General features: G+C 60.9%; 56 protein-coding genes (2 of these 56 running past the window's edge). 28 read left to right on the top strand and 28 right to left on the bottom strand.

Annotated features, from left to right (window positions below; all coding sequences use genetic code 11):
* A protein-coding gene (locus AC07SI_RS15920; protein WP_106804812.1) for a glyceraldehyde-3-phosphate dehydrogenase crosses the window boundary here: on the top strand, positions 1-791 show its 3' portion. It extends 673 nt beyond the left edge of the window; the window shows 791 of its 1,464 coding nt (coding positions 674-1,464); its start codon lies beyond the left edge, outside the window; it ends in the stop codon at positions 789-791.
* Positions 792-962: 171 nt separating this feature from the next.
* On the opposite strand, the gene AC07SI_RS15915 is transcribed toward AC07SI_RS15920, so the two are convergent.
* Entirely contained in the window at positions 963-1,496 is a 534-nt protein-coding gene (locus tag AC07SI_RS15915) for a chalcone isomerase family protein (RefSeq protein WP_495006046.1), read from the bottom strand.
* Positions 1,497-1,730: 234 nt separating this feature from the next.
* On the opposite strand from AC07SI_RS15915, the gene sthA reads away from it, so the two are divergent.
* Positions 1,731-3,125, top strand: a complete 1,395-nt coding sequence (gene sthA / locus AC07SI_RS15910; RefSeq protein ID WP_016975273.1) for a Si-specific NAD(P)(+) transhydrogenase — start codon at positions 1,731-1,733, stop codon at positions 3,123-3,125.
* A 42-nt stretch (positions 3,126-3,167) separates the two neighbouring features.
* On the opposite strand, the gene AC07SI_RS15905 is transcribed toward sthA, so the two are convergent.
* Both AC07SI_RS15905 and AC07SI_RS15900 read right to left on the bottom strand, forming a co-directional pair.
* Complete coding sequence (locus tag AC07SI_RS15905) at positions 3,168-3,890, bottom strand: glycerophosphodiester phosphodiesterase (protein WP_065901990.1); 723 nt, start codon at positions 3,888-3,890, stop codon at positions 3,168-3,170.
* Between the two features lie 43 nt (positions 3,891-3,933).
* Positions 3,934-4,518: a PilZ domain-containing protein gene (locus tag AC07SI_RS15900; RefSeq protein WP_065901988.1), complete on the bottom strand. Its 585-nt coding sequence runs from the start codon at positions 4,516-4,518 to the stop codon at positions 3,934-3,936.
* A 94-nt stretch (positions 4,519-4,612) separates the two neighbouring features.
* Between AC07SI_RS15900 and AC07SI_RS15895 the strand changes: the two genes are divergently transcribed.
* From AC07SI_RS15895 to AC07SI_RS15885, 3 genes are all read left to right on the top strand, one after another.
* Positions 4,613-5,863: a lipoprotein-releasing ABC transporter permease subunit gene (locus AC07SI_RS15895; RefSeq protein WP_120447903.1), complete on the top strand. Its 1,251-nt coding sequence runs from the start codon at positions 4,613-4,615 to the stop codon at positions 5,861-5,863.
* Positions 5,864-5,870: 7 nt separating this feature from the next.
* Positions 5,871-6,554, top strand: a complete 684-nt coding sequence (lolD, locus tag AC07SI_RS15890; RefSeq protein ID WP_162946070.1) for a lipoprotein-releasing ABC transporter ATP-binding protein LolD — start codon at positions 5,871-5,873, stop codon at positions 6,552-6,554.
* Positions 6,555-6,615: 61 nt separating this feature from the next.
* A complete protein-coding gene (locus AC07SI_RS15885) occupies positions 6,616-7,860 on the top strand; it encodes a lipoprotein-releasing ABC transporter permease subunit (protein ID WP_065901983.1) in 1,245 nt (414 codons plus the stop codon).
* Between the two features lie 90 nt (positions 7,861-7,950).
* Here AC07SI_RS15885 and AC07SI_RS15880 read toward each other — a convergent pair whose 3' ends face one another.
* Together AC07SI_RS15880 and AC07SI_RS15875 are read right to left on the bottom strand one after the other, a co-directional pair.
* Positions 7,951-9,306: a heavy metal sensor histidine kinase gene (locus AC07SI_RS15880; RefSeq protein ID WP_495006077.1), complete on the bottom strand. Its 1,356-nt coding sequence runs from the start codon at positions 9,304-9,306 to the stop codon at positions 7,951-7,953.
* Positions 9,303-9,983, bottom strand: a complete 681-nt coding sequence (locus AC07SI_RS15875) for a heavy metal response regulator transcription factor (RefSeq protein ID WP_065901979.1) — start codon at positions 9,981-9,983, stop codon at positions 9,303-9,305. Before AC07SI_RS15875 ends, AC07SI_RS15880 begins: the two co-directional genes overlap by 4 nt.
* A gap of 157 nt (positions 9,984-10,140) precedes the next feature.
* Between AC07SI_RS15875 and copI the strand changes: the two genes are divergently transcribed.
* Together copI and queF are read left to right on the top strand one after the other, a co-directional pair.
* On the top strand, positions 10,141-10,662 hold the full coding sequence (gene copI, locus AC07SI_RS15870) for a copper-resistant cuproprotein CopI (RefSeq protein WP_106804810.1): 522 nt from the start codon (positions 10,141-10,143) through the stop codon (positions 10,660-10,662).
* Positions 10,663-10,728: 66 nt separating this feature from the next.
* A complete protein-coding gene (gene queF, locus AC07SI_RS15865; protein ID WP_065901974.1) occupies positions 10,729-11,559 on the top strand; it encodes an NADPH-dependent 7-cyano-7-deazaguanine reductase QueF in 831 nt (276 codons plus the stop codon).
* A gap of 136 nt (positions 11,560-11,695) precedes the next feature.
* On the opposite strand, the gene AC07SI_RS15860 is transcribed toward queF, so the two are convergent.
* Together AC07SI_RS15860 and pcrP are read right to left on the bottom strand one after the other, a co-directional pair.
* Positions 11,696-11,962, bottom strand: a complete 267-nt coding sequence (locus AC07SI_RS15860) for a DUF4404 family protein (RefSeq protein WP_065901972.1) — start codon at positions 11,960-11,962, stop codon at positions 11,696-11,698.
* A 110-nt stretch (positions 11,963-12,072) separates the two neighbouring features.
* Positions 12,073-12,681: an HAD superfamily inactivated hydrolase PcrP gene (gene pcrP, locus AC07SI_RS15855; protein ID WP_106804808.1), complete on the bottom strand. Its 609-nt coding sequence runs from the start codon at positions 12,679-12,681 to the stop codon at positions 12,073-12,075.
* Positions 12,682-12,876: 195 nt separating this feature from the next.
* On the opposite strand from pcrP, the gene AC07SI_RS15850 reads away from it, so the two are divergent.
* Positions 12,877-13,566: an MlaA family lipoprotein gene (locus AC07SI_RS15850; protein WP_065901968.1), complete on the top strand. Its 690-nt coding sequence runs from the start codon at positions 12,877-12,879 to the stop codon at positions 13,564-13,566.
* Positions 13,567-13,628: 62 nt separating this feature from the next.
* Here the strand turns inward: AC07SI_RS15850 and AC07SI_RS15845 are convergent, their stop codons facing one another.
* Positions 13,629-13,925: a PilZ domain-containing protein gene (locus AC07SI_RS15845; protein WP_495006045.1), complete on the bottom strand. Its 297-nt coding sequence runs from the start codon at positions 13,923-13,925 to the stop codon at positions 13,629-13,631.
* Positions 13,926-14,201: 276 nt separating this feature from the next.
* Here AC07SI_RS15845 and rssB point away from each other — a divergent pair, with 276 nt between their 5' ends.
* The gene (gene rssB / locus AC07SI_RS15840; RefSeq protein ID WP_017737359.1) at positions 14,202-15,383 is read left to right on the top strand and encodes a two-component system response regulator RssB; all 1,182 of its coding nucleotides are present in this window, start codon (positions 14,202-14,204) and stop codon (positions 15,381-15,383) included.
* Positions 15,383-15,865 carry an anti-sigma factor antagonist RssC gene (gene rssC, locus AC07SI_RS15835; RefSeq protein ID WP_003172602.1) on the top strand — a complete coding sequence of 161 codons (483 nt, stop codon included), beginning with the start codon at positions 15,383-15,385 and terminating at the stop codon, positions 15,863-15,865. Before rssB ends, rssC begins: the two co-directional genes overlap by 1 nt.
* Before the next feature lie 185 nt (positions 15,866-16,050).
* Here the strand turns inward: rssC and tal are convergent, their stop codons facing one another.
* From tal to AC07SI_RS15820, 3 genes are all read right to left on the bottom strand, one after another.
* Positions 16,051-16,977, bottom strand: coding sequence for a transaldolase (tal, locus tag AC07SI_RS15830; protein ID WP_495006044.1), 927 nt, complete (start codon positions 16,975-16,977; stop codon positions 16,051-16,053).
* A gap of 381 nt (positions 16,978-17,358) precedes the next feature.
* A complete protein-coding gene (gene dusA / locus AC07SI_RS15825) occupies positions 17,359-18,354 on the bottom strand; it encodes a tRNA dihydrouridine(20/20a) synthase DusA (RefSeq protein WP_495006043.1) in 996 nt (331 codons plus the stop codon).
* A 392-nt stretch (positions 18,355-18,746) separates the two neighbouring features.
* Positions 18,747-19,409 (bottom strand): Wzz/FepE/Etk N-terminal domain-containing protein, encoded by a 663-nt coding sequence (locus tag AC07SI_RS15820; RefSeq protein WP_495006042.1) that lies wholly within the window; start codon positions 19,407-19,409, stop codon positions 18,747-18,749.
* Positions 19,410-19,664: 255 nt separating this feature from the next.
* On the opposite strand from AC07SI_RS15820, the gene AC07SI_RS15815 reads away from it, so the two are divergent.
* Positions 19,665-19,871: a hypothetical protein gene (locus tag AC07SI_RS15815; protein WP_065901909.1), complete on the top strand. Its 207-nt coding sequence runs from the start codon at positions 19,665-19,667 to the stop codon at positions 19,869-19,871.
* A gap of 38 nt (positions 19,872-19,909) precedes the next feature.
* Here the strand turns inward: AC07SI_RS15815 and AC07SI_RS15810 are convergent, their stop codons facing one another.
* The gene (locus AC07SI_RS15810) at positions 19,910-21,097 is read right to left on the bottom strand and encodes an MFS transporter (protein WP_495006041.1); all 1,188 of its coding nucleotides are present in this window, start codon (positions 21,095-21,097) and stop codon (positions 19,910-19,912) included.
* Between the two features lie 493 nt (positions 21,098-21,590).
* Here AC07SI_RS15810 and mqo point away from each other — a divergent pair, with 493 nt between their 5' ends.
* Positions 21,591-23,237, top strand: a complete 1,647-nt coding sequence (gene mqo, locus AC07SI_RS15805) for a malate dehydrogenase (quinone) (protein ID WP_065901904.1) — start codon at positions 21,591-21,593, stop codon at positions 23,235-23,237.
* Between the two features lie 65 nt (positions 23,238-23,302).
* Here mqo and AC07SI_RS15800 read toward each other — a convergent pair whose 3' ends face one another.
* On the bottom strand, positions 23,303-24,139 hold the full coding sequence (locus tag AC07SI_RS15800; RefSeq protein WP_495006040.1) for a LysR substrate-binding domain-containing protein: 837 nt from the start codon (positions 24,137-24,139) through the stop codon (positions 23,303-23,305).
* 98 nt (positions 24,140-24,237) lie between these two features.
* Here AC07SI_RS15800 and AC07SI_RS15795 point away from each other — a divergent pair, with 98 nt between their 5' ends.
* Both AC07SI_RS15795 and AC07SI_RS15790 read left to right on the top strand, forming a co-directional pair.
* Positions 24,238-25,137, top strand: coding sequence for a DMT family transporter (locus AC07SI_RS15795; RefSeq protein ID WP_495006039.1), 900 nt, complete (start codon positions 24,238-24,240; stop codon positions 25,135-25,137).
* Positions 25,138-25,268: 131 nt separating this feature from the next.
* Complete coding sequence (locus tag AC07SI_RS15790) at positions 25,269-25,598, top strand: YXWGXW repeat-containing protein (RefSeq protein WP_157955096.1); 330 nt, start codon at positions 25,269-25,271, stop codon at positions 25,596-25,598.
* A 55-nt stretch (positions 25,599-25,653) separates the two neighbouring features.
* On the opposite strand, the gene AC07SI_RS15785 is transcribed toward AC07SI_RS15790, so the two are convergent.
* The 3 genes from AC07SI_RS15785 to AC07SI_RS15775 all read right to left on the bottom strand — a co-directional run bounded on the left by AC07SI_RS15785 (position 25,654) and on the right by AC07SI_RS15775 (position 26,746).
* The gene (locus AC07SI_RS15785; protein WP_106804800.1) at positions 25,654-26,028 is read right to left on the bottom strand and encodes a hypothetical protein; all 375 of its coding nucleotides are present in this window, start codon (positions 26,026-26,028) and stop codon (positions 25,654-25,656) included.
* A gap of 68 nt (positions 26,029-26,096) precedes the next feature.
* The gene (locus AC07SI_RS15780; RefSeq protein ID WP_065901895.1) at positions 26,097-26,492 is read right to left on the bottom strand and encodes a type II toxin-antitoxin system VapC family toxin; all 396 of its coding nucleotides are present in this window, start codon (positions 26,490-26,492) and stop codon (positions 26,097-26,099) included.
* The gene (locus tag AC07SI_RS15775) at positions 26,489-26,746 is read right to left on the bottom strand and encodes an AbrB/MazE/SpoVT family DNA-binding domain-containing protein (RefSeq protein WP_065901893.1); all 258 of its coding nucleotides are present in this window, start codon (positions 26,744-26,746) and stop codon (positions 26,489-26,491) included. The genes AC07SI_RS15780 and AC07SI_RS15775 overlap by 4 nt, the downstream gene beginning before the upstream one ends.
* Positions 26,747-26,891: 145 nt before the next feature.
* Here AC07SI_RS15775 and AC07SI_RS15770 point away from each other — a divergent pair, with 145 nt between their 5' ends.
* Positions 26,892-27,284 (top strand): RidA family protein, encoded by a 393-nt coding sequence (locus tag AC07SI_RS15770; RefSeq protein WP_495006038.1) that lies wholly within the window; start codon positions 26,892-26,894, stop codon positions 27,282-27,284.
* 1 nt (position 27,285) lies between these two features.
* On the opposite strand, the gene ppnN is transcribed toward AC07SI_RS15770, so the two are convergent.
* Together ppnN and AC07SI_RS15760 are read right to left on the bottom strand one after the other, a co-directional pair.
* Entirely contained in the window at positions 27,286-28,659 is a 1,374-nt protein-coding gene (gene ppnN, locus AC07SI_RS15765; RefSeq protein ID WP_065901886.1) for a nucleotide 5'-monophosphate nucleosidase PpnN, read from the bottom strand.
* 151 nt (positions 28,660-28,810) lie between these two features.
* Entirely contained in the window at positions 28,811-29,635 is an 825-nt protein-coding gene (locus AC07SI_RS15760) for an aspartyl/asparaginyl beta-hydroxylase domain-containing protein (protein ID WP_495006037.1), read from the bottom strand.
* Between the two features lie 310 nt (positions 29,636-29,945).
* Between AC07SI_RS15760 and fabV the strand changes: the two genes are divergently transcribed.
* The gene (gene fabV / locus AC07SI_RS15755) at positions 29,946-31,139 is read left to right on the top strand and encodes an enoyl-ACP reductase FabV (protein ID WP_495006036.1); all 1,194 of its coding nucleotides are present in this window, start codon (positions 29,946-29,948) and stop codon (positions 31,137-31,139) included.
* A gap of 53 nt (positions 31,140-31,192) precedes the next feature.
* On the opposite strand, the gene AC07SI_RS15750 is transcribed toward fabV, so the two are convergent.
* Positions 31,193-32,425 (bottom strand): anthrax toxin-like adenylyl cyclase domain-containing protein, encoded by a 1,233-nt coding sequence (locus AC07SI_RS15750; RefSeq protein WP_495006035.1) that lies wholly within the window; start codon positions 32,423-32,425, stop codon positions 31,193-31,195.
* Between the two features lie 303 nt (positions 32,426-32,728).
* On the opposite strand from AC07SI_RS15750, the gene AC07SI_RS15745 reads away from it, so the two are divergent.
* On the top strand, positions 32,729-33,352 hold the full coding sequence (locus AC07SI_RS15745) for an HAD family hydrolase (RefSeq protein ID WP_065901880.1): 624 nt from the start codon (positions 32,729-32,731) through the stop codon (positions 33,350-33,352).
* Here the strand turns inward: AC07SI_RS15745 and AC07SI_RS15740 are convergent.
* Positions 33,349-34,254 carry a LysR family transcriptional regulator gene (locus tag AC07SI_RS15740; protein WP_065901875.1) on the bottom strand — a complete coding sequence of 302 codons (906 nt, stop codon included), beginning with the start codon at positions 34,252-34,254 and terminating at the stop codon, positions 33,349-33,351. The two genes, AC07SI_RS15745 and AC07SI_RS15740, sit on opposite strands and share 4 nt — an antisense overlap.
* Before the next feature lie 103 nt (positions 34,255-34,357).
* Between AC07SI_RS15740 and AC07SI_RS15735 the strand changes: the two genes are divergently transcribed.
* Positions 34,358-35,527, top strand: a complete 1,170-nt coding sequence (locus AC07SI_RS15735; RefSeq protein WP_495006034.1) for an aspartate aminotransferase family protein — start codon at positions 34,358-34,360, stop codon at positions 35,525-35,527.
* Between the two features lie 60 nt (positions 35,528-35,587).
* On the opposite strand, the gene punR is transcribed toward AC07SI_RS15735, so the two are convergent.
* Entirely contained in the window at positions 35,588-36,502 is a 915-nt protein-coding gene (gene punR, locus AC07SI_RS15730; protein WP_065901871.1) for a DNA-binding transcriptional activator PunR, read from the bottom strand.
* A gap of 122 nt (positions 36,503-36,624) precedes the next feature.
* Here punR and punC point away from each other — a divergent pair, with 122 nt between their 5' ends.
* Complete coding sequence (punC, locus tag AC07SI_RS15725) at positions 36,625-37,815, top strand: purine nucleoside transporter PunC (protein ID WP_106804794.1); 1,191 nt, start codon at positions 36,625-36,627, stop codon at positions 37,813-37,815.
* A gap of 102 nt (positions 37,816-37,917) precedes the next feature.
* Here the strand turns inward: punC and AC07SI_RS15720 are convergent, their stop codons facing one another.
* Positions 37,918-38,751, bottom strand: coding sequence for a nucleoside-binding protein (locus AC07SI_RS15720; RefSeq protein WP_495006033.1), 834 nt, complete (start codon positions 38,749-38,751; stop codon positions 37,918-37,920).
* A gap of 158 nt (positions 38,752-38,909) precedes the next feature.
* Here AC07SI_RS15720 and AC07SI_RS15715 point away from each other — a divergent pair, with 158 nt between their 5' ends.
* Positions 38,910-40,412: a nucleobase:cation symporter-2 family protein gene (locus AC07SI_RS15715; RefSeq protein ID WP_065901865.1), complete on the top strand. Its 1,503-nt coding sequence runs from the start codon at positions 38,910-38,912 to the stop codon at positions 40,410-40,412.
* A gap of 100 nt (positions 40,413-40,512) precedes the next feature.
* Here the strand turns inward: AC07SI_RS15715 and AC07SI_RS15710 are convergent, their stop codons facing one another.
* Together AC07SI_RS15710 and AC07SI_RS15705 are read right to left on the bottom strand one after the other, a co-directional pair.
* Positions 40,513-41,439: a proline iminopeptidase-family hydrolase gene (locus AC07SI_RS15710; protein WP_065901863.1), complete on the bottom strand. Its 927-nt coding sequence runs from the start codon at positions 41,437-41,439 to the stop codon at positions 40,513-40,515.
* Between the two features lie 95 nt (positions 41,440-41,534).
* Positions 41,535-42,299: a LuxR family transcriptional regulator gene (locus tag AC07SI_RS15705; RefSeq protein WP_065901861.1), complete on the bottom strand. Its 765-nt coding sequence runs from the start codon at positions 42,297-42,299 to the stop codon at positions 41,535-41,537.
* A 183-nt stretch (positions 42,300-42,482) separates the two neighbouring features.
* Between AC07SI_RS15705 and AC07SI_RS15700 the strand changes: the two genes are divergently transcribed.
* The 6 genes from AC07SI_RS15700 to AC07SI_RS15675 are packed head-to-tail and all read left to right on the top strand — an operon-like array spanning position 42,483 to position 48,640.
* Positions 42,483-43,370 (top strand): proline iminopeptidase-family hydrolase, encoded by an 888-nt coding sequence (locus AC07SI_RS15700; RefSeq protein ID WP_120447919.1) that lies wholly within the window; start codon positions 42,483-42,485, stop codon positions 43,368-43,370.
* Between the two features lie 3 nt (positions 43,371-43,373).
* A complete protein-coding gene (locus AC07SI_RS15695) occupies positions 43,374-44,321 on the top strand; it encodes an ABC transporter permease (protein ID WP_495006032.1) in 948 nt (315 codons plus the stop codon).
* On the top strand, positions 44,318-45,175 hold the full coding sequence (locus AC07SI_RS15690) for an ABC transporter permease (protein ID WP_106804789.1): 858 nt from the start codon (positions 44,318-44,320) through the stop codon (positions 45,173-45,175). The genes AC07SI_RS15695 and AC07SI_RS15690 overlap by 4 nt, the downstream gene beginning before the upstream one ends.
* Positions 45,172-46,128 (top strand): ABC transporter ATP-binding protein, encoded by a 957-nt coding sequence (locus tag AC07SI_RS15685; protein ID WP_495006031.1) that lies wholly within the window; start codon positions 45,172-45,174, stop codon positions 46,126-46,128. The genes AC07SI_RS15690 and AC07SI_RS15685 overlap by 4 nt, the downstream gene beginning before the upstream one ends.
* Complete coding sequence (locus AC07SI_RS15680) at positions 46,125-47,144, top strand: ABC transporter ATP-binding protein (RefSeq protein ID WP_065901846.1); 1,020 nt, start codon at positions 46,125-46,127, stop codon at positions 47,142-47,144. Before AC07SI_RS15685 ends, AC07SI_RS15680 begins: the two co-directional genes overlap by 4 nt.
* Positions 47,126-48,640 (top strand): ABC transporter substrate-binding protein, encoded by a 1,515-nt coding sequence (locus AC07SI_RS15675; protein ID WP_495006030.1) that lies wholly within the window; start codon positions 47,126-47,128, stop codon positions 48,638-48,640. The genes AC07SI_RS15680 and AC07SI_RS15675 overlap by 19 nt, the downstream gene beginning before the upstream one ends.
* Positions 48,641-48,780: 140 nt before the next feature.
* Here AC07SI_RS15675 and AC07SI_RS15670 read toward each other — a convergent pair whose 3' ends face one another.
* From AC07SI_RS15670 to AC07SI_RS15655, 4 genes are all read right to left on the bottom strand, one after another.
* The gene (locus AC07SI_RS15670) at positions 48,781-49,521 is read right to left on the bottom strand and encodes a YciK family oxidoreductase (RefSeq protein ID WP_065901843.1); all 741 of its coding nucleotides are present in this window, start codon (positions 49,519-49,521) and stop codon (positions 48,781-48,783) included.
* A 170-nt stretch (positions 49,522-49,691) separates the two neighbouring features.
* Positions 49,692-50,363, bottom strand: a complete 672-nt coding sequence (mupP, locus tag AC07SI_RS15665) for an N-acetylmuramic acid 6-phosphate phosphatase MupP (RefSeq protein ID WP_495006029.1) — start codon at positions 50,361-50,363, stop codon at positions 49,692-49,694.
* 4 nt (positions 50,364-50,367) lie between these two features.
* On the bottom strand, positions 50,368-51,066 hold the full coding sequence (ubiG, locus tag AC07SI_RS15660; protein WP_003172645.1) for a bifunctional 2-polyprenyl-6-hydroxyphenol methylase/3-demethylubiquinol 3-O-methyltransferase UbiG: 699 nt from the start codon (positions 51,064-51,066) through the stop codon (positions 50,368-50,370).
* A 64-nt stretch (positions 51,067-51,130) separates the two neighbouring features.
* A complete protein-coding gene (locus AC07SI_RS15655; protein ID WP_495006028.1) occupies positions 51,131-52,462 on the bottom strand; it encodes a TRZ/ATZ family hydrolase in 1,332 nt (443 codons plus the stop codon).
* A gap of 109 nt (positions 52,463-52,571) precedes the next feature.
* On the opposite strand from AC07SI_RS15655, the gene mtnA reads away from it, so the two are divergent.
* Complete coding sequence (mtnA, locus tag AC07SI_RS15650) at positions 52,572-53,642, top strand: S-methyl-5-thioribose-1-phosphate isomerase (RefSeq protein WP_495006027.1); 1,071 nt, start codon at positions 52,572-52,574, stop codon at positions 53,640-53,642.
* 424 nt (positions 53,643-54,066) lie between these two features.
* Positions 54,067-54,990: the beginning of a DNA gyrase subunit A gene (gene gyrA, locus AC07SI_RS15645; RefSeq protein ID WP_028619469.1), read on the top strand. Its footprint extends 1,731 nt past the window's final position; the window shows 924 of its 2,655 coding nt (coding positions 1-924); it begins with the start codon at positions 54,067-54,069; the stop codon falls past the right edge of the window.

Below are 54,990 nucleotides of genomic sequence, written 5' to 3'. Positions count from 1 at the left end.
CCGAGGTGGATTACACCCAGTACGGCATCAAGGACGCCCTGCTGGTGGACAACACCGGTGTCTGGCGTGATGCCGAGGGCCTGGGCCAGCACCTGGCCTGCCCGGGTATCGATCGCGTTGTCCTGACCGCTCCGGGCAAGGGCAAGCTGAAGAACATCGTTCACGGCATCAACCACGCTGAAATCACCGCTGACGACAAGATCGTGTCCGCCGCTTCCTGCACCACCAACGCCATCGTGCCGGTGCTGAAGGCTGTGAACGACAAGTTCGGCATCGTCAACGGTCACGTCGAAACCGTTCACTCGTACACCAACGACCAGAACCTGATCGACAACTTCCACAAGGGCGATCGCCGTGGCCGTAGCGCGGCGCTGAACATGGTGATCACCGAGACCGGTGCTGCCACTGCTGCTGCCAAGGCCCTGCCTGAGCTGGCCGGCAAGCTGACCGGTAACGCGATCCGTGTGCCGACGCCGAACGTATCGATGGCGATTCTCAACCTGAACCTTGAGAAGGCCGCCACCCGTGAAGAGATGAACGAGTACCTGCGCTACATGGCGCTGCACTCCGACCTGCATAAGCAGATCGACTTCGTCAATTCGCAGGAAGTGGTGTCCACCGACTTCGTCGGCTCGCGCCACGCCGGTGTGGTGGACGCGGAAGCGACCATTACCCAGGACAACCGCGTTGTGCTGTACGTGTGGTACGACAACGAGTTCGGCTACAGCTGCCAGGTGGTTCGCGTGATGGAAGACATGGCTGGGGTCAACCCGCCTGCATTCCCGCGCTAAGCCTATGCGATGAGTGAAAAAGCCCCGACTGGTTCGGGGCTTTTTTGTGCCTGTGAGGGCCTCTTCGCGAGCAAGCCCGCTCGCACATTCGACCGGGTGTCCTCAGGCGCGCGCGGTCAAATGTGGGAGCGGGCTTGCTCGCGAAGGCGGTCGTTCAGCCAGCGCAAATCCTCAATTGAGCAACTGGGTACGCAAGCGTTCGGACAGCCCATTGGGCGCCAGCCAGAGGCTCAGGTAGGTCCTGGCAAGCTCGTCGTCACCACTGCTGAACACCACCTGCCCATTGATCTCCAGCTTCAAGCCACGCCCCGGACGAAAATCCAGGGCATACCGATCGCCGCTGCGGATATCGCGAAAACTGGCGTGCAGTTTGTCTATCTCGGGCTTCAGTCGGGCGCTGGCCTGCTGGCGCTGCAGCGTGGCAGTGGCGGCTTTGATCACGTCGTTGCGGTCGATGTCGCGAAAGTAATACAGCGTCAGGCGCAACGCTTTTTGTTGCGACCAGGCCTGCTTGGCGCTCAGGTCGGACGGGGCATACAGCGCCGCCGCGTAGACATCCGCCCACAGGTAGGTAAGCACCGCCTGGTTTTTCAGCGCCAGTTCATGGGATTGCAGCGGAAAATCGGCTTGCCGGAGCCGATCCGCCTCACTCGCCTGCGCCGCCAGCGAAAAAATCATCATTAAACAGAAAACGACATGCCGCATAATGGCTCGTCCTGTAAAGCTGCGTGCCAGCAGTGTAATGCCTGTTTCGTGTTTCTGTAGTAAAGGCAAGACTGGCCTACGACGCGACCAAGGGTTAATGTGCGCGGCGTTGAGCCTTATATAGACTGTGCCCCGGTTCACACACTTGAGCCAAATTGTCCTTCATGACCGCTGGCCGCGGCATGATTTAGCCAGGCGTTCAACCGTGCGCCTGGCCTGTTCTGAGGAGTACGCATGGCTGTCTACAACTACGACGTGGTGGTACTGGGTTCCGGCCCGGCTGGAGAAGGTGCGGCGATGAACGCCGCGAAGGCAGGGCGCAAGGTGGCGATGGTCGATAGCCGTCGCCAGGTCGGCGGTAACTGCACCCACCTGGGTACCATCCCGTCCAAGGCCTTGCGTCACTCGGTGCGCCAGATCATGCAGTTCAACACCAACCCGATGTTCCGGGCGATTGGTGAGCCGCGCTGGTTCTCGTTCCCGGACGTGCTGAAAAGCGCCGAGAAGGTGATCTCCAAGCAAGTGGCTTCGCGCACCGGTTACTACGCCCGCAACCGTGTCGACCTGTTCTTCGGTACCGGCAGCTTCGCCGATGAGCAAACCATCGAGGTGGTATGCCCCAACGGCGTGGTCGAGAAGCTGGTGGCCAAGCACATCATCATCGCCACCGGTTCGCGTCCGTATCGCCCGGCGGATATCGATTTCCACCACCCGCGTATCTACGATAGCGACACCATCCTCAGCCTGGGCCACACCCCGCGCAAATTGATCATCTACGGCGCCGGCGTGATCGGCTGTGAATACGCCTCGATCTTCAGCGGCCTGGGTGTACTGGTGGAGCTGGTCGACAACCGCGACCAACTGCTGAGCTTCCTCGACTCGGAAATTTCCCAGGCGTTGAGCTACCACTTCAGCAACAACAACATCACTGTGCGTCACAACGAAGAGTACGAGCGGGTCGAAGGCCTGGACAACGGGGTGATCCTGCACCTCAAGTCCGGCAAGAAGATCAAGGCCGACGCCTTGCTGTGGTGCAACGGCCGTACCGGCAACACCGACAAGCTGGGCATGGAAAACATCGGGGTCAAGGTCAACAGCCGTGGCCAGATCGAGGTGGACGAGAACTACCGTACCTGCGTGGCGAACATCTATGGCGCCGGTGACGTGATCGGCTGGCCAAGCCTGGCCAGTGCCGCGCACGACCAGGGCCGTTCGGCCGCTGGCAGCATCGTCGACAATGGCAGCTGGCGTTATGTGAACGACGTGCCGACCGGGATCTACACGATTCCCGAGATCAGCTCGATCGGCAAGAACGAACATGAGCTGACCAAGGCCAAGGTGCCTTATGAAGTGGGCAAGGCGTTCTTCAAGAGCATGGCGCGTGCGCAGATCGCCGGTGAGCCGCAAGGCATGCTGAAGATCCTGTTCCACCGCGAGACCCTTGAGGTGCTCGGCGTGCACTGCTTCGGCTATCAGGCGTCGGAGATCGTCCACATCGGCCAGGCCATCATGAACCAGCCGGGTGAACTCAATACCCTCAAGTATTTCGTCAACACCACGTTCAACTACCCGACCATGGCCGAAGCCTATCGGGTAGCGGCCTACGACGGCCTCAACCGGCTTTTTTGAGCGGCTCCGGCCGGTGGCCTGAGCCGGCCGGGGAGACCGATTTCAGTAATTCTCGAGGGTGGCAGTGGCCAAACCGGGAAAGTCTGTAATCAGGCTATCTACGCCGAAGTCGGCGAGCCTGCGCATCAGCGCGGGTTCGTTGACTGTCCACACGGACACGTGCAAGCCCTGGCGCTGGGCTTTTTCCAGACGCTCAGGGGTGCACAACGTCCAGTTCAATGCCAGAAACTCACAACCATAGTTCTGCGCGACCTTCAGCGGGTCGAGCCAGGCGTATTCGGCGACCAGGCCGCGTGACAGGTCCGGGGTCAGTTCAACCGCTGCCTTCAGCACTTCCCGCGAGCTTGAGGTCACGGTGACCTTGTCCATCAGGCCAAAGCGCACCGCCATTTCGCGGATGGCCAGTACGGTGGTTGCGGCGCGGGTGCGCGAGGCACTTTTGACTTCCAGTTGCCAGTGATCGAAGTCGCACTGCTCGAACAGCTCTTCCAGGCGTGGGATCGGGCACGGCTTGACCCAGCCGGGGCCGCCTTTGCGCGCGTCCATCTTCACCAGGTCCGCCGCCGAATACTCGACGACCTTGCCGCGCCGGTCAGTGGTGCGCTTGAGCGTCGGGTCGTGGATGACCATCAGCTCGCCGTCCATGGACAGGTGCAAATCCAGTTCGCAGCGGCGTACACCGTGCTTGAGGCACTCCTGGAAGCTGGTCAGGGTGTTTTCCGGTGCTTCGCCTTTGGCACCGCGGTGGCCGTAAATCAGGGTCACAGTTGCTCCTATGCGCCAGGTCTGCTGGCGGGGTGATACGAATTCAGGTGTCTTGGGCGTCGCTCTGTTCCCGCGCCAGGCGCCGTTCCTGGGCTTGTTTCTGCAGGATATAGCGCGCGAGCAGCTGGCGTTGGGCATCGGTCATGGATTCGAATTCCGTGCCCACATCAAAACCTGCGCCCTTGGGATCGCAGTGGGTGACCCGCGCGCGTAGCAACAGGCCGAGCGCCTGGGGCATCAGCACCAGCTTGACCGCCAGGTGCGCGCCGGTCGGCAGGGGCGTGGGGTGCTGGAAGTCGATGCCGCCTTCGGAAATGATCACCGGCTGCGGCGCACCGACTTCATCCAGCAGGCCGCGCGCCATGATCTGGCTGAGCAGGTCCAGGCGTTTGTTCTGCACGCGCAGAAAGGCGGCGAGGGTACGGTCTTTCTCGCTGAGCTGGCGTAACAGGTGCTGGGCTTCGAACTCGCTCAGGTGCAGTTCACTGAGCAGATTGAACAGCGGGGAATCATCCAGCAACACTTCTTTGCTCGCCGCTTCGGGGGCAGACAGGCTTTTGATTTGAAGTGCGATCATGTCGTCGATACGGTAGTATTCGCGGCGCTCTTCTTCATCTAATGTCGACATGGCGAATCCCAGGTAACGGTAATGGTCTGAGTGTAAAGCTGCTTACCAGACCCCGCCACCGGGACGTCTTCTTTTCCTCCGAACAAGCCCCGACATGTTCAGACCTCTCTTCGTATTTATCGGCACGCGTTATACCCGTGCAAAGCGTCGCAATCATTTTGTGTCGTTCATTTCCCTGACCTCGATGATCGGGCTCGCCTTGGGCGTGGTCGTGATGATTGTGGTGTTGTCGGTGATGAACGGCTTCGATCATGAGATGCGCACCCGCGTGCTGGGCATGGTGCCCCACGCGACCATCGAGGGCGATGCGCCCATCAACGACTGGCAAAGCCTGGCCGCCAAGGTCAAGCAGAACCCCAAGGTGGTGGCCGTCGCGCCGTTTACCCAGATGCAGGGGCTGCTGACCAATGACGGCAAGGTGCAGAAAATCCTGCTCAATGCCATCGACCCGGTCCAGGAGCGCAACGTCTCGATCATCGACAAGTTCATGCTGCAGGGCAAACTCGACGACCTCGCGCCCGGCAGCTTCGGCATCGTCATCGGTGACAAGGCCGCGGCGAAGCTCGGCGTGGGCCTCGGGGACAAACTGACCTTCGTCGCCCCGGAAGTCACCGTGACCCCGGCCGGGATGTTCCCGCGCATGAAGCGCTTCACCGTGGTCGGCACCTTCCACGTCGGCGCCGGCGAGATCGACGGCTACCTCGGCCTGACCAACCTCACCGACCTGGCGCGCCTGCACCGCTGGCAGCCGGACCAGGTGCAGGGCCTGCGCCTGAAGTTCAACGACCTGTTCGACGCCCCGCGCGGCGCCTGGGAAATTGCCCAGCACCTGGGCGAATCCCAGTACTACGCCCGCGACTGGACTCGCACCCACGGCAACCTGTACCAGGCCATCCGCATGGAAAAAGCCATGATCGGCCTGCTGTTGCTGCTGATCGTCGCCGTCGCCGCCTTCAACATCATCTCCACGCTGGTGATGGTGGTGAATGACAAGAAAGGCGATATCGCTATCCTGCGCACCCTGGGCGCCACGCCGGGGCAGATCATGGCGATTTTCATGGTGCAGGGCACCGTGATCGGCGTGGTCGGCACCTTGATCGGTACGGCTGTGGGAATCCTGGCCGCACTGAATGTGAGTGCGGCGATCGCCGGCCTCGAAACCCTGATCGGCCACAAGTTTCTCAACGCCGACGTCTACTTCATCGATTACCTGCCGTCCCAGGTGCAAACCCAGGACGTGCTGATGGTGGGTGGCGCCGCGTTGGTCCTGAGTTTCCTTGCCACCCTGTATCCAGCCTGGCGCGCGGCACGTACCCAGCCAGCACAGGCCTTACGTTATGAGTGAATCGGGCATGAGTGAAAAAGCAATCCTGAGCTGCCGCAACCTGGGCAAATCCTATGAGGAAGGCCCGGAATCGGTGGTGGTGCTGTCCAACCTGCAACTTGAACTGCATCCGGGCGAGCGCGTGGCGATCGTCGGCAGTTCCGGCTCCGGCAAAAGTACCTTGCTCAACCTGCTGGGCGGCCTCGATACGCCGTCCCAGGGCAGCGTCTGGCTGGCCGGTGAAGAGCTGTCGGCCCTGGGTGAAAAAGCCCGTGGCCAGTTGCGCAACCGTTCGCTGGGCTTTGTGTACCAGTTTCACCACCTGTTGCCGGAATTCACTGCGCTGGAAAACGTGTGCATGCCGCTGTTGATCGGCAAGACTGCGATCCCGCAGGCGCGCGAGCGTGCCAAGGCGTTGCTGGAGCGCGTCGGCCTTGGCCATCGCCTGGAGCACAAACCGGCCGAATTGTCCGGCGGCGAGCGCCAGCGTGTGGCGATTGCCCGTGCCCTGGTGAACAACCCGGGCCTGGTGATGCTCGATGAGCCTACCGGCAACCTCGACTCCCACACCGCCCAGGGCATCAAGGACTTGATGCTGGAGCTGAGCACCCAGATGCGCACCGCGTTCCTGGTGGTGACCCATGACATGAGCATGGCCCGCCAGATGGACCGTGTGCTGCACCTGCAGGAAGGTCACTTGGTCGCCATCTGATCCGTTTCAAGCCCGGTGCCTATAGCGCCGGGTTTTTTCATTTTTTCAACGGTGCCCGCGAATGTTCAGACCGTTATCGATTTTCATCGGCACGCGCTATACCCGCGCCAAGCGCCGCAACCGTTTTGTTTCGTTTATCTCGATGACCTCGATGATCGGCCTCGCCCTGGGCGTGCTGGCAATGATTGTGGTGCTGTCGGTGATGAACGGCTTCCAGCGCGAAATGAGCTCGCGCATCCTCGGCATGGTGCCCCACGCGACCATCGTCGGCGTGAACCCGATCGATGATTGGCAGCCGGTAGCGGCGGCGGCGATGAAAAATCCAGAAGTCACCGCCGCTGTTCCGTTCACGCAGATGGACGGCATGTTCTCCTACAAGGGCGCGATGCAGCCGATCGAGATCAGCGGCGTCGATCCGGCGCAGGAAGGCAAGGTGTCGATCGTGGCCCAGCACATCGTGCAGGGCAAACTCGACGACCTGAAGCCCGGCGAGTTCGGCGTGGTCGTCGGTGAAATCACCGCGCGGCGTTTTCGCCTGAGTGTGGGCGACAAGCTGACCCTGATCGTGCCGGAAATCAGCAGCGCTCCGGGCGGTATCACCCCACGCATGCAGCGCTTGAATGTGGTCGGCATCTTCAAGGTCGGCGCCGAGCTGGATGGCTCCATGGCCCTGATCCATATGGCTGACGCTGCCGAGATACAGCATTGGCAGCCGAACCAGGTGCAGAGCGTGCGCCTGGCGGTGAAGGACCTGTACGCAGCGCCCAAGGTCTCGACGGACATCGCCGGCAGCCTCGGTGCAGCCTACAAGGCGGATGACTGGACCCACACCCAGGGCAGCCTGTTCAGCGCGATGAAGATGGAAAAGACCATGATCGGCCTGCTGTTGCTGATGATCGTCGCCGTGGCCGCGTTCAACATCATCGCGACCTTGATCATGGTGGTGAATGACAAGGGCGCAGACATCGCGATCCTGCGCACCATCGGCGCCACGCCTCGGCAGATCATGGCGATCTTCATGGTGCAGGGCACGGTGATCGGCATCGTCGGCACCTTGATCGGCGGCGTGCTGGGAGTGATTGCGGCGCTGAATGTCAGTGAGCTGGTGGGCTGGCTGGAGCGCGTGACTGGGCAGCATATCTTCAGTTCGGATGTGTATTTTGTCAGCAACCTGCCGTCGGAGCTGCAGGGTGGGGATGTGTTGCTGATTTGCTCGGCGGGGTTTGTGTTGAGCTTCTTGGCGACCATTTACCCGGCGTATCGCGCGGCGAAGATTGAGCCGGCGCATGCCCTCAGATATTCGTAGCCGTTAACACCGCAATCGCAGGTAAGTCAGCTCTCATATTTGAATGTATTCACAAGCTGGCTTGCCTGCGATAGGGTCCGCCAGCTTGCCTCAATCCTCCTTCGGCAACTCAATCACAAACCGCGTCCATCCTGCCTGCGACTCACAATAAATCCTTCCGCCATGCGCTCGCACGATCGACTGGGTAATCGCCAGGCCCAGCCCTGCATGCTCGCTGCTGCCTTCACGGCGCGCCGGGTCGACTCGATAGAAGCGATCAAACAGGCGCGGTAACAGCGCCGGTGCAATACCTTCACCGCTGTTCTCCACGGTCAGCGTCACCCCGCGAGCACCTTCTGTCATCCGTACCCGCACTTCGCCACCCGCCGGGGTAAACCGCAGCGCGTTATCCAGCAGGTTCGACAAGGCCCGGCGCAGCATGCTGCGATCGCCGCGTGTATGGGCAGCGCCTGCGCACACCAGGCTGACCTGCGCGTCTTCGGCCAGCAGCGTGAAGAACTCCAGCAACGCGTCGACTTCCTCCGCCAGCGCCAGCGGTTCGCGCGTGGGTACCAGCAAGCCGTGGTCGGCCTTGGCCAGGTAGAGCATGTCGTTGACCAGTTGCGCCATCCATTGCAACTCTTCCAGGTTGCTGTGCAGCGCCTCGCGGTAGTCCTCCAGCGGGCGCGGCTGGGTGAGGATGACCTGGGTGTGGGTCAACAGGTTCGACAGCGGCGTGCGCAGTTCGTGGGCGATATCGGCGGAGAACGCCGAAAGGCGCTGGAACGCGTCATCCAGGCGACCGAGCATCGCGTTGAAGACCTGGGCCAGCTCCGCCAGCTCTGGCGGCATGTGCTGCTCGGGCAGGCGCTGGGTCAGGGAATGCGCGGAGACGCTGGCCGCCACATCGCCCATGCGTCGCAAGGGCCGCAACCCACTGCGCGCGGCCCAGGCGCCGAGCAATGCGGTGGCCAGGGCCGAGAGGCCGACAGTCAACCAGATCAGGTGCTGCATGCGCTGCAGGAAGTGTTGGTGGTGAGTGATGTCGAGTATCAGGCTCAGTTGCGGCGAGTCCGGCTGGCTCGGCGCCAGTGGCACGTTGTACACGCGGTAGTCGGTGCCGGCGTTCTGCAGGCGGTACAAGCCCGGTGCCTCGGGCAAGCTCATGCCCGCCGCGCCGTCAAACCAGCGCTGGCCAGCGGCGCTGATGCGCAGCGTCAGGTCGGGTTGGCGAGTGAGTTCGGTGCGCAGTTGCGCTTCGCGCTGGGCAAACAGCTGCGGCGTGTCGACGCCCTGCAAGGTACTGCGCAAGGCGACTAGTTTGCCGTCGAGCAGTTGCTGGTCCAACTCGATAAAGTGCATTTCGCTGGCATGATTGAACAGCACGCCGGCCAGCAGCGACACCACCGCAGTACAGCCGGCAAACAGCAAGGCCAGGCGGCTGGCCAGGGACAGGCGCGAGATCAATTGCACCGTGCCTCCAGCACATAACCCATGCCGCGCACGGTGTGGATCAGCTTGGTGGGGTAGTTGTCGTCGACTTTCAGGCGCAACCGGCGGATCGCCACTTCGATGATGTTGGTGTCGCTGTCGAAATTCATGTCCCAGACCTGGGAGGCAATCAGCGACTTGGGCAGCACTTCGCCCTGGCGGCGCAGCAACAGTTCCAGCAGCGAGAACTCCTTGGCGGTGAGGTCGATGCGCTGGCCGTCCCGTTCGACACGGCGGCGAATCAAATCCAGGCGCAGGTCGGCCAACTGCAAGGCGGTTTCCTGCGGGGCACTGCTGCCACGGCGCAACAGGCTGCGCACGCGTGCCAGCAGTTCGGAAAAGGCGAAGGGTTTGACCAGGTAGTCGTCAGCGCCGAGTTCCAGGCCGTGCACGCGGTCTTCCACGGCATCCCGGGCGGTCAGGAACAGCACCGGAATATCCAGGCCGGCGCCGCGCACCGCTTGCAGGATTTGCCAGCCGTCGCGGCCGGGCAGCATCACGTCGAGGATCAGCAGGTCGTAGTCGCCGGTCAACGCCAGGTGCTGGCCGCTGGCGCCGTCGGCCACCCATTCGGTGGTAAAGCCAGCCTCGGCCAGGCCCTGGCGCAGGTATTGGCCGGTTTTGGCTTGGTCTTCGACAATCAACAGTTTCATGGGCAGCTCTTGGCAAACAGGGCACGACCGGCTTTATACCGTGGGGGCCGGGGTAAGGGCGCAACCTGACAAAGTTGTAATCTAGCAGTCAGCTGGCTGGCAGCGGCGTCATCTTAGAGTGCTGATCCTGCGGTTTACATAGTTTCGGAGAAGAGAGATGGCGTTGCGTACTCCCCTGATGTTGGCGGGCTGCCTGTTGGCGCTGAGTTTCGGTGCGGCGGCTGACACGGCTCACACTTACGCGTTCGGCCAGCCGGCGCCGGCGAACCAGGCCACGCGCACTGTGCAAGTCACGCTGCAGGACATTTCCTTTTCACCCAAGTCCTTGGACGTCAAGGCTGGTGAGACGGTGCGCTTTGTACTCGTCAACAAAGGCCAGTTGCTCCATGAATTCAACCTGGGTGACGCGGCGATGCATGCCGAGCACCAGAAGGAAATGTTGCAGATGCAAGCCAGCGGCATGCTTACCGCCACCGGTATGGGCAAGATGGACCACAGTGCGATGGGCCATGGCGACATGGGCGGCATGAAGCACGACGACCCCAACAGTGTGCTGGTGGAGCCGGGCAAAACCGCCGAGCTGACCTGGACCTTTACCAAGGCCACCGGGCTCGAGTTCGCGTGCAACCTGCCGGGGCATTACCAGGCGGGGATGGTCGGCAAGCTGACCGTCGAGTAAGGCGGTTCTTAGAGGCGGGATCAAAGGCTGGTAGACTGGCGGGGTTTATTTAGCCAGGTTTCCGCCATGCATCCCGCAGCCGAACATTCGCCGCTGGGCAAGTCCAGTGAATACATCTCCACCTACACCCCCTCGTTGCTGTTCCCGATTCCGCGCGCCGCCAAATGGGCCGAGCTGGGCCTGAGCGCCGAGACCCTGCCTTATAAAGGCGTGGATTTCTGGAATTGCTTCGAATTGTCCTGGTTGTTGCCATCGGGCAAGCCGGTGGTGGCCATCGGTGAATTCAGCATTCCGGCCGATTCGCCGAACATCATCGAATCCAAGTCATTCAAGCTGTACCTCAATTCGCTCAACCAGAGCGCGTTTGCCGACGTACACAGCCTGGAAGCCACCCTGCGCACCGACCTAAGCGCGGCTGCCGGCAAGCCTGTGAGCGTGCGCGTGCGCAGCCTGGCCGAGGTTGAAGCCGAAGGCGTGCAGGCTTTGCCGGGTGTGTGCATCGACGATCTGGATATCAGCGTCAGCAACTACGAACACCCGCGCCCCGAACTCTTGCGCTGCGATGCTTCGCGTGTGGTCGAGGAGAGCGTGCACAGCCACTTGCTCAAATCCAACTGCCCGGTGACCAGCCAGCCAGACTGGGGCAGCGTGGTGGTGGACTATCGCGGGGCGGCACTTGATCACGCCAGTTTGCTCGAATACCTGGTGAGCTTTCGCCAGCATTCGGACTTCCATGAGCAGTGCGTGGAGCGCATCTTCCTGGACCTGCAGCGCTTGCTCAAGCCAGAGAAACTGACGGTGTATGCGCGGTATGTGCGGCGTGGCGGGCTGGACATCAACCCGTACCGCAGCACCGAGGATGTGGCGTTCCAGAACGTGCGCCTGGCTCGCCAGTAGCTATCACGCAAATCAAATGTGGGAGCTGGCTTGCCTGCGACTGCGGTGTATCAGTCACCTGATGGATGACTGAATGATCGCGATCGCAGGCAAGCCAGCTCCCACATGGGTTTCTGCGCTTGCCTTGGGGCTTGGTTCAGATCCCGATGTTGCCCAGGGTGATCATGATATTGCGCAATGTGCCGGAAATGACCGGATGATCGGCATCGAACTCTATGGCCGCTTGGTTCACATCATCGGAAATACTCGGCGTCTGAGTCGCCGGTTCAAGTTCAAGTTGTAATTCAAACTTGGCAATCAAGGCTTCCAGCGCTTCGCGTTTTTCTTCCGGCAGCGGCGGTTCCTGTTCCAACTGCCCGCGCAGGATCTCGACCTGTTCTTCCAGTTTTTTGCGATCAGGCATGACGTGGTTCCTTTTATCGATAGGCACTGGCATAGACCACGGCACGCCGAGAAAGGTCTACGAGCTGACCTGTAGATTAATCCACTGGCGCCCTCCGTGCATGATCTCGATCAGGGCTTCTCGCCCTTGAGCTGGCGCAGGCTGATGTCGGCCAGGCAACTGCCGAGCTCGCCCAGGTGGTCGATCACCGAGTGCACGCCCAGGCCATACAGGGCGACGGTGGCCTTGCCGCGCTTGTACTCGCGCTCCTGCTCGCTCAGCGCCTGCCATTGCTCGGGGGCCATGCCGCACAGCGAGCCGCACGAGGCCAGGCCGATGGTCCACAGGCCAGCGTTCAGCCCCGATTGCAGCAAGCGCGGCTCGCCGCTGACCAGCACGCAGCCTTCCAGGCGTTCGATATTCAGTTCCATCAAGGCTTGCCAGCACGCGTGGGGCGCAGGCCAGCGGATGGAGGAGGGCGATGCAGCCTTGAGCCACTCGGGAAGTGAGGCCGACAGCGCGGTGGTCACCGGGGGTGGCAATTCATCCAGCCAGGCGCAGGGCACGCCTTGATCCTTCAGGCTGCGCAGGATTTTCAGGGCGCCGGGTGTGGCATGGGAGCCAAGCGTGGGGGAATCGGTGCGTGCCCGGGAACCGAAGTCCACCAGGCAGCCACTCAGGCCAAACAGAACTGCAGTCAAGGCAGGCGCGCTGGCGATGGCAATCTCGGCGTGAGGCATTTCAACATCCCTGAAATAGCCCTGACGCTAGCGGGGCACGATGACAAGCCGATGACAGCAGGGTTAATTGTAGGAATTTTGTGCATTTCCCGTATGTCGTTTCCTGCATGCTGCCTAATTGGACACTTCCGTCATATACTGGCCGTCTTATTCAGGGCATAGCGCCCATGACAGACCATTCAAGGAGCAAAAGCTATGCGCTGGAGCCACTACTTCGCTCAGCTGTCGGTGTGTGCCACTGTGCTGCTGGCGCCGTTCGCCGCACAGGCCGCGTCCGAAGACGATCCATGGGAAAGCGTCAACCGCCCGATCTTCACCTTCAACGACACCGTTGATACCTACGCGCTCAAGCCGTTGGCCCAGGGCTATCAGTTTGTGACTCCGCAGTTCGTGCAGGACGGCGTGCACAACTTCTTCCGCAACATCGGCGATGTCGGCAACCTGGCCAACAACGTGCTGCAACTCAAGCCGCATGCGGCGGGTGTGGACACGGCTCGCCTGCTGATGAACACCACCTTCGGTGTGCTGGGGTTTATCGATGTCGGCACCAAAATGGGGCTGCAGCGCAGTGACGAAGACTTCGGCCAGACCCTCGGCTACTGGGGCGTCGGCAGCGGGCCTTACGTGATGCTGCCGTTGCTGGGCCCGAGCACCTTGCGTGACGCGCCGTCCAAGTACGTGGACAGCTACACCCAACCGTACCGCTACATGAACGATATCGGCTGGCGCAACAGCACCTTCGGCCTGAATATCGTGGACACCCGTGCCAGCCTGCTCGACAGCGAGAAGCTGATCACCGGCGACAAATATACGTTTATCCGCAACGCCTACCTGCAGAACCGTGAGTTCAAGGTCAAGGATGGCAAGGTCGTCGACGACTTCTAAGCCGTGACGTTTTGAAATGAAAAAAGGCGACCCTGGCGGTCGCCTTTTTTTGTGCGCACTTTTCAGTGCATTTTCAAGATCTTGAGGCCCAGTTGCTGCTCGTCACCGGTGGTCTTGGTCCAGACCACTTCGGTGTCCGCCTCCAACCCCTTGAGTGCGGCGTGCTCCGATTCGATGCGCACCGTCAGGTGGTCGCCTGCGTTGAAATGGCGAGGCGCCTGGACCTGCATTCCGGAGCTTGAAAGGTCCACGCACACCCCGGCAATCTCCTGCCCGGCGTGGATAAGAGACACATCGGCATCCACGCGCATGCGGATGAAATCGCGTTTTTCGGCGTAGTCGCGCTCGTGTTCGCTCATGGGTTCCATCCTTACTTTGTGTTGTGGTCGTGCCCGTTCTTATAACTCCCGGTGATTTGCGGTGTAAAGACGCCCGGCGACCATCGGCATGAGCTTGAAACCCCTGGCGGATGGGAGTACCGTCTGCGCCTTAGAAGGGCACCTCTGCTTTACCGTTGTGCGTGGGCTAAAATCCCGTATGTTGTAGGACAGAGAGGCTAGAAAGCGAATCCAGTACGTGCGCCCGGCCATTGCCGAGCCACCTACGCCAACCTAATTCTGGCGCCGTTTGCCCACATGCAAAAAACCAGTGCCACGCTGCTGATAATCGATGACGACGAAGTAGTGCGCGCGAGCCTCGCGGCCTATTTGGAAGACAGTGGCTTCAGCGTCCTGCAGGCCAGCAATGGCCAACAGGGTCTCCAAGTGTTCGAGCGCGACAAGCCCGACCTCGTGATCTGCGACCTGCGCATGCCCCAGATGGGCGGCCTCGAGCTGATTCGCCAGGTGACCGAGCTTGCCCCGCAGACGCCGGTGATTGTCGTGTCCGGTGCCGGGGTGATGAACGATGCCGTCGAGGCCTTGCGCCTGGGCGCTGCCGACTACCTGATCAAGCCCCTGGAAGACCTGGCGGTGCTGGAGCACTCGGTACGTCGCGCCCTGGACCGTGCACGCCTGTTGTTGGAAAACCAGCGTTACCGCGAAAAACTCGAAACCGCCAACCGCGAACTCGAAGCCAGCCTGAACCTGCTCCAGGAAGACCAGAACGCCGGTCGCCAGGTGCAGATGAACATGTTGCCGGTCAGCCCGTGGACCATCGACGAATTCCAGTTCGCTCACCAGATCATCCCGTCGTTGTACCTGTCGGGTGATTTCGTCGACTACTTCCGTGTTGATGAGCGGCGTGTCGCGTTTTACCTGGCCGATGTTTCCGGCCATGGCGCATCCTCTGCCTTTGTAACCGTGTTGTTGAAGTTCATGACCACACGGCTGTTGTTCGAATCCAAGCGCAATGGCACCTTGCCGGAGTTCACCCCCTCCGAGGTGTTGGGCCACATCAACCGGGGCTTGATCAGCTGCAAGCTGGGCAAGCACGTGACGATGGTAGGCGGCGTGATTGATGAAGAAACCGGTCTTTTGACCTACAGCATCGGCGGTCACCTGCCGATGCCGGTTTTGTACACTCCCGACAGTGTGCGCTACCTGGAAGGGCGTGGCCTGCCCGTAGGCTTGTTCAATGAAGCGACCTACGAAGACCACATCCTGGAGCTGCCACCGACGTTCAGCCTGACGCTGATGTCCGATGGCATCCTGGACCTGCTTCCAGAGCCTACACTCAAGGAGAAAGAAGCCGCCTTGCCCCAAAAGGTCAAGTCGGCGGGCGGCAGCCTGGATGGCCTGCGGCAGGTTTTTGGATTGGCCACGCTAGGGGAGATGCCGGATGATATCGCCCTATTGGTGTTGAGCAGGAATCTTTGATGAGTACCGGAAGAATCCAATTCGCCGAGCAAGACGGGACCTTCGTCCTGAAGTTTGTCGGTGAAGTGCGCCTGACCTTGTGTTCGGCGCTGGATGCGACGATTGAGCGGATTTTCACAGCGTTGAATTTTTCGGCGATCGTGATCGATCTGACCGAAACCCGCAGCATCGATAGCACCACCCTTGGGTTGTTGGCCAAGTTGTCCATTCTGTCTCGGCAGAAGGTCGGCCTGTTGCCGACGGTCGTCACCACCCATGAAGACATCACCCGTCTGCTGCAGTCCATGGGCTTCGACCAGGTGTTCAACATCGTTGATCGCCCGATCCCATGCCCTGAATGCCTGACCGACCTGCCTTCCCAGGATCAGTCCGAGGAAGTGGTGCGGGTCAAGGTGCTGGAAGCGCACAAGATCCTGATGGGCCTGAACGAGTCCAATCGCGAAGCGTTCCACGACCTTGTGAATGCCCTCGAACGCCACTGACCTGGATTTTCAACGGTAGGCGCTGGCTTGCCAGCGATGGCGGCGTGTCGGTCACCTTATCCGTTGCTGCCGCACCCGTGAGCAAGCGTGCTCCTGCAGCTTGAACGGTGGCCGGCTCAAGATCGATGAAACACAAAAAAGGGCGGTACCCGCGAGGGTGCCGCCCTTTTTGCTACCGCCGCTTTTTACAGCTTGGCAGTCAGCAACGCCTCCAGCTTCTCCTGGTCGCGAGCAAACTGACGAATACCCTCGGCCAGCTTCTCGGTGGCCATCGCATCCTCGTTGGACTCCCAACGGAACTGCGCTTCTGTCAGATGCACACGGGCTTCGCCGGCATGGCCTGGCGAAAGCTTGCGCTCCAGCTTGCCTTCATCGGCTGCCAGCTTCTCCAGCAGATCCGGGCTGATGGTCAGGCGATCACACCCGGCCAGCTCTTCGATCTGGCTCAGATTGCGGAAGCTCGCCCCCATTACCACGGTCTTGTAGCCATTGGCCTTGTAGTAGTTGTAGATGCGCATTACCGACTGCACCCCTGGGTCTTCGGCGCCGGTGTAGTCATTGCCATTGGCCTTCTTGTACCAGTCATAGATACGGCCCACGAACGGCGAGATCAGGAACACGCCGGCTTCTGCGCACGCTACGGCCTGGGCGAAGGAGAACAGCAGCGTCAGGTTGGTCTGGATGCCTTCCTTCTCGAGCTTCTCCGCCGCGCGGATACCTTCCCAGGTGGAGGCGATCTTGATCAGCACGCGATCACGGCCAACACCAGCCTTGTCGTACAGGTCGATCAGGCGATGCGCACGCTTGAGCACGGCGTCGGTATCGAATGACAGGCGCGCATCCACTTCGGTGGAGATGCGCCCAGGCACCACTTTCAGGATCTCCTGGCCGACGGCCACTGCAAACCGGTCGCTGGCCAGGCCGACATCACCGTTGCAGTCCTTTACGCACTCATCCAGCAGCTTGGCATAGCCTGGAATCGAGGCGGCCTTGAGCAGCAGGGAAGGGTTGGTGGTGGCGTCTTGCGGCTTGAGCTTGGCGAGGGTTGAGAAATCGCCGGTATCGGCTACGACAGTGGTGAATTGCTTGAGTTGTTCCAGCTTGGAAGTCATGGGCGTGCTCTGTCCTATGGGTCTGATGACATTACCCGAGCGCTGGCAGGCGCTCAAGGGCGCAAATGCGTTCGATCGTTTGCGAGGGCAACAACCTGAAAACAGCCGTTTGAATGACTGATCTTGCTGGTAAATAGGAGGGCAAAACGGCCGGCAGGTTCAACCCAACTGCCCTACGGGCAGCGTAGCCCCGCGGAAGCCGTCTCCCTGTGGCGAGCAGGCTTGCCCTGCGTTGGGTCGCGCAGCGGCCCTAAAATCTTTGAACGCGTTCCAACTGAAAAATCGCATCAGTCCTACTGGGGGCGCTTCGCACCCCAACGCAGGGCAAGCCTGCTCGCCACAACAGCCCAGCCACTCAACATCTCCCTGGCGCCCAGCCCATCACCGCCCTTCCAACAACTCCCCAGCCTGGTCCAGCAACGCCAAAGGGTCCGTGGCTTTATGAATGTCCACCGACAACAACTGCCGAAACTTGCGCGCCCCGGGGAAACCCGTGCCGAGTCCCAGCACATGCCGCGTGATGTGATGCATCGAACCGCCCGTGGCCAAGTGCTGCGCAATATAAGGCCGCAACTGCGCCAGCGCCTCAGCGCGGCTGATCACCAGCTGCGAGCTGCCATACAACTGCTGATCCACCTCTGCCAGCAAATACGGATTGTGATAGGCCTCGCGGCCGAGCATTACGCCGTCAAATGTCTGCAAGTGCTCGTGGCACTGCTCCAGCGTCTTGATCCCGCCATTGAGGATAATCTCCAGCTCGGCAAAATCCTGCTTCAACTGCGCCGCCACGTCATAACGCAACGGTGGAATGTCCCGATTCTCCTTGGGCGACAACCCCTCCAGAATCGCGATCCGCGCATGCACGGTAAAACTGGTGCAGCCCGCGTCCTTGACCTGCCCGACGAAATCACACAGCTCGGCGTAACTGTCCCGGCCGTTGATCCCGATACGATGCTTCACCGTCACTGGAATCGACACTGCATCGCGCATCGCCTTCACACAATCGGCCACCAGGGCCGGGTGACCCATCAGGCACGCGCCAATCATGTTGTTCTGCACGCGGTCGCTGGGGCAACCCACGTTCAGGTTCACCTCGTCATACCCCGCAGCTTCGGCCATGCGCGCGCACGCAGCCAGATCCGCCGGCACACTGCCGCCCAACTGCAACGCAAGCGGGTGCTCGGCTTCGTTGTGACGCAGGAAGCGTTCGTGATCGCCGTGCAGGATTGCGCCAGTGGTGACCATCTCGGTGTAGAGCAGGGCGTGCTTGGAGAGCAGACGCAGGAAGTACCGGCAGTGGCGGTCGGTCCAATCCATCATCGGGGCGACGGAAAATCGGCGGGACAAGGGTTGCGATAAAGCGCTGGTCGGGGACATTGGACAATCTGAGTGGGTAAGGCAGAGGGGGCGAGTTTATCAGGAATCAAGGGCAGGATTCGTGCTCTGCCTGCCCTGGTCCAGGAAGCCCGGCTTCAATCATTGCGTCCGACATTCCCTTGATGAAAAATCTTGCGCTTGGCGAGGCGGCTGGTGGTTGCAAGCCCGCATGCCAGACGACCGAAAAGAGGGGGGGGCTCCTCGCCCGCACGCGCAAAAAACACTGTGAATAAAGAGTGGCGCAGTGCGATAATGGCTCCAGGCCATCACCTGCTTTCTTATAAGTACTATTAATGAAAACGACATTTTCTGCGAAATTGTTTATTTTTTTTGTTGCATCGCTGTTGGTCTGCACTATCTATTTTCTGGTTGAAGCATTTCTATAGCGCACTTCACGCCCGACGGGCGTGTTGGTGTTGCTGTATGAGAAATCTACTGATCACGAACAAGCTGCCTAATATCAAGCCTAAAAAGCCACCTAGAAAGGTGAATTTTTTTGAGGGTCTGGTATTGGCGGCTTTTACGTCGTCAAGGGCGTTGAACGCGCGCACGTTATTATCAGAAGCCAAGGCGGGTAAGTTCAGCGCGATGGCGTCCGTGTTCGCTGTATCCAGGGCGGATTTGAGTTGCGATCGCGCCAGCGCTTCAGTGGTCGCGGTGGCCGATGCGATATACAGGATAGCCTCGTTTTTACCTGTCTTCGGCGCAGTTTCCTTCACGTTAACCGACTGCGCCGCCATCACGCCCATGGCCGTATAGAACATGTCGTTTTGTATGGAGCTGTAGAGCTCGGTTTCCTGCGGTGGTGTATTCGCTTGGGCGCTTGCATCGTTGTCTTTAACTGCTTTATATAAATTATAGAGCGAAGACTTGGTGATGTAAGTACTGGCAGTCCATTGTTCGGGAGCCGTCGCATTGATTGCAAATGAGACAGCCGCGCCCGCGACGGTGGTGGCTATGACGGTTTTCTTACTTGACCACAAGGCGAGGAGAAGTGGAATAAGGTCTATTTCATCATCAGTGGAACGCGGTTTTGAATTCGTTGAAATGCTCACGAAAAATTCCTTTCTTTACGTTCCCGGAGTGTAGAGAAAAAACCGCCATATGCCATGTATTCATCTCACTGCCAATAAATGCGAATAATTCCTGTTTGTTCTGGTGGGTGTTGTTTCAAACGACTGCCCGCGTATTGATTGCAGCCTGAACCGCAGCTGTCACGTAGAGAAACTTCATGATGCCTGGCAACCCACAGGCATAGGATCATCCGCACGACACAATCGTTCACGCTTGAGCCGCCAGGGATCTGAAAAATGCGCTTGAACCTTATAAAAACCATGCTTATTGCCGGTGTTGTGCTGCTCAGTGGTTGCGCGGGCGTCAGCACCAGTACATGCCTTTCCGAAGGCTGTCAGTCGTTCGATGGCCATGGCGCCGCAAATGCGACCAAGGTGAACGTTGGCGGGAGCGGGTTGGGCAGTAGTTTCAGCCAGTACAGCTCAGGCTTGCTGCACGATTAAACCCGTGATCGGGGCAGGGTTACCTGCCCCTTTTTCGTTCAATGACCGCCTTGCATCCGTCGTGCCATCAGGTAAACGCCCAGTCCGACCAGCGCCGTGGCCGCGCCGATATACCCGGTGCTGGTCCATCCCAACCCCGCTGTAATCGCCATGCCGCCAAACCACGGGCCCAGCGCGTTGGCCAGGTTGAACGCAGCATGGTTGGACGCGGCCGCCAGGCTCGGTGCTTCGTGCGCGATGTCCATCAGGCGGATTTGCAGCGGTGCGGCCAGTGACACCATGGTGCCGACCAGGCCGATGCCCAGCAGCACGCCCCAGAGCGACCCCGCGGCGAATGGGAAGAACAGCAGCACCGCCATCGACCACACCAGAATCAAACCCACCGCCCGAAATTGCAGGCGATCAAACAGTTTGCCGCCGGCAATGTTGCCGATAATCCCGCCGACGCCAAATGCGGCCAGCCCGAACGGAATCCATTGCGGTGACACCTTGGTGACTTCAAGCATCGTCGGCGCCAGGTAGCTGAACACGCAGAACATCCCGGCAAAGCCGATGGCGCCAATGGCCAGGGCCATCCACACCTGAGGTTTGGTGAAGGCGCGCAGTTCCTTGCGCGGGTCGCTGCGCGGTTCATCGCGGCGATCGGGGACGTAGCGCCAGACCAGCGCAATCGTGCACACGGCGATGGCACTGACCAGTGCAAATGCCGAACGCCAGCCCAGATACTGGCCGAGGAAGGTGGCAATCGGGTTGCCCAGCAGCATCGCCAGGGTCAGCCCCATCATTACCCGCGCGACGGCGCCGGCGCGTTTGTCGGTGGGCACCATGCTGGAGGCGACAACGGCAGCGATGCCAAAGTAGGCACCATGGGGCAGGCCACTGATAAAGCGGAAAGCCACCAGTGAACCAAAGGTCGGGGTGAACGCCGTGGCCAGGTTGCCCAAGGCATACAGCCCCATCAACAGCAGCAACATATGTTTGCGCAGCAGTTTGGCGCCGAGGATTGCCAGCAGTGGCGCGCCGACCATCACGCCCAGGGCGTAGGCACTGATGGCGTGGCCGACCTGGGGTTCGCTGAGGTTGAGGTTGTGGGCAATGTCGGGCATCAGGCCCATGATGGCGAATTCGCCGGTACCGATAGCGAAAGCGCCCACGGCCATGGCCGCTTCCATTTTGGCGGCACTGCGCGCGGGCAGCACGTGCCCGGGAGTTTGGTGGATAGGCATGGATCGCTCTGTTTGGATGAATGGCACGAAGGAGAGCCGCCGATGCTACGCAAGCAGCGACGAAGGTGTCTAGAACAGCCTTTTTCGGCAGAGTTCCATCGCCCTGGCCACCCTGTGACCCCACGTCGCGCCCATCGGGCTTGACAGTAAAGCGTTAAAACCCGCGTTTTAGAGCTGTCAATTGGCCAAACAGCGCATAACCGCTGTTTGGCGTGATATTCTGCGCGCCGTCTTGGTCTAGTCTTTCTCCGGTGCGTACACCCGTATACGTCCCGGTGATTGGCTGTCGCCCAGGTAGCTGAAGCCAATAATGATAAGAAGTCAGCGCAGAAGGGACATAAAAGTGAGGTCGACACGTCGGCCTTGTGTGCCCACCCTGCGGTCCCCGAATGAATGTGCACACCCCGCGATGCGTTGCCTGGCGCAGCGTGATTGAGGGGTGCCCATGATCCGGATCGGCAGGGCGGATGGCGTTTTATCATAGGTGCTACTGATGTTTAAAAAAGTAAACACTGCCCTGCTGGGGCTGGCTTTGTCGCTGGGGATAACGTCCGTTCACGCGGAAGAGGCAAAGAAAGTCGATGTGCTGCTGATCGGCGGCGGCATCATGAGTGCGACCCTGGGTGTATGGCTCAATGAGCTGCAGCCGGACTGGTCGATGGAAATGGTCGAGCGCCTCGACGGCGTGGCCGAAGAAAGCTCCAACGGCTGGAACAACGCCGGTACCGGTCACTCGGCCCTGGCTGAGCTGAACTACACCCCCGAAGACAAGAACGGCAACGTTGAGATCCCTAAAGCGGTCGAAATCAACGAAGCGTTCCAGATTTCCCGTCAGTTCTGGTCTTGGCAGGTCCAGCAGGGCGTGCTGAAGAACCCGCGTTCGTTCATCAACTCCACGCCGCACATGAGCTTTGTGTGGGGCGATGACAACATCAAGTTCCTCAAGAAGCGTTACGAAGCACTGAAAGCCAGCCCGCTGTTTGCCGGCATGCAGTACTCCGAAGACCCGGCGCAGATCGCCAAGTGGGTTCCGCTGATGATGGAAGGGCGTGACCCGAACCAGAAAATCGCGGCCACCTGGACCCCGATCGGCACCGACGTGAACTTCGGCGAGATCACCCGCCAGTTCGTCGCTCACCTGCAAACCACGCCGAAGTTTGATCTGAAACTGTCGAGCGAAGTGCAGGACATCACCAAGAACGCCGACGGTTCGTGGCGCGTCAGCTACAAAAACCTGAAAGACGGCACCAAGACTGAAACCGACGCCAAGTTCGTGTTCATCGGCGCTGGCGGCGGTGCCTTGCACCTGCTGCAGAAGTCGGGCATCCCGGAAGCCAAGGAATACGCCGGCTTCCCAGTGGGTGGTTCGTTCCTGGTGACTGATAACCCAGCCATCGCCGAGCAGCACCTGGCCAAGGCCTACGGCAAGGCTTCGGTTGGCGCGCCACCGATGTCGGTTCCGCACCTGGACACCCGCGTGCTTGATGGCAAGCGCGTAATCCTGTTTGGCCCATTCGCGACCTTCTCGACCAAGTTCCTGAAAGAAGGCTCGTATCTGGACCTGCTGACCAGCACCACCACCCACAACATCTGGCCAATGACCAAAGTCGGTATTCGCGAATACCCACTGGTCGAGTACCTTGCCGGCCAACTGATGCTGTCGGATGACGACCGCTACAACGCGCTGAAAGAGTACTTCCCGAACGCCAAGAAAGAAGACTGGCGCCTGTGGCAAGCCGGTCAGCGCGTGCAGATCATCAAGCGTGACGAAGAGCAGGGCGGCGTCCTGAAACTCGGTACCGAAGTGGTCAGCTCCGCCGACAACACCATCGCAGGCCTGTTGGGTGCATCGCCAGGCGCGTCCACCGCGGCTCCGATCATGCTGACCGTGCTGCAGAAAGTGTTCAAGGACAAGGTCGCGACCCCTGAGTGGCAGGAAAAACTGCACCAGATCGTACCGAGCTACGGCACCAAGCTGAACGACAGTCCTGAGGCTGTTGCCAAGGAATGGGCGTACACCGCCGGTATCCTGCAACTGACCCCACCGCCTGCGATTCCGCAGCTCACCGCTCCAAAGGCCACCGAGGCTGCCAAGCCTGCGGCTGAGCCGAGCAAGCCGGCTTCTGACCTGGCGCTGTAAGCCAAGTACCGAGCCTGTGTAAAAAGCCCGCTGAACCGGTAACGGTCAGCGGGCTTTTTTGTGCGCTACACCTTGAAGTGCCTGACCTGCTCGTGCAGGTGCAACGCCAATGCATTGCCGGTATCGCAGAGGAGGTACAAGTGCTGCGCCGACAACGGCGGCAGTTCCGTCATGTGTTTCAGCCCTTCGCCCATCCGGCTTTTTTCCATCAGGCCTACCGCCACGCCACTGCGCACACAGGCTTCAACCGCTGATGAGTTGGGGCTCTCCAGCAACACACGGTGGTAAACCCCGTGATCCTTCAACGCCTGCAAGGCCGCCGCGCGGTAGGGGCAGCCGGCGACAGGCACGGTGATCGGCAGTGCCGCATTCGACGCACAGCTAAAGCCCTCGGCCGCAACCCACAACGGTTGAACCGACCCCAGGCGCTCACCCTGTGCCAGCGGTTGTGCGCTCACGGTAATGGCCAGGTCCAGCTGGTTTGCCATGAATAAATTCAGCAATTCACCACTGGTACGTGCTTCTACTTCCAGTTCGAGCAGCGGGTTGTCGGCGATCAAGTCGGGCAGGAATTCCTGCATGAATGCCGGCGCGTAGGTGTCGGGAATGCCCAGGCGGATTTTGCCCTGCATGCGCTGGGGCATCAGCGTGATCAGCAGGCGGTCGTGGCTCTTGAGAAATTCGGTGGTTTCGCCGAGGAGTTTCAGGCCGTACAGCGTCAGCTCCACACCCTGGTTGCTGCGGCTGAACAGGCGTTGGCCGACTTGGTCTTCGAGTTTTTGAATCTGCGTGGTCACGGTCGACGCGCTGCGGTGCACATGTTCGGCCGCCTCGTTGAAGCGCCGAAAGCGCGCCACGGCGTGGAAGGTGCGTAACAAGTCGATATTCAATTGTCTGGCCATGATTCCACTATTACGGATTGGTAGTGCAAGTTATTCAAATATACAGAATCATGCGTGGCCCTTAGCCTTTCAGTCAACGTGCACTGACCGGAGGCTTCATGACGCGATCAACCTTAAAGCGGCTGCTGTTGCAGGTGGCGTTCGTGCTGTCGTGGAGTTCAGGCTATATCGGCGCCAAATTGGGCACGCAAAGTAGTGGCGCGTTCAACCTGCTGTTCTGGCGTTTCCTGTTGGTCTCGGTGTGCCTGGGACTGTTCCTCAACGTGAGGTTGTTGCGGGTCTCGTGGGCACAGGTTCGCCATTACGCCGTGATCGGGTTTCTCTCGCAGTTCCTGTATCTGAGTTGTCTCTATGTCGCGATCCAGAATGGCTTGCCGCCCGGCATCGCGGCGATCATCGCCGCGTTGCAGCCGTTGATGACGGCGGCATTGTCGACCGGCAGCGCTACCGAGCGCAGTGGGGGCTGGCAGTGGATCGGCCTGATGATCAGCTTCGCTGGCGTTTCCATCGTGATAGCTGGGCAGCATGGCAGTGATGCGGACAGCGTCGGCTGGGTCATGTACGTGTTGCCACTCGCCGCGGCACTGGGGCTGACGCTGGCGACCCTGTATGAGCGCCGCACGGTGCAGAAAACGGACGCTGGGTTGGTGTTGCCGCTGTTCATCCAGTCGCTGCTGACCTTGATCGGCTTTACCGGCGCCGTGCTCTACACCGACACGCTGAGTATTCCCCACGACCCTGACGTGTTGATCTCAATCGTCTGGCTCACCGTGTTCTCGACCTTCGTCGCCTATTTGAGCCTGTGGATGCTGCTGCGCGTGATGACCGCTACCCACGTGGCCGCGCTGGTCTATCTGGAGCCGCCGGTCACCCTGGTGTGGGCGGCACTGATGTTTGGCGACGTGATCCATGCGCCGACCTACGCCGGCATTGCCGTGGTCGCCGCCGGGCTGTTGTTGGTGCGCCTGAAACGACCGACCGTCGCGTGCAGCACTTGAGGGCTGTGGGTTCAGCAAGCTGACAGACACCTCCTGTTAAAAAGTACCCAGGGCCACGCAGGAGCGTGGCTGCAACAAGGGGGCATTTTTCAGCGATGCAGGTACTGGGCGCCAGCGCCCGAGGATTGTTTATGTGGCTACGTTATGCGGCACTGGCGGCCATGGTCGTCGCGGCATCCGGGTGTGTGCAAGAACGCGTTGTGCATGAGCGCAGGCCGGTGCAACGTGAGTATGTCGAAGTCGTCGCGCCGCAACCGCCGCCGGTGCAGGTGATTGAAGTCGAGCCGCCGGTTCGCTACGGCTATATCTGGTCACGCGGTTACTGGCGTTGGGAAGGCGGTCGCTACGTCGCGGTGCACGGCCACTGGGAGCCGGTGCGCGAAGGTTATCGCTATGTGCATCCGCATTGGGTGCAGCGCAATGATGGGTATCACTGGCAGGCGGGTGGTTGGGTTCGCTGACCCCGGCTGAATCGGTAGCGTTTTTGCAGGCGCAAGCTTGCGCCTGCAAAAAACCTTAAATCGGCTTCTGGGTACCCAGCAGCCGAACTTCCCGCAACAGCGCCGCGCCCAATTGATCGGTGCCCAACTCCCTATAACCCACCGCCTTGACCTCGCCATTCTCCTCTGCCTGGATGAGGATCACCGGGGTTTCCTTGCCCGTGGCTTCGTCCACATGCATGGCGTACTGGGGAATATCAAGCTTGATCGGTGTACCCGCCGCCTGGCCTTTCACGTTGATCAGGAAGGCGGCGCAACCGGTATCGACATCCATGCTGGTGGCGGAGCGGCCGCTGACAAAGCAGCTCTTCGGCAGGTCGGGCCAGGTGATGGTGTCGGCCAGGACGAGGGTCGGGGCGATGGCCAGGGCGGCGAGTAGAAACGTGCGCACGTCAGTCTTTCTCTCGAAAGGTAAAAGCGGTTTGTACCAAAGCCCGCTCGCTGTCGCAACGCTGTGGTTCAGCCCAGGCGTTTCATGCCCGTTGTCTTGATCGCGTTGAGGTCGAAGGTGGCCGTGTACTTGCAACCGGCGGCATGGGCGCAGCGTTCGATCAGGCAGTCTGCAAAGTCGGCCTTGTTCGCCACAAACTTGCGCAGTGCCTGCCAGATGATCTCCCCATGCTCCACGGTCAATTCGCGGGTGCGTAGCAGGGTTTCCAGTACCGTCACCACATCGCTCTTGGCCGACTGGTAGCAGCTTTGCAGCACCCACACCAATTCCACGATCGACACCATGCTGACAAAGCCGGGCGAGGCGGTGGTCAGCGATTCGATCAGCTCGGATGCCTTGGCGGATTGAACCGGATCATCCTGGGTGACGTAGCGCACCAGCACATTGGTATCCAGTCCGATCATCCGGCTTTTGCCCCCTGTGCTGCGATGGCCTGGTTCATCTCCTCGATGGAAACGGCCTTGGCAGGTTTGCGGATCAACCCCTTGAGGTCCTGAACCCTGTGGCTCGCGGCAATGATGGAAAACTGCCCGTTTTCCATTTCAACAAACTCGACCCGGTCGCCTGTTTCCAGGCCAAGGGCTGTCCTGACTTGGACAGGAATGGTGATTTGACCTTTCGAGGTCAGTGTGGCGGTCGCCATAGTGAAGATCTCCATCGTTATATTCCTTACCTTAGGGTAAGGAGTGACAGAGGACAATATCCGTTGGTCCATAGGTCGCTCATCTGGTGTGGGTTAGTCGGAACAGGTAAAACACTAGTCCGAACTGTTCCCGCCCACAGGGTTTAAAGAGATACAAACCATGACCGACCGCTTTCTCATCATTCCCCCTTCCATGCACCCCATCGTCGAGCGCGCCGGCTACGTGCCGGCGGTCAAAGTCGGCAAGACGTTGTACTGCGCAGGCCAGGTCGGTCGGACGGCGGGATTGGCAGTGATTGAGGACCCCGAGGCGCAGTTCGTCGCGGCCTGGGAGAATCTGCGGGAGGTTCTGGAGGAGGGTGGCTGCACCTTCGACGACGTGGTGGACATGACCACCTACCACGTCAACATGAGCCAGCACATGGCGGTTTTTCGCGAGGTGAAAAACCGTCTGTTCCCACGCGGGCATTGCGCCTGGACCACGATCGGAGTGTCTGAACTGGCACACCCCGGTCTGCTGGTGGAAATCAAATGTGTGGCGGTACAGCGCTAACTCATTGCACCACGCGGTAGCACGGTACGTACGCCGCGCCGCCCGGTAACTTCATGCGGTGCTGGGCGACGAAAGCCTGCAACAGTTCGTCCAGCGGTTTCATGATGGCCGGGTCGCCGTGGATTTCATACGGACCGTGCTGCTCGATCAGGCGGATGCCCTTGTCCTTGACGTTGCCTGCCACGATCCCCGAGAACGCGCGGCGCAAGTTGGCGGCGAGTTCGTGGGGCGGCAGCGCGTGGCTCAGTTGCAGGCTGGCCATGTTGGCGTGGGTCGGGTCGAACGGGCGCTGGAAACCTTCGTCGATTTTCAGCAGCCAGTTGAAATGGAATGCGTCATTGCGCTCGCGACGGAACTGTTTCACCGCCTTGAGACCCGCGGTCATCTGCCGCGCCACTTCGGCCGGGTCGTCGATGATGATCTGGTAGTGCGCCTGTGCGGCCTCGCCCAATGTCGCGCCGACGAAGGCATGCAGTTGTTGCAGGTACGGCGCGGCGTGCTTCGGCCCGGTGAGGATGACCGGGAACGGCAGGTCGCGGTTGTCCGGGTGCATGAGGATGCCCAGCAGGTACAGGAACTCTTCGGCCGTGCCGGCACCGCCCGGGAAGATGATGATCCCGTGGCCGACACGCACGAAGGCTTCCAGGCGCTTCTCGATGTCCGGCAGGATCACCAGTTCATTGACGATCGGATTCGGCGCTTCGGCGGCGATGATGCCCGGCTCGGTCAGGCCCAGGTAGCGGCCGCCGGTAATTCGTTGTTTGGCGTGGGAAATGGTCGCGCCTTTCATCGGACCTTTCATCACGCCAGGGCCGCAACCGGTGCACACGTCGAGGCTGCGCAGGCCGAGTTCGTGGCCGACTTTCTTGGTGTATTTGTATTCTTCGGTATTGATCGAGTGCCCGCCCCAGCACACCACGATTTTCGGCTCGACACCCGGGCGCAGCGTGCGCGCATTGCGCAGCAGGTGGAACACGTAGTCGGTGATGCCCTGGGAGTTGCTCAGGTCGATGCGCTGGCTGTCCAGCTCGTTCTCGGTGTAGACGATGTCACGCAGGGCGCTGAACAGCATCTCGCGGGTACTGGCGATCATCTCGCCATCGACGAAAGCGTCGGCCGGTGCGTTCAGCAGCTCCAGGCGCACGCCGCGATCCTGCTGGTGGATGCGCACTTCAAAATCTTTGTAGGCGTCGAGGATGGTCTTGGCGTTGTCGATATGCGCGCCGGTGTTGAGGATCGCCAGGGCGCATTGGCGGAAGAGGGTGTAGATGCTGCCGGTACCGGCTTCGCTCAGTTGCTGGACTTCACGTTGCGACAGGGTTTCGAGGCTGCCCTTGGGGCTGACGGAGGCATTGATGACTTGACGTTGGGGCATTCTGATTCCTTGAAAGCACAGCCACCGCGCCCGATAGAACTACGCGATGGCTTGAGAATGATGGGCGCCGAAAACGGTCGCACGAGACGATTATTTACCTCAGGCATGCCGCCGAGTGCAAACACCGTCCAGCACCATCATGCCGCAGAAGTTACTGAATCAGCTTCCAGTTTTTGTAGAAAACCCGACGCAGGGTAAAGACCAGCCCGGCAAACCCTGCGATCACGGCGTTCAATACTGAAGGCAGCGGAGTCGGCCGTACGATATCGATAAACAGGCAGTAGCGTTTTGCATCATTCTTGTTGAAGGACGCGTGCATCAACGTGTCATCGAAGATAAACAGCGGGTCGTCGTGCCAGTAGTGCTTGTGCTTGCCCACCTGGATGTAGACGCCGTCGTGATGGGGCACCGGTGCCATGTTGTAGAGCACGCGAAACATCATGCGCAGCGGGCCGAAGTGGAAGGAGGTCGAACGGTTTTCGTTGAACACCGATACGCCGACAGTCTTCACGAACGGCAGCTTCTCCCGCAGTTGCGGAATGTTCAGCGTGGTTTCGATCGGCCGTCCGTACCATTGGAAAAACAGCATGCCGCGCTTCTTCTCGGCCATGCGTTCATCCAGGTAACCGATGATTTCATCCTTGTGAGCCATGGCATCACTGATCACCTGCTGCAGGTCTGCGCGCCAGGCGGGCGGCAGGTCGTCCATCGTATACACGTGACGGTTGCGCGAACTCAGCAGGTCGAACAGCGTGTTGAACGGCGCCAGCAGCCAGGTGTTACGACCGCTGCCGATAAAGTATTTCTTGATGGTGGGCGCGTCATACAAGCCATTGCGCAGGAAATCGTAAATGCCGCAGACCAGCACCAGGCCGAGAAACACCAGGGTGGTTTCGGGGAAGACCGCAATAATCAGCAGTACGCCCAATACCCAGGCGATCGATACGGCCTTTTTATGCAACGCAGACTTGTTCATGACACTCAGCTCCAGCAGGACGCCATTCGACAGGTCCGGATCCGTGGCCGCGAGTGGTGGGGTTTTGAAACATATTGAAACAACTACGTCATGATAAGGCGTTCAGTGCCGGAGAGGCGTTTTAAATCGTGCAAAATTGTGAAGGCTCTACACCGTTTTTAACCGTTGCCCCGCGTGAGTGGATTGGATTTTGTAAACGGAAGATTTGCGACTATCGTGACGCTTCGGTTTTTCAGGCGTCATAGACCGGTACGATTGAAGTTGAATGGCCACCATTGGCCTTCGGCACCTTGGAAGAGGCAGAAATTTTATGATCATCAAACCGCGGGTTCGTGGCTTTATCTGTGTGACCGCTCACCCTGTTGGCTGTGAGGCGAACGTCAAGGAACAGATCGACTACGTCACCCAACACGGCGCCATCGAAGGCGGCCCGAAGAAGGTGCTGGTCCTCGGCGCTTCCACCGGCTACGGCCTGGCCGCGCGCATCAGTGCTGCGTTTGGCTGCGGCGCCGACACCCTGGGCGTGTTTTTTGAAAAAGAAGGCGAAGAAGGCAAGCTCAGCTCTGCCGGCTGGTACAACAGCGCCGCATTCGAGAAGTTTGCCGTCGAAAGAGGCCTATACGCCAAGAGCATCAATGGCGATGCGTTCTCCGACGAGATCAAGCGCCTGACCATCGAAACCATCAAGAAAGACCTGGGCAAGATCGACCTGGTCGTCTACAGCCTGGCGGCGCCACGTCGCACCGACCCGCAGGGCGTGGTGCACAACTCCACCCTCAAGCCGATCGGCAAGGCCGTGACCCTGCGCGGGATCAACACCGACAAGGGCATTGTGGTCGACACCACGCTTGAGCCGGCGACCCAGGAAGAAATCGACGGTACCGTGAAAGTCATGGGTGGCGAAGACTGGCAGCTGTGGATCGACGCCCTGCGTGACGCCGACGTGCTGGCCGAAGGCGCCAAGACCACCGCGTTCACCTACCTTGGCGAGAAGCTGACCCAGGATATCTACTGGAACGGCTCCATCGGCGAAGCCAAGAAAGACCTCGACAAGAAAGTCCTGACCCTGCGCGACAACCTCGCCGCACTGAAGGGCGACGCCCGTGTCTCGGTGCTCAAGGCCGTGGTCACCCAGGCCAGTTCCGCGATCCCGATCATGCCGCTGTACCTGTCGTTGCTGTTCAAGGTGATGAAAGAGCAGGGCACCCACGAAGGTTGCATCGAGCAGGTCTACGGCCTGTTCAAGGACAGCCTGTACGGCGCCGAGCCTAAGCTGGACGCCGACGGTCGCCTGCGTGCCGACCTGGCCGAGTTGGAGCCAAAGGTCCAAGACGCGGTAGCAGCCCTGTGGAACCAGGTTACCGACGACAATGTCAACGAGATCAGCGATTTTGCCGGCTACAAGGCTGAATTCCTGCGCTTGTTCGGCTTCGAGATCGATGGCGTGGACTACGACGCTGATGTAAACCCTACTGTGAAGATCAACGGCCTCATTAACGCGTAAGCGCAGTGAGTAGCAGCCTCGATCATCTGAATATCGAGGCTGCCGCCTGGCGCTCAGCTCCGGTCAAAGGCTCGCGCCAGGCGCGCCTGCGCTTGGATGAAGCCTGGGCGTTTGACACTGATCACTTCTTTTTCCCACAGCGGATTCAGGGGCACGTGATAGCCGCTGTCTTTCGCGGTCCTTACCAGTTCTGCCATTTCCTTGCTGTTATTGATCAGGCAGATTTCGTCGAATTGGCCCAACTTGGCCGGCAGAAAAAAAGTCGCCGGATAGTTGGTCGCCACATCTGCAGCGGGGCTGCCTGAATCCGCGTTGTGGTGGACCACTCGCTCTGTATCGCCCACCAGCTTTTGGTTGATGAGCTCGATCATGTGCTTGATGCGCGGCGTGGCGTTACCGAGGTCGGGATCTTCTCTGCTATAAAAGTGGGCTGCGCTGTCAAAATCCGCGCGCAACGCTTCTGGCACTTGATAGTTGTCGACATCGGCGTGGCGATGCTTGTAGCTGTTGATGCGGTCTGTGTAAACACTATGAGCGATATCGGGTACGGGGAGTCTGTCCTGGCGGCCGTAGTCGCTGATATGAGGCGCGATCGTGTGCAGGTCATAGTCTGCCGTCAATGCCTTGCCCTCCGGACTTTTCGCCAGCACTTGCACGGGCTTGCCCTCTTGGCTGATGACATAGCGCTCGTCTGAAGACGAAGCGCGCTTGCCTTCGAATACATACTGCTGCTGGCTGGGCCCCAGGGCCTTGAGGTGGATAGTGCCGTCGTCGTCGGGCAGCGTCAGCTCAGAGAGCTTGCCCAGGCCGAGCAATTCATCCAGGCGGGCGCGGGAGATCTCCAGTGGGACGCTTACTGCATGGCCATCGCGAATGCATGCCTGTATTTGCTCGTTGGCGCGTGCGACTTTCTCCGGCGCCAGTGTTGCAGACTTCTCGAGCTTGCTAAGTGCCTGGTCCGCGCAGATCAGACCCGCCTGCGGCCCCCAGTCAGCGCTTTTTCCTTTGATATGGAAGTCCTTGGTGGGGTGCCCTTCCCGTATCAATCCGGTGGCGACGGATTCCACCGGGCGGATACCAATGATGGTGTTGGTCTGTGTTGCGAGGCTTTGCAAGGGAATCAGGTGGTCCGACAGGATTCCGGTCCCGTCCTGGGCACGTGCTGCCGCCGCTTCCACTGAATTCAACGCCGATTGCGCGTGACTCTGCGGATTGGAAGGGCGGGGCTCCAAGGGCGCCTGATTGCGGCTGGATGCAGAGCAATGGGCGTTGATCACGTTTGTCATGGGGAGCTCCAACTGAGGTTTCAGCATACCGTTGGATAATCCTTTCCAGTCTGAGGCATTCCCTCCTTTGCGCGTCGGACCCTAAACAGATCGGTTGGCCTGGGCTAAATAAAAAATATGACTACTTGTATGCCCTACACTCGCGCGAGGGAGGTCAAAGCGCGATTATCGGGGATGCAGGCGCAGTTTATCTGTAGGTAAGCTGCGAAATTCCCAGAAAATTCCTACGTTTCTTTGTTCTTCTAGAAGCATGCCAGCATGCCAGACTCGTGTGCCTGTCACGCCACACTGAGGGGAGACCCCATGACCATTCGTGCAGTAGTCTTTGATTTCGGCGGTGTCCTGTTCGACTGGAACCCGCAGCACCTCTACCGTCAGCTGATTGCCGATGATCACGAGCGGCAACACTTTCTCGACACTGTCTGCACCCAGGCCTGGAACACCGAGCAGGACGCCGGCCGCAGCCTGGCAGAAGGCACTCGCCACCTCGTCGAGCAATACCCTGAACACGAACCCTTGATCCAGGCCTATTACGCCCGTTGGCACGAGATGCTGCGTGGCTCGTTGCCAGAAGGCGTGGCGATTCTCGAAGCGCTGCATGCCGCCGATATGCCGCTGTTCGGGCTCACCAACTGGTCCGCCGAGACCTTCCCTTATGCGCGGGCCAACTATCCGTTCCTGCAACGCCTGCGCGATATCGTGGTGTCGGGAGAGCTTAAGCTGATCAAGCCGGACGCGGCCATTTATCACGCGAGCCTCGCCCAGGTGCGGGCGCATCTGCCGGATATCCAGCCCGGTGAAGTGGTGTTTATCGACGATGTCGCGGGCAATATCGACGCTGCGGTCGCCTTGGGCTGGCAGGGTATTCACCATGTGTCGGCCGAGCGCACAGCAGCGCGCCTGCGCGAGTTGGGCGTGAGCTTCTAGCGCGCCCATTTTTCCATGGCGAAGTCCACAAAGGCGCGCAGCTTGGGCAGGCGGTAGCGATCCTGTCTGTAGAGCAGGTGCATGGGACGCGAGGGCAGTTGGTAGCCGGGTAACAGGGCCACCAGCTTGCCGCTCTCCAGGTCCGGTTGTACCAGCGCGTCGGCCAGCATGATGATGCCCATGCCGTTGACGGCGGCCTGGCGCAAGCCTTGCGAGCTGTTGATGGTCAACGAGCCGGACACCGGCACCTCCACCTCGCCTTCCGCGCCGGTCATGCGCCAGAGTTTGTCGGTGTCTCGCCAGTTGTCGCTGGCCGGGTAGGCAAACGCCAGGCAGTCGTGCTGCTGCAGGTCGTCGGGTGTCTGCGGCGTGCCGCGACGCGCCAGGTACGCAGGTGATGCACACAGCGTGAGGGTGTAGGCCTGCAGGGGCCTGGCGATCAGGCTGGAAGTCTCCAGCTCGCCGAGGCGGATCGCCACGTCGAAGCCGCTGTCGACCAGGTCCATGCGCTCGTTGCTCAGCACCACGTACAGGTTGATCTGCGGGTAACGTTGGGCAAACTCGCTAAGGGCGGGCGTCAGGCGTTCGGTGCCGAACACCGGTGGCGCAGTGATGCGCAGGCTGCCTTTGGGGATTTCGCTGTGGGCCTGCTCCGCCAGTAGCTCGGAGTCGGCCACCAGGCCCAGCACCTCCAGGCATCGCTGGTAATACTGGCCGCCAAATTCCGTGAGGCTTTGCTTGCGGGTGGTGCGCTTGAGCAGGCTGACGCCCAGCCGCTGCTCCAGGGCGCGCAGGTGATTGCCGACCATGGTGGTCGACATCCCGCATTCGTGCGCGGCGGCCGTCATGCTGCCGGTCTCCACCACTTTCACGTACACCGACATTGCCTGGAACAGATCCATTATCAAGCCCTGGTTTAAAGTTATTGCAGAGTTGCGCAGTTTATCCAGCTCAGATGGCTAACGATACTGCAGGTATCCCAACGATGCACTGGAGCCCGCCACCATGACTGCCGCCTGCCTGATGACTACCTACCAACCCATGGCCCTGAGTTTTACCCGCGGCCTGGGCACGCGCCTGTGGGACCAGCAGGGGCGCGAATACCTGGACGCGGTGGCGGGTGTGGCAGTGACCAATGTCGGGCATTCCCACCCCAGGTTGGTGGCGGCCATCAGCGAGCAGGCCGGTTTGCTCTTACACACTTCCAACCTCTACAGCATCGACTGGCAGCAACGCCTGGCCCAGCGCCTGACCCAGCTGTCAGGTCTGGATCGCGCGTTCTTCAACAACTCCGGCGCCGAAGCCAACGAGACGGCGCTGAAGCTGGCGCGGTTGCACGGGTGGAAAAAAGGCATTGAAGAGCCGCTGGTGGTGGTGATGGAGAACGCTTTTCACGGCCGTACGCTGGGGACCATGGCCGCGAGCGATGGTCCGTCGGTGCGCTTGGGTTTCCAGCGTTTACCGGGGGATTTCCTCAAAGTGGGCTTTGGGGACCTGGCGGCGCTGGAGGCCATCACCCGGACGTTTGGGGCGCGTATCGCGGCGGTCCTCCTCGAGCCGATCCAGGGCGAAAGTGGCGTACTGCCGGCTCCCGCCGGCTATCTGCAAGCCCTGCGTGATCACTGCACACGCCATGGCTGGCTGATGATGCTCGACGAAATCCAGACCGGCATCGGCCGCACTGGTGCCTGGTTTGCGTTCCAGCATGAAGGCATCCTGCCCGATGTCATGACCCTGGCCAAAGGTCTCGGCAACGGAGTGCCCATCGGCGCCTGCCTGGCCCGCACCGCAGTGGCCCAGCTGTTTACCCCGGGCAGTCACGGCAGCACGTTTGGTGGCAATCCACTGGCCTGCCGGGTGGGCTGCACTGTGCTGGACATCATCGAAGAGCAGGGGTTGCTGCAGAACGCCGCGCTTCAGGGCGAACGCTTGCTGGCGCGGTTACGCGTGGAGTTGAGTGAACACCCGCAGGTGCTGGCGATTCGTGGGCAGGGCTTGATGATCGGGATCGAATTGGCGACCCCGTATCGCGACCTGTCGCAGCGGGCGGCCCAGGAGCATGGCCTGCTGATCAATGTCACGCGGGGCAAGGTCATTCGCCTGCTGCCGCCGCTGACGCTGGACGCCAAGGAGGTCGAGATGATCGTACGCGCCATTAGCCGCCTATTGGATTGAAACGAGATCCGCCCTTGTAGGAACGGGCTTGTCCGCTCCTACGAGGGATCTTCATCATCCTCAGAGGTCGTTTCCGTTCAGCCACTCTTGGTTCATCGTTTCGGTATCTCCCAGGTATTCCAGCAACCAGGCCATGGCCGGGGACAGCTTGCCCTGTGCCCAGGCCACGCACGACGGGCTGGCCGGGAAGGGCCGCGACAGGTGCAGCGCCACCAATTCACCCCGTTCGATCCACGGCAGTACCTGATGCGCCGGTGCCATGCCGACGCAGAGGCCGTCGCGCAGGCAATCAATGGCGGAGGCCCAGTTGGGCACCACCAGGCGGCGTTGGTTATCCAGAGTCCAGGTGTCGCGCTTGGGCAGGTTGCGAGAAGTGTCGGTCATGCACAATGAGGCGAATGGGCGCAGTTGGTCGTCATTGAGCAACCCTTGCATGGCTGCCAATGGATGTTTCGCGCTGACCACACACAGCCAGTTCAACAAGCCCATGTCGCGAAAGGTGAAGTGACTGGCCACCGGCACCGCGCTGGTGGCACCGATGACGATATCGGTGCGCTCGTCCGCCAGGGCATCCCACACGCCGTTGTACACCTCGTACTCCAGCAGCAATTCCACTTCAGGAAACTGCCGGTAGAAGTCCAGTACCAGTTGCCGACAACGCTGGGGTTTGACGATGGAGTCCACGGCCACCTTCAGCTGGCCGCTCCAGCCATTGGCAACCTGCTGGCACAAACGCCGGGTGCCGAGCATTTTTTTCATCACGCCGCGAGCTTCGTCGATAAACAGGCGGCCGGCGGGGGTCAGCTCGACGTCACGGTGACGCCGTACAAACAATGGAACCGCCAGCCACTCCTCAAGCTGACGCACCGTATAGCTGATGGCCGACGGCACGCGGTGCAGTTCCTGGGCAGCGGCGCTGAAGCTGCCGTGGCGCGCCACGGCATCGACCACATCCAGGGAATATTCGGACCACATGGCGGCTGCCTTCAAAAATATTGATAAGAATGTCCAATTATTATCGCTTCACACAAAAACTGTCAGCTTCATAATGGGCGCCAGTCAGCAAATAGTTTGATGGCAGGATCTACAAGGCTTCAATGAAAAATTCTTTTGGTTTTACCGGGTATCTGGCGGGGCTGAGCATGCTCGGCTATCTGGCGATGGACATGTACCTGCCGGCGTTCGGCGCCATGGGCGAGCAGCTGCAGATCAGCGCAGGCGCGGTCGGCGCCAGCTTGAGTATTTTCCTCGCGGGCTTTGCGCTGGGGCAATTGTTGTGGGGGCCGTTGTCCGATCGGCTGGGCCGCAAGCCGATCCTGCTCGCGGGCCTGAGCCTGTTCGTGCTCGGCTGTGCGGGGATGTTCTGGGTCGAAACGGCGCCGCAGTTGCTGGCCTTGCGGTTTATGCAAGCGGTGGGTGTGTGTGCCGCTGCCGTCAGTTGGCAGGCGCTGGTGATCGACCGCTACCCGGCCGACAAGGCTCACCGCGTGTTCGCCAGCATCATGCCGCTGATGTCGCTGTCGCCGGCCCTGGCGCCGCTGCTGGGCGCGATGGTACTGAATCACTTGGGATGGCAGGCCATCTTCGGCGTATTGCTGGGGGTGTCGGTGTTGTTGCTGGTGCCAACCTTGTTCCTGCGCAGCCTGCCGAAACGTCCGATAGAAGAGGGCGAACCTACGCGTCTGGGGTATGGGCAATTGCTCACGTCCCGCGTGTTTACCGGCAATGTGATGATCTTTGCTGCGTGTTCGGCCAGCTTCTTCGCCTGGCTGACCGCTTCGCCGTTCATCCTTGGGGGCATGGGCTACAGCCCGAACGATATCGGCCTGAGCTACGTGCTGCCGACCCTCGCGTTCCTGATCGGCGGCTACAGCTGCCGCAGCGCCTTGCAGCGCTTCCAGGGCAAGACGCTGTTGCCGTGGCTGCTGCTGGCTTATTGCATCAGCATGGTTGCGTTGTACCTGGTCGCGACATTCACCGCGCCGACTCTCACCACGTTGCTGATTCCATTCTGCCTGATGGCGCTGGTCAACGGTGCCAGCTACCCGATTGTGGTAGCAAATGCACTGATGCCGTTTGCGGAAAACTCCGGCAAGGCGGCGGCCCTGCAAAACACCCTGCAACTGGGCCTGTGCTTTCTCAGCAGCCTGCTGGTGTCGTCGATGATCGATGAGCCGCTGATGATCACCGTGATCGTGATGCTGGCGACCGCACCGTTGGCGGTGCTGGGTTACTGGCTGGCGCGGCCGAAAACCGTCCATTCAGCGCTGGCGCCGGATCTGGAGTGACACCCCGGTCAAGCTGTAGGCGTTGGCTTGCCTGCAATGCGGACGACTGGGTGTATCAGGTACACCGAGCCGATGCGGTCGCAGGCAGGCCAGCGCCTGCCGTCAGAAGGTGATTTCCAGATTCACCGTCGGCGTTGACGTGCGGCTGCCCCGGCCGCCGTCCACGCCGAACTTGTTATGCCAGTACTCATAACCCACCCCGAGGTACAGGTTCGGCTTCACGCTTTTACCCGGTCGCACCGACACCATCAGCGCGGTGCGCATCAGTGCTTCCGGTGCCGTGTCACGGCCATGGTAGTCCTCGCCTTTTTCCCCGACGTAATTGATGAACCCCTGGAATTTCGCAGCGTGGTTAGCGATCTCGAAAGGACGCATCCACGTCAGGTTGAGCATGTAGGTGTCATCGAAGGTGTGGTTGGACTCCTGCGCGCCGGGGATGCCGGTGTGATTGCGTTCCTTGTAGTACATCAGGCTCAGGTCCAGCACCCCCACGGTGTTGAATTTCAGGGTCGGGCCGATCACCAGCGCACGTTTTTTCGCCGACGCGAAGTTGTTGTTGCGGTTGGCGTCGAAGCCCAGGGTCAGTGCGTAGTCCTTGATCAGGCCAGTGCCCAGCGGCCTATCGAACACCCGTGATGCATACAACTGGTGCCGGTACACCGCGTACACCTCGCTGCCCCCGTGGTCGGTGCCCTTGCGCGGGTCGCGGCTGTCGGACAGGAACACATCCAGGTTCAGAAAATTACTGCCGTACGTGTAGCCGCTGGCATGGGTAAAGCTGTAGATGCGCTTGCTGAATTCGTCGGGGTTATTCGGGTTGGTGAACTGCTGGCCGTAGCGAAATCCTACGCTGTTGTTCATCCATTCCACCGCGACAGCCTCCCCGCCGCCGAGGAGGGTGAGTGCGACGGTTGCTCCCTGTAGGGCTTTTTTCATTGTTATCGGTCCTTGGGCGTTCTGGCTCATCACGGCCGGATTATTTTTGTAACGCCGATGGAGGGTATCTTGTTCGAAGGATTGTATACAACTCTATGGACATCCACTCCAAAGATTGCATACAGTGTCCGCACAACAAAAACAGAGAACCCCTCACCATGACTATCCCGAAGGCGTCACCGCAGCGGCCAGAAGATGAGAATCTCGGCGTCGCCGCCAACATGGCTTACGGCCTGCAGCATGTGCTCACCATGTACGGCGGCATCGTCGCGGTACCGTTGATCGTCGGCCAGGCAGCCGGGTTGTCGCCGGCAGATATCGGTCTGTTGATCGCTGCATCGCTGTTTGCCGGCGGCCTCGCAACGTTGCTGCAAACCCTGGGGCTGCCGTTTTTTGGCTGTCAGTTGCCGCTGGTGCAGGGCGTGTCGTTTGCTGGCGTGGCAACCATGGTTGCGATTGTCGGCAGCGACGGCGCTGGCGGGGTGCCGGCGATTCTCGGCGCGGTGATGGCCGCATCATTCATAGGCCTGCTGATCACCCCGGTGTTCTCGCGGATCACCCAGTTTTTCCCGCCGTTGGTCACAGGCATCGTGATCACCACCATCGGCTTGACGCTGATGCCGGTGGCGGCGCGCTGGGCCATGGGCGGCAACAGCCGCGCGGCGGATTTCGGCAGCATGCCCAATATCGGCCTGGCGGCACTGACATTGGTGTTGGTGTTGTTGCTGAGCAAAATCGGCAGCGCGACCATCTCGCGCCTGTCGATCCTGCTGGCGATGGTGATCGGCACCGTGATTGCGGTGTTCCTCGGCATGGCCGACTTCTCCGGTGTTACCCAAGGGCCGATGTTCGGCTTCCCCACGCCTTTCCATTTCGGCATGCCGACGTTCCATGTGGCCGCGATCATTTCGATGTGCATCGTGGTGATGGTGACCCTGGTGGAAACCTCGGCAGATATCCTGGCGGTGGGTGAGATCATCGACACCAAGGTCGACTCCAAGCGCCTGGGCAACGGCCTGCGCGCCGACATGCTGTCGAGCATGTTTGCGCCGATCTTCGGTTCGTTCACCCAGAGCGCGTTTGCCCAGAACGTCGGCCTGGTGGCGGTCACCGGGGTGAAAAGCCGCTTTGTGGTGGCCACCGGCGGGCTGTTCCTGGTGATCCTCGGCCTGCTGCCCTTCATGGGGCGGGTGATCGCCGCGGTGCCGACTTCAGTGCTGGGCGGTGCCGGGATTGTGCTGTTCGGCACGGTGGCGGCCAGTGGCATTCGCACCCTGTCGAAGGTCGATTACCGCAACAATATGAACCTGATCATCGTCGCCACGAGCATCGGTTTCGGCATGATCCCGATTGCCGCGCCGAGTTTCTACGATCACTTCCCCACCTGGTTCGCGACCATTTTTCACTCAGGCATCAGTTCGTCGGCAATCATGGCGATCTTGCTGAACCTGGCGTTCAACCATTTCACCGCAGGCAACTCCGACCAGCAGTCGGTGTTCGTGGCGGGGACTGAGCGCAGCCTGTGCTTCCACGACGTGGCCGCCTTGCGCGAGGGGGATTACTTCAGCGGCGGCAAGTTGTTCGATGCCGAGGGCAAGGAGATTCCGATGGTGGCGGATGTGCCGAGGAAAATGACAAAGCCCGAAACCAGCCACGTTTAACCCTGTGGAAGCGGGCTTGCTCGCGAATGCGGTGGATCAGTCGAAACATAGGCCGGCTGACAGACCGCATTCGCGAGCAAGCCCGCACACACATGGAGATTCAACTGGCCTTGAGCACTTGGTGCGAACACACCTCATCCAGAAACTTCACCACCGTGCCCATGCACGCCTGGCGCTCTTCCACATGGGGCATGTGGCTGGAGTCTTCAAACAGCGCCCAGCGCACATCGGCGATTTCATCCAAGAACGGCTTGACCACCAGCGGGGTGGCCTCGTCATGCCGGCCGGAAATCACCAGGGTCGGGACATTGATTGCCGACAGGCGGCCGATCGACTTCCAGTCCTTCAAACTGCCGATCACGTGGAATTCAGTCGGGCCGCTCATGGCGTGGTACACCGTGGGGTCCGAATCGACTTGGGCGAAAGTGCGCGCGACTTCTTCCGGCCATGGGTTGACCCGGCACACGTGGTGGTCATAGAACACCCGCGAGGCGGCGAGGTATTCGGGGTCTTGATAAGTGCCGGCGGCTTCATGCTTGAGCAGGGTTTCATGCACACCTTCGGGCAACAGCTTGCGCAGGCGGTTGGCCTCGCTGACCCAGGTGCGCATGCACGTCGGTGAGTTGGCCGGGATAAACGCCCGCAGGCCCTTGGGTTGCAGGATCGCGTGCTCACTGCCGAGCATGCCGCCCCAGGACTGGCCGAGGATCGCGTAGTCGTCGCTGATCTGCAGGTGATCCAAGAGGTTGTTCAGCTCTGCGAGAAACAGGTCGACCGTCCAGAAAGAGCGGGCTTCGTCGGGCAGGTGGGTCGAGCGGCCGTTACCCAGTTGGTCGTAGTGGATGACGGCGTGGCCGCTGGCGGCGACATCCTTGAACGCGTCTACGTAGTCATGGGTGCAGCCGGGACCGCCGTGAATGACCACCAGCGGGGTGAGGCCGCTGGAGAGGTCGCCGGTGACGCGGTACCAGGTCTGGTAGGCACCAAACGCCGCATAGCCTTCGCGGATTTTTTCGATGAATTCCATTTCGTACCCTGCTCTCTTTGAAAAAGGATCAGGGACACGATAATGCGTGCGCGAAATTTAAGTAACTAGCAAAACAGCTAGGTTTTGCCCAGGGATCAATCTTCGAGCAGGCGGTAATGGGTGGCACGCACCACCGCCTGCACACGGTTCTTGGCCCCCAGCTTGTGCATCGCCGAGGCCAGGTGCAGGGTAACCACGGCCAGCGAGCGGCTCAGTTGCGTGGCGATTTCGGCGGCGGTCAGGCCTTCGGCTGCCCATTTGAGGCACTCGCGCTCGCGCTTGGTCAGGTGAATATGCGGGTAAGTGCGCAGTTCCTTGCTGAACAACGGGTAGGCCGCTTCCTGCAATGCGTGGGAAATCAGGCTGAAGTCCGACAGGGTCTGCTGCGCATCCTGCAACACGGAATGTGCTGTGCCGGTCCGCAGGCCTGTGAGCGAGGCGAAGCCGCCACGGGGCAGGTGGATCGGCACGCTGACACCGCAGGTCAGTTGCTGGTCGTGCAGGTAGGACGAAACGGGGGCGTGGCAGGGGTCGATGATGGTTTGCAGGGCGGTGTCGGCCTTGGCTTCGTAGGACCACACGAACGCCGACACCGTGCGCAAGGCCAGGTGTTGCACTGGGTCGATCTGGTAAAACCCTTTGCTGCACCACAACGCATGCCAGTCGGGCGGGGTGTTGCGCAGTTCCAGTACCGAGGGGGTGATCAGTGCACCATCCTGGTCAATCGGCACCGGGGTGTAGTCATACACCAGCGCGTCGAAACCCAGCTGTTGGGCGAGGATAAAAGTGTTGTCCATCTGCTCGTCCAGGCTCCTGCCCGGCATCAGACGCTGATTGAAGGCAGTTAGCTTGGCCAGCATCCGTTCTGCTCCCGAATTCATTTGAATCTCGACTTGCTGCAAGTAGAATGCCACGCCCCGGCGAAGGACAGCCAGGCCAAACCTATAAGAAATGCTAGGTTATGGACGCGCGGCATCCTCGGTAGTGTTGGCCCGACAAAAGGCCGCTACCTGCCAGGCCGACACAACACAAGGAATGTATGCATGTGGCGTGAAATTGCCCCCGACCAGCAGTACAACGTGCAAGTCGACGGCCATAACCTCGTGGCCTACAGCTTTGGCGAAGGCGATGAGGTGCTGCTGTGCCTCAATGGCGGCCCGGGCCTGCCGTGTGACTACTTGCGCGACGCCCATGGCTGGCTCAAGGAGCAAGGCCTGCGAGTGGTTGCATTCGACCAGCTTGGCACGGGCGCATCAGCCAGACCGACCGATGTTTCGCTGTGGGAAATCCGCCGTTATGTCGAAGAAGTTGAAACCGTGCGCCAAGCCCTGGGGCTGGGACGCGTGCACCTGCTCGGGCATTCCTGGGGCGGCTGGCTCGGTATCGAATACGCCATTCATTACCCCGACGCCCTGAAAAGCCTGATCCTCGAGAACACCGTCGGCGACATTCCCCACCTGTCCCAGGAACTCGAACGCCTGCGCGGCGCGCTCGGCAGCGAAACCGTGGCCATGATGCAGCGCCATGAGGCCATGGGCACCCTTGACCACCCGCAATACCAGGCCGCGATCACCTTGCTCAACTACCGCCACGTCTGCCGCCTGGACGAGTGGCCCGAGCCGGTCAAGCGCTCCCTGGGCGACTGGAACATGGGGCCCTACGAAACCATGCAGGGGCCCAACGAATTCCTCTACATCGGCAACCTCAAGGACTGGAACCGCCTTCCTGAAATGGCCGCGTTCAAGATGCCGATCCTGATTACCACCGGCCAGCACGACGAACTCACCCCGGCCTGCGCCATGCGCATGAAAATGGCGGCCCGGCACGCCGAATTGCACGTATTCCCCAACAGCAGCCATATGCCATTTTATGAGGAGCCCCAGGCGTATTTCCCCGTGCTGCTGGACTTCCTCGCTCGCCATCGAGGTTGACGGATGAACCTGGCGCGCTACCGTTTTGTGCTGTCCCGGCCGCTGCAATTGCTGCCGGTGCTGTTTGGCATCAGCCTGATTACCTTCGTGCTGGTGCGCTCGATTCCGGGCGACCCGGCGCGCGCCTTGCTGGGGTCGCGCAGCACACCCGATGCGTTGCTGAAGATCCGCGCCCAGTACGGCCTCGACCAGCCGCTGTGGCTGCAATATTTCTACTTCCTGAAAAACCTGCTCAAGGGCGACCTCGGCCAATCGCTGCTGTACAAGGTCGACGCCTTGAAACTGATCGTCACCCGCATCGAGCCGACCCTGGTACTGGTGCTCGGCAGTGTGGTGCTGGCGCTGCTGATTGCGCTGCCGCTGGCGAGTTGGGCCGCGCGTAACAAGGGCGGTTGGGTGGATAACCTGATCCGCGTGTTTACCACCGTGGGCCTGGGCATGCCGGCGTTCTGGCTGGGCTTGATGCTGATCCTGCTGCTCGGCGTGCAATGGGGCTTGTTCCCGGTGTCCGGCTACGGGCGGACCTGGCTGGACAAGGCCCACCACATGGTCTTGCCGTGCCTGACCATCGCCCTGGCATTGTCGGCGGTGCTGGTGCGCAACCTGCGGGCGAGCATGTTGATGGAGTTGCAGGCTGACCACGTCACCGCCGCCCGGGCGCGCGGGCTGTCGGAAGCGGCGGTGTTTCGCCGCCATGTACTGCCCAACTCCCTGGTGCCGGCGGTCAACCTGCTGGCGGTGAACATTGGTTGGCTGATCAGCGGTACGGTGGTGATCGAAAGCCTGTTCGCGATTCCCGGTATCGGCCAACTGCTGGTGCGCGGCATTTTCACCCGCGACTACATGGTGGTGCAGGGCGTGGCCATGGTGCTGGCGTGCGCAACGGTGCTGGTCAACTTCGTCGCGGACGTGGTGACGGTGGCCCTAGACCCACGGGTAAAAATGCAATGAGCAGCCGCCCGTTGATTGCCCCGTGGCGCTTGCGTCTGCGTTTGGGTTTGCGCAATGGCCGGCTGACGGCCGCGTGGGGGCTGCTGGTGCTGCTGCTGTGGTTGGCCCTGGCGGTGTTTGCGCCGTGGATTGCGCCGTATGACCCGATTGCGCAGAACACCGATATCAGCTTGCTCAGCCCAAGCCTGGCCCATCCATTTGGCACGGACAACTATGGCAGGGATATCCTTTCGAGGGTGATCTGGGGCGCGCGTATCGACCTGCAACTGGCGATCATCGGCGTGATCTTCCCGTTCATGATCGGCACCTTTGTCGGTGCGGTGTCCGGTTACATCGGTGGGCGCTTCGACAGCGTGTGCATGCGCGTGATCGACGTGATTCTGGCGTTCCCGTTCCTGGTGTTGATGTTGGCAATCATGGCCATCCTGGGGCCCGGCCTGAAGAGTTTTTATATCGCCATGGCATTGGTGGGCTGGGTGTCGTACGCGCGGCTGATCCGCTCGCAGATCCTGGTGCTCAAGGAAAGCGACTTCGCCCTGGCCGCCAAGAGCCTGGGCTTTGGCCATGGGCGCATTCTGTTTCGGCATTTGCTGCCCAATGCGCTGTTTGGCTCGATCGTGTTTTCCATGTCCGATGCCGTGTTGGTGCTGCTCAACGGCGCCGCCGTGAGCTACCTCGGCCTGGGGGTGCAGCCACCGACGGCCGAGTGGGGGACGATGGTCGCCGAAGGCCAGGCGTTTATCACCACGGCCTGGTGGATCTGCACCTTTCCCGGCCTGGCCATCGTCACCCTGGCCATGGGCTTCAGCCTGCTGGCCGATGGGGTGGCGCAAGTGTTGGGGGATCGCGCATGAGCCTGTTGCAGGTGCGTGACTTGAGTGTGATCGCCAACAACGCCGGGCAGGATGTGACCCTGGTGGACCGGGTGTCCTTCGACCTCGCCGAAGGTGAAGTCCTGGGCCTGGTGGGCGAGAGCGGGTCGGGCAAGACCATGGCCTGTCGTGGCCTGATGCGCCTGTTGCCGTCGCCCAGCCTGCGCGTGCAAGGCGGTGCCGTGCACCTGGCTGGCCGTGACCTGCTGCAACTCGACGATGCCGGCATGCGCGCCGTGCGGGGTGGGCAGCTGGGCATGATCTTCCAGAACCCCAGCAGCCACCTCGACCCCTTGATGCGCATCGGTGCGCAGATCGCCGAGGGCGTGCGCCTGCATCAAGGCGCATCGAAAAAAGACGCGCACCGCCACGCCATCGAGGTGTTGCGCCAGGTCGGCATTCCCGATCCCCAGGCACGGGTCGACAACTATCCCCACGAATTTTCCGGCGGCATGCGCCAGCGCGCGATGATCGCCGTGGCCTTGGGTTGCAACCCGAGAGTGCTGATCGCCGACGAGCCGACCACTGCCCTGGATGTGACGGTACAGGCGCAAATCCTGCGGCTGTTGCTCGACCTGCGCGACCAGCGCGGCCTGTCGATCATCATGATCACCCATGACCTCGGCGTGGTGGCGCAGACCTGCGATTCCATCGCGGTGATGTACGCCGGGCGCCTGTGCGAGCACGGCAGCAAATACGCGCTGCTGGCGCATCCGCAACACCCGTACACCGCCGGCCTGATCGACTGCCAGCCGGCCCACAGCAGCGGGCATGCCTTGTTGCGCACCATTCCCGGCCAGCCGCCGTTGCTGGATGCGCTGCCGGCGGGCTGTCGGTTCAACCCGCGCTGCCCACAGGCCGGCGCCCTGTGTACCGAAGTGTTGCCCGAAGGTGCGCGGGTGGCGTGTCACTATCCGTTGGGAGCTCGCCCATGAGCCTGTTGCAGATCAAGGATCTGGAGGTGCGCTTTGCGGCGTCCGGCACGGGTGTGTTCGGCCTGAACAAGCAGTGGGTGAGGGCGGTGAACGGTGTCTCGCTGAACCTGGCGGCGGGCGAGACGCTGGGGCTGGTCGGCGAGTCCGGCAGCGGCAAGAGCACGCTGGGGCGGGCGATCCTGCACCTCAACCCGATCAGCGCCGGGCAGGTGTTGTTCGATGGCGTCGACATGGCCCACGGCAGTGCGATCGACATCGCCCGGTTGCGTCACGAAACCGCGATGATTTTCCAGGATCCGTATGCCGCGTTGAATCCGCGCCACACCATCGGCGAGACCATCGCCGAGGTCTTGCGGGTACAGCGCAAGGTCACGCCGGCGCGGATTCCCGACCGCGTCGCCGAGTTGCTCGAACTGGTCGGCCTGCGCCCCGAACTGGCCGGCCGTAAACCCGCCTCCCTCAGCGGTGGCCAGTGCCAGCGCGTGGGGATTGCCCGGGCGCTGGCGGTGGAGCCGCGCCTGATCATCGCCGATGAATGCGTGGCGGCGCTGGACGTGTCGATCCAGGGCCAGATCATCAATCTGTTGCTGGAACTGCAACAGCGCATGAACCTGGCGATCCTGTTTATCGCCCACGACCTGGCCATCGTGCGCCGCCTGTGCGACCGCGTGGCGGTGATGTACCTGGGCAAAATTGTCGAGGAAGGCCCGGTGGAAGCGGTGTTTACCACGCCGCGTCATCCCTACACGGCGGCCTTGATCCAGGCGATTCCGGAGATCGACCCGTATCGGCCATTGCCTGCCGAGCCGTTGCCCGGCGAACCCCCGAGCCCGCTGAATTTGCCTGCGGGCTGCGCCTTTCACCCGCGTTGTCGGTATGCCCGGGCCATGTGTTCCGTGGTGTTGCCGCCGACTCATTTCCTGCACGAGCATCGGTACAGTTGCGTGCTTGAAGAACCGTTGACCCTTCCTGCCCATCATGAACAAGGAGTTATGACATGCAATCGCGCCACTTGAAGTTGCTTGCCGCCGCCACGCTGACGGCGTGGTCGCTGACCGCCGGTTTTGCCCAGGCCGCCGGCGTCCTGACCATCGGCTGCCGTGAAGACAGCACCACGTTCGACCCGATCAAAAGCGCGCAAAACCGCGACACCTGGGTGTTCGCCAACGTTTACGACACCCTCGTGCGCGTGGATAACCTGGGCACCAAGATGGAACCTGGGCTGGCAGAAAGCTGGGACATCTCCAAGGACGGCCTGACCTACACCTTCAAGCTGCGCGATGCGAAATTCTCCGATGGCTCGGCGATCACCGCCGACGACGCCGCGTTCAGCCTGCTGCGCATCCGCGACAACAAAGCCTCGCTGTGGGCAGACCCTTTCAACCTGATCAACACGGCCAAGGCGGCTGACGCGAAAACCCTGGTGGTCACGCTGAAGACCCCGGCGGTGGCGTTTCTCTCGCAACTGGCGTCGCCGACGGTGTCGATCCTGTCGGAAAAGGCCATGACCAAAATGGGCGAGGACGCCTACTCGGAGAATCCAGTGACCTCCGGTGCGTTCACCGTCGACGAGTGGCGCAAGGGTGACCGGGTGATTCTGAAAAAGAACCCGAACTTCTGGCAGGCCGGGAAGGTGAGCCTGGACGGTGTGGAATGGGTGTCGGTGACCGATGACAACACGCGTATGCGCATGGTGCAGAACAACGAACTGGACACAGCGATCTTCGTGCCGTTCTCGCGGGTGGAAGAGCTGAAGAAAGACCAGAACGTGGTGATCCACGCCGACCCGTCCACCCGTGAAGATCACCTGCTGATCAACCACGAGCATGGCCTGCTGGCCAAGCCGCAAGTGCGTCAGGCGTTGGACATGGCGATCGACAAGCAATCGCTGGTCAAGACCGCCACTTACGGTCAAGGCACCGTGGCTTATTCCTACATCCCGAAAGGCTCGCTGTACCACTACGCCAACAACCTGCAGCGCCCGTATGACCCGACCGCCGCCAGGAAACTGCTGGACGAGGCGGGGGCCAAGGACTTGAAACTCAACTACGTGGTCAACGCCGGCAACGAAGCCGACGAGCAGATTGCGGTGATCATCAAGGATCAACTGGCCAAGGTCGGCGTCACCGCCAACCTGCAGAAGGTCGACCCGACCCAAAGCTGGCAGATGCTGGTGGACGGTGACTACGATATTTCGGTGATGTACTGGACCAACGACATTCTCGACCCGGACCAGAAGACCACCTTTGTGCTGGGTCACGACACCAACCAGAACTACATGACCCGCTACAAGAACGACCAGGTCAAGGCGCTGGTGGCGGCAGCGCGGATCGAGGCCGATCCGGCCAAGCGTGAGCAGATGTATATCGACCTGCAGAAACTGGCGAAACAGGATGTGAACTGGATCGACCTGTACTACAGCCCTTACATCAACATCTCACGCAAGAATGTGAGCAACTTCCTGCAAAATCCGCTGGGTCGCTTCACCCTTGAGGAAGTGGTGAAAAACTAAGTTCCAGAGAGCACTGCAATGCAAATGTGGGAGCGGGCTTGCTCGCGAAGGCGGAGTGTCAGTCAACAGAAATACCGACTGATCCACCGCTTTCGCGAGCAAGCCCGCTCCCACATTAGGTTCTGCTGTGTTCCCGATATTTATTGCGCGTCAAACGCCTGCCCGTTGATCCCGGCACTGTCCGGCCCCATCAGGTACAGGTACACCGGCATGATCTCTTCCGGCGCCGGCCGCTCCATCGGGTTTTCACCCGGATACGCCTGGGCGCGCATGCTGGTGCGTGTGCCGCCGGGGTTGATGCTGTTGGAGCGTACCGCCGCCACATCCTCGAGTTCGTCGGCCAGGGTTTGCATCAAACCTTCCGTGGCAAACTTCGACACCCCATAAGCCCCCCAATACGCCCGGCCCTTGCGCCCGACGCTGCTGGAGGTGAACACCACCGACGCATCCTGGGACAGCTTGAGCAGCGGCAGCAAGGTGCTGGTCAGCATGAACATCGCGTTGACGTTCACGTGCATCACGCGCATGAAGTTTTCACCGGACAACTGCTCGATCGGCGTGCGTGGGCCGATGATCGAGGCGTTGTGCAGCAACCCGTCGAGGTGGCCGAAGGCCTTTTCGATCATCGCCGCCAGCTCATCGTATTGATGCGGCAGTGCCGTCTCCAGGTTGAACGGAATCACCACCGGCTGCGGGTGGCCTGCGGCTTCGATCTCGTCGTAGACCTGGGCCAGGTTGGCTTCGGTCTTGCCCAGCAGCAGCACCGTGGCGCCATGGGCCGCGTAGGTTTTCGCCGCCGCCGCACCAATCCCGCGACCGGCACCGGTCACCAGGATGACGCGGTCTTTGAGCAGTTCTGGACGTGCGGAGTAATCAAACATAAATAGCCTCGACAAAATTCAACAGATTGCTAACACCACGCTTGAGAGTAGTGAAGATCCCCTGTGGGAGCGGGCGTGCTCGCGAAGGCGGTGGGTCAGTTGACACGTTCATTGACTGCCACGCTGCCTTCGCGAGCAAGCCCGCTCCCACATTCATATCTTCATTGGCCTCAGCAGCTGCACAGCGCGTTATCCAGCACATTGCGCAGCTCCAGCGGGTGATCCACCACCACATCGGCGCCCCAGTGGCGCGGGTTGTCATCCGGGTGGATGTAGCCGTAGGTCACCGCCGCCGTGCGCGTGCCGGCGTCGCGGCCGGACTCGATGTCGCGCAGGTCATCGCCCACGAACAGCACGCTGGCCGGGTCCAGGTCGAGCATCTTGCAGGCCAGGATCAGCGGCTCCGGGTCCGGCTTGCTGTTCTTCACATGGTCCGGGCAGATCAACAGCGCCGAACGCTCGGCCAGGCCCAGTTGCTGCATGATCGGCTCGGCAAAGCGCACCGGCTTGTTGGTGACCACGCCCCAGATCAGCTTGGCTTTCTCGATGTCTTGCAGCAGTTCTTCCATGCCATCGAACAGCTTGCTGTGGATCGCGCAGCCCTTGAGGTAGCGCTCCAGGAACTCCTGGCGCAACGCTTCAAAACCTGGCGATTCGGGGTCCATGGAAAAGGTCACGGCGACCATGGCGCGGGCGCCACCGGAGATTTCATCGCGGATGTGCTGGTCGTTGATCGGCGCCAGGCCGCGATCGGCACGCATCGCCTGACAGATGGCGATAAAGTCCGGCGCGGTGTCCAGCAGGGTACCGTCCATATCGAAGAGAACCGCTCGCAACTTCACAGGCTTACTCCTCGCGCAGGGTCTGGATCATGTAGTTGACGTCAACGTCGCTGGCCAGCTTGTAGTGCTTGGTCAATGGGTTGTAGGTCAGGCCGATGATGTCCTTGACGGTCAGCCCGGCCTGGCGACTCCAGGCACCCAGCTCGGAAGGACGGATGAATTTCTTGAAGTCGTGGGTGCCGCGCGGCAGCAGCTTCATGATGTATTCGGCGCCGATGATCGCGAACAGGTAGGCCTTGGGGTTGCGGTTGATGGTGGAGAAGAACACCTGGCCGCCCGGCTTGACCATGCGGAAGCAGGCGCGGATCACCGAGGACGGGTCTGGCACGTGCTCGAGCATTTCCAGGCAGGTGACCACGTCGAACTGCTCGGGCATTTCCTCGGCCAGGGCTTCGGCGGTGATCTGGCGGTATTCCACGCTCACGCCGGATTCCAGCTGGTGCAACTGGGCCACGGCGAGCGGGGCTTCGCCCATGTCGATCCCCATCACGGTGGCTCCGCGCTGGGCCATGGCTTCGCTGAGGATGCCGCCGCCGCAACCGACGTCCAGCACCTTCTTGCCGGCCAGGTTGACGCGTTCGTCAATCCAGTTGACCCGCAGCGGGTTGATGTCGTGCAGGGGCTTGAACTCGCTCTCGCGGTCCCACCAGCGGTGGGCGAGGGCTTCGAATTTGGCGATTTCGGCGTGGTCGACGTTGCTCATGGTGAATCCTCTAAACCTGATAAATCGTGTGGTCGGTGCCCGGCGCGCACGCCCGGCACCGGCGTTATTCGTGGTGTCCGCTGATGCGTTGGCCCCAGGCAATGGCCGTGGCGGTCAACTGTTGTTCATCCATGCGGGTCAATTGCCGGTCGTCGAGCAACTGCTTGCCGGCGACCCAAAGGTGTTTCACGCAATCGCGTCCGGTGGCATATATAAGCTGTGAGACCGGATCGTAGATCGGTTGTTGCGCCAGCCCGGAAAGATCGAAGGCCACCATGTCCGCGGCCTTGCCGACTTCCAGCGAGCCGATTTCGTTCTCCAGGCCCATGGCGCGCGCGCCATTGAGCGTCGCCATGCGCAGTGCGCGGTGGGCATCCAGAGCGGTGGCCGAGCCGGCGACAGCCTTGGCCAGCATCGCCGCTGTGCGGGTTTCGCCCAGCAGGTCCAGGTCATTGTTGCTGGCGGCGCCGTCGGTGCCGATGGCCACATTGACGCCAGCCTGCCACAGGCGCTCCACCGGGCAGAAGCCACTGGCCAGTTTCAGGTTCGACTCCGGGCAATGGATGATGCTGGTGTTGCTTTCTACCAGCAAAGCCAGGTCGTCCTCGCTGATTTGGGTCATATGAACGGCCTGGAAGCGCGGGCCGAGCAGCCCGAGGCGGCCCAGGCGTGCCAGCGGCCGTTCGCCGGTCTGCTCGACGGCCTGTTGGACCTCGAAGGCGGTTTCGTGCACATGCATATGGATCGCGGCGTCCAGTTCCTCGGCGATCACGCGGATCTTTTCCAGGTTGGCATCGCACACGGTATAGGGCGCGTGGGGGCCGAAGGTGATCTTGATGCGCGGGTGGTGCTTGAGGTCGCCGAACAGCTCGATGCCCTGGCGGATCGCCTCATCGGCGCTGCTGGCGCCGGGAATCGGGAAGTCGAGGATCGGAATCGCGATCTGCGCGCGCATGCCGCTGTTGTGCACGCAATCGCTGGCGACCTTGGGGTAGAAATACATGTCGGAGAAGCAGGTGATGCCGCCCTTGAGTTGCTCGGCGATGGCCAGATCGGTGCCGTCCCGCACAAAGGCCTCATCGACCCATTTGGCTTCGGCGGGCCAGATGTGCTTTTCCAGCCATATCATCAGCGGCAGGTCATCGGCCAGGCCGCGAAACAGGCTCATCGCCGCGTGCCCGTGGGCGTTGATCAGGCCCGGGCTGAGCAGCATGCCCGGCAACTCGCGGACCTCGGTGGCCGCCAGTTTCAGCGCGGCGGCCCGTGGGCCGATAAAGGCAATGCGCCCATCGCGGATCCCCAGGGCATGCTCCTTGAGCACCACGCCGGCAGGTTCGACAGGCACCAGCCAGGTCGGCAGGAGTAATAAGTCGAGCGGGGCGGCAGTGGCGGTCATCGCAGGCTTCTTCCGGGGCAGCTATAAAAGAAGGGCGAAGTATACCCGAGCGTCCAGGCTGGCGGATCGCTATAATCGGCGGCTTTTGTTGATGAGTACGGGGTGAGGGATGCGCGATCGACTGTTGGCAGCGGAGAAAGTGAAGGCCATCGATTGGCGTGATGGCGCACTGCACCTGCTCGATCAGCGTGTTTTGCCCTCCCGCGAAAGCTGGGTGGTGTGTTCGACGGTCGAAGACGTCGCCGCTGCCATCCGCTCGATGACCGTGCGTGGTGCGCCGGCCATCGGCATCAGCGCAGCCTACGGGCTGGTGCTCTCCGCCCGTCGACGCATTGCCGAAGGCGGTGACTGGCAGGCGGCATGGGAAGAGGACTACGCGTTGCTGGCCGATTCGCGTCCGACAGGGTCGAATCTGTTCTGGGCCCTCAAGCGCATGCGTGACCGCCTCGACCGTCTCAAGAAGCACGCCGACCCGGCCGCGGTGCTGGAAGCCGAAGCCATCGCGATCCACGAAAGCGACCGTGAAGCCAACCTGAGCATGGCGCAGTTGGGCCTTGAGCGGATTCGCAAGCACCAGGGCAATGCCCAGGCGATCCTCACCCATGGCAATGCTGGCGCCCTGGCCACCGGGGGTGTCGGCACGGCCCTCGGGGTGATCCGCGCCGCCTTCCTGGAGGGGTTGGTCGAGCATGTCTACGTCAACGAAACGCGCCCCTGGCTGCAGGGCTCGCGGTTGACGGCCTGGGAGCTGGCGGGCGAGGGGATTGCGACCACCGTCAATGCAGACTCGGCCGGCGCGCATATCCTCAAGACCAAAGGGGTGACCTGGGTGGTCGTCGGCGCCGACTGCATCGCGGCCAATGGTGATGTGATCGGCACGATCGGCACTTATCAGCTGGCGGTGTGTGCCATGCACCATGGTGTGCGCTTCATGGTGGTGGCGCCGAGTTCGACGCTGGACCTGATGATGGCCACTGGCGAGGACGTCGCCCTGGAAGAGCGCGACGCGGGCGAGTTGCTGGAAGTCGCCGGGCAGCGTTTGGACGCGGCGGCTTTCAACCCCGTGTTCGACGTGACTCCCGCCGACCTGATCGATGTGATCGTGACTGAAAAAGGCATCGTCGAGCGGCCGGATACCGCCAAGCTGGCCAAGTTGATGTGCCGTAAACGATTGCATTGAGGGTGTTGCGGCCTGGGAGATTGCTATTGCTGGCAAGCCAGCTCCTGCGGTGGCAGTGCGCACTGTGCAACATTGTAGGAACTGGCCTGCCGGCGAACCCCCTCAAATGTCAACAAAACCATTGGATCCATACGCAAAAAATAGCACCAAGGCATCTCTGAGCCCCTCTCGTCGCCCTTAAGCCTGTCATCCGTCAACTTACTATGCTCCATGCGCATCAGGGGGATAGGTGCGTGGCGGCGATTGTGATAACATCCGGCGGTTTCCAGGGCTGCCCCGAGGGGTGGCCTATAACGTGCAGATCCGTGTCATAACTCGTTGATTTGTCGTAAGTCGTTGTCAGGCACTGTGCCGGCAGCGGCGAGCTTCGTTCGTCCCATATGGATGTGACGAAGTTTCACCCGAAAAAGGAATCAGGCTTCTCATGGGCGAACTGGCCAAAGAAATCCTCCCGGTCAATATCGAAGACGAGCTGAAACAGTCCTACCTCGACTACGCGATGAGCGTAATTGTCGGTCGGGCACTGCCTGATGCGCGCGATGGCTTGAAGCCCGTGCACCGGCGTGTGCTGTTCGCGATGAGCGAGCTGGGTAACGACTGGAACAAGCCGTACAAGAAATCTGCCCGTGTTGTCGGTGACGTGATCGGTAAGTATCACCCTCACGGCGACACTGCGGTGTACGACACCATCGTTCGGATGGCCCAGCCGTTTTCCCTGCGCTACCTGCTGGTAGACGGCCAGGGCAACTTCGGTTCGGTCGACGGCGACAACGCCGCGGCCATGCGATACACCGAAGTGCGCATGACCAAGCTGGCGCACGAGCTGCTGGCCGACCTGCATAAAGAAACCGTGGACTGGGTGCCGAACTACGACGGCACCGAAATGATCCCGGCCGTCATGCCGACCAAGATTCCAAACCTGCTGGTCAACGGCTCCAGCGGTATCGCCGTGGGCATGGCCACCAACATCCCGCCACACAACCTCGGTGAAGTCATCGACGGTTGCCTGGCCCTTATCGACAATCCTGAGCTGACTGTCGATGAGCTGATGCAATACATCCCCGGTCCGGACTTCCCGACCGCTGCGATCATCAACGGTCGCGCCGGTATCATCGAAGCCTACCGCACCGGTCGCGGGCGCATTTACATGCGCGCCCGCTCGATCATCGAAGACATCGACAAGGTCGGTGGTCGCCAGCAGATCGTCATCACCGAACTGCCGTACCAGTTGAACAAGGCCCGGCTGATCGAGAAGATCGCCGAGCTGGTCAAAGAGAAGAAGCTCGAAGGCATCACCGAGCTGCGCGACGAGTCCGACAAAGACGGTATGCGCGTGGTGATCGAGCTG

This window comes from Pseudomonas sp. GW821-FHT05D12 (assembly GCF_059419825.1).
Note: the sequence above shows the minus strand (reverse complement) of the source record. Positions and strands in the feature narration are given on the sequence as shown.

Coding starts and splice junctions, on each gene's coding strand:
- AC07SI_RS15915 (WP_495006046.1), bottom strand. CDS start 1,496: ATGCGGCATGTCGTTTTCTGTTTAATGATGATTTTTTCGCTGGCGGCG.
- sthA (WP_016975273.1), top strand. CDS start 1,731: ATGGCTGTCTACAACTACGACGTGGTGGTACTGGGTTCCGGCCCGGCT.
- AC07SI_RS15900 (WP_065901988.1), bottom strand. CDS start 4,518: ATGTCGACATTAGATGAAGAAGAGCGCCGCGAATACTACCGTATCGAC.
- AC07SI_RS15895 (WP_120447903.1), top strand. CDS start 4,613: ATGTTCAGACCTCTCTTCGTATTTATCGGCACGCGTTATACCCGTGCA.
- lolD (WP_162946070.1), top strand. CDS start 5,871: ATGAGTGAAAAAGCAATCCTGAGCTGCCGCAACCTGGGCAAATCCTAT.
- AC07SI_RS15885 (WP_065901983.1), top strand. CDS start 6,616: ATGTTCAGACCGTTATCGATTTTCATCGGCACGCGCTATACCCGCGCC.
- AC07SI_RS15875 (WP_065901979.1), bottom strand. CDS start 9,983: ATGAAACTGTTGATTGTCGAAGACCAAGCCAAAACCGGCCAATACCTG.
- copI (WP_106804810.1), top strand. CDS start 10,141: ATGGCGTTGCGTACTCCCCTGATGTTGGCGGGCTGCCTGTTGGCGCTG.
- queF (WP_065901974.1), top strand. CDS start 10,729: ATGCATCCCGCAGCCGAACATTCGCCGCTGGGCAAGTCCAGTGAATAC.
- AC07SI_RS15860 (WP_065901972.1), bottom strand. CDS start 11,962: ATGCCTGATCGCAAAAAACTGGAAGAACAGGTCGAGATCCTGCGCGGG.
- pcrP (WP_106804808.1), bottom strand. CDS start 12,681: ATGCCTCACGCCGAGATTGCCATCGCCAGCGCGCCTGCCTTGACTGCA.
- AC07SI_RS15850 (WP_065901968.1), top strand. CDS start 12,877: ATGCGCTGGAGCCACTACTTCGCTCAGCTGTCGGTGTGTGCCACTGTG.
- AC07SI_RS15845 (WP_495006045.1), bottom strand. CDS start 13,925: ATGAGCGAACACGAGCGCGACTACGCCGAAAAACGCGATTTCATCCGC.
- rssB (WP_017737359.1), top strand. CDS start 14,202: ATGCAAAAAACCAGTGCCACGCTGCTGATAATCGATGACGACGAAGTA.
- rssC (WP_003172602.1), top strand. CDS start 15,383: ATGAGTACCGGAAGAATCCAATTCGCCGAGCAAGACGGGACCTTCGTC.
- tal (WP_495006044.1), bottom strand. CDS start 16,977: ATGACTTCCAAGCTGGAACAACTCAAGCAATTCACCACTGTCGTAGCC.
- dusA (WP_495006043.1), bottom strand. CDS start 18,354: ATGTCCCCGACCAGCGCTTTATCGCAACCCTTGTCCCGCCGATTTTCC.
- AC07SI_RS15815 (WP_065901909.1), top strand. CDS start 19,665: ATGCGCTTGAACCTTATAAAAACCATGCTTATTGCCGGTGTTGTGCTG.
- AC07SI_RS15810 (WP_495006041.1), bottom strand. CDS start 21,097: ATGCCTATCCACCAAACTCCCGGGCACGTGCTGCCCGCGCGCAGTGCC.
- mqo (WP_065901904.1), top strand. CDS start 21,591: ATGTTTAAAAAAGTAAACACTGCCCTGCTGGGGCTGGCTTTGTCGCTG.
- AC07SI_RS15800 (WP_495006040.1), bottom strand. CDS start 24,139: ATGGCCAGACAATTGAATATCGACTTGTTACGCACCTTCCACGCCGTG.
- AC07SI_RS15795 (WP_495006039.1), top strand. CDS start 24,238: ATGACGCGATCAACCTTAAAGCGGCTGCTGTTGCAGGTGGCGTTCGTG.
- AC07SI_RS15790 (WP_157955096.1), top strand. CDS start 25,269: ATGTGGCTACGTTATGCGGCACTGGCGGCCATGGTCGTCGCGGCATCC.
- AC07SI_RS15780 (WP_065901895.1), bottom strand. CDS start 26,492: ATGATCGGACTGGATACCAATGTGCTGGTGCGCTACGTCACCCAGGAT.
- AC07SI_RS15775 (WP_065901893.1), bottom strand. CDS start 26,746: ATGGAGATCTTCACTATGGCGACCGCCACACTGACCTCGAAAGGTCAA.
- AC07SI_RS15770 (WP_495006038.1), top strand. CDS start 26,892: ATGACCGACCGCTTTCTCATCATTCCCCCTTCCATGCACCCCATCGTC.
- ppnN (WP_065901886.1), bottom strand. CDS start 28,659: ATGCCCCAACGTCAAGTCATCAATGCCTCCGTCAGCCCCAAGGGCAGC.
- AC07SI_RS15760 (WP_495006037.1), bottom strand. CDS start 29,635: ATGAACAAGTCTGCGTTGCATAAAAAGGCCGTATCGATCGCCTGGGTA.
- fabV (WP_495006036.1), top strand. CDS start 29,946: ATGATCATCAAACCGCGGGTTCGTGGCTTTATCTGTGTGACCGCTCAC.
- AC07SI_RS15750 (WP_495006035.1), bottom strand. CDS start 32,425: ATGACAAACGTGATCAACGCCCATTGCTCTGCATCCAGCCGCAATCAG.
- AC07SI_RS15745 (WP_065901880.1), top strand. CDS start 32,729: ATGACCATTCGTGCAGTAGTCTTTGATTTCGGCGGTGTCCTGTTCGAC.
- AC07SI_RS15740 (WP_065901875.1), bottom strand. CDS start 34,254: ATGGATCTGTTCCAGGCAATGTCGGTGTACGTGAAAGTGGTGGAGACC.
- AC07SI_RS15735 (WP_495006034.1), top strand. CDS start 34,358: ATGACTGCCGCCTGCCTGATGACTACCTACCAACCCATGGCCCTGAGT.
- punR (WP_065901871.1), bottom strand. CDS start 36,502: ATGTGGTCCGAATATTCCCTGGATGTGGTCGATGCCGTGGCGCGCCAC.
- punC (WP_106804794.1), top strand. CDS start 36,625: ATGAAAAATTCTTTTGGTTTTACCGGGTATCTGGCGGGGCTGAGCATG.
- AC07SI_RS15720 (WP_495006033.1), bottom strand. CDS start 38,751: ATGAAAAAAGCCCTACAGGGAGCAACCGTCGCACTCACCCTCCTCGGC.
- AC07SI_RS15715 (WP_065901865.1), top strand. CDS start 38,910: ATGACTATCCCGAAGGCGTCACCGCAGCGGCCAGAAGATGAGAATCTC.
- AC07SI_RS15710 (WP_065901863.1), bottom strand. CDS start 41,439: ATGGAATTCATCGAAAAAATCCGCGAAGGCTATGCGGCGTTTGGTGCC.
- AC07SI_RS15705 (WP_065901861.1), bottom strand. CDS start 42,299: ATGCTGGCCAAGCTAACTGCCTTCAATCAGCGTCTGATGCCGGGCAGG.
- AC07SI_RS15700 (WP_120447919.1), top strand. CDS start 42,483: ATGTGGCGTGAAATTGCCCCCGACCAGCAGTACAACGTGCAAGTCGAC.
- AC07SI_RS15695 (WP_495006032.1), top strand. CDS start 43,374: ATGAACCTGGCGCGCTACCGTTTTGTGCTGTCCCGGCCGCTGCAATTG.
- AC07SI_RS15690 (WP_106804789.1), top strand. CDS start 44,318: ATGAGCAGCCGCCCGTTGATTGCCCCGTGGCGCTTGCGTCTGCGTTTG.
- AC07SI_RS15685 (WP_495006031.1), top strand. CDS start 45,172: ATGAGCCTGTTGCAGGTGCGTGACTTGAGTGTGATCGCCAACAACGCC.
- AC07SI_RS15680 (WP_065901846.1), top strand. CDS start 46,125: ATGAGCCTGTTGCAGATCAAGGATCTGGAGGTGCGCTTTGCGGCGTCC.
- AC07SI_RS15675 (WP_495006030.1), top strand. CDS start 47,126: ATGCAATCGCGCCACTTGAAGTTGCTTGCCGCCGCCACGCTGACGGCG.
- AC07SI_RS15670 (WP_065901843.1), bottom strand. CDS start 49,521: ATGTTTGATTACTCCGCACGTCCAGAACTGCTCAAAGACCGCGTCATC.
- ubiG (WP_003172645.1), bottom strand. CDS start 51,066: ATGAGCAACGTCGACCACGCCGAAATCGCCAAATTCGAAGCCCTCGCC.
- AC07SI_RS15655 (WP_495006028.1), bottom strand. CDS start 52,462: ATGACCGCCACTGCCGCCCCGCTCGACTTATTACTCCTGCCGACCTGG.
- mtnA (WP_495006027.1), top strand. CDS start 52,572: ATGCGCGATCGACTGTTGGCAGCGGAGAAAGTGAAGGCCATCGATTGG.